Origin of the sequence: Streptomyces similanensis (assembly GCF_039543625.1) — a bacterium.
GTDB lineage: Bacteria > Actinomycetota > Actinomycetes > Streptomycetales > Streptomycetaceae > Streptomyces > Streptomyces similanensis.
Genome location: NZ_BAABKC010000005.1, coordinates 1 through 56,110, shown reverse-complemented (window position 1 = coordinate 56,110; position 56,110 = coordinate 1). Strand labels below are relative to the sequence as shown.

Annotated in this window: 52 protein-coding genes and 1 riboswitch (1 of these 53 cut by a window edge); of the genes, 35 read left to right on the top strand and 17 right to left on the bottom strand. The window is 73.5% G+C overall.

Going from position 1 to position 56,110, the window contains the following annotated elements; translation table 11 throughout:
- Positions 1–413, bottom strand: partial view of a nicotinate-nucleotide--dimethylbenzimidazole phosphoribosyltransferase gene (gene cobT, locus ABEB07_RS01595; RefSeq protein WP_345666672.1) — the 5' portion only. It extends 694 nt beyond the left edge of the window; the window shows 413 of its 1,107 coding nt (coding positions 1–413); it begins with the start codon at positions 411–413; its stop codon lies off the left edge, out of view.
- Between the two features lie 178 nt (positions 414–591).
- Here cobT and ABEB07_RS01590 point away from each other — a divergent pair, with 178 nt between their 5' ends.
- Positions 592–1,674 (top strand): class I SAM-dependent methyltransferase, encoded by a 1,083-nt coding sequence (locus tag ABEB07_RS01590; protein WP_345666671.1) that lies wholly within the window; start codon positions 592–594, stop codon positions 1,672–1,674.
- 51 nt (positions 1,675–1,725) lie between these two features.
- Here ABEB07_RS01590 and ABEB07_RS01585 read toward each other — a convergent pair whose 3' ends face one another.
- On the bottom strand, positions 1,726–2,928 hold the full coding sequence (locus ABEB07_RS01585; RefSeq protein WP_345666670.1) for a bifunctional adenosylcobinamide kinase/adenosylcobinamide-phosphate guanylyltransferase: 1,203 nt from the start codon (positions 2,926–2,928) through the stop codon (positions 1,726–1,728).
- A gap of 225 nt (positions 2,929–3,153) precedes the next feature.
- Between ABEB07_RS01585 and ABEB07_RS01580 the strand changes: the two genes are divergently transcribed.
- Entirely contained in the window at positions 3,154–3,372 is a 219-nt protein-coding gene (locus tag ABEB07_RS01580; RefSeq protein WP_164587618.1) for a hypothetical protein, read from the top strand.
- 55 nt (positions 3,373–3,427) lie between these two features.
- Here ABEB07_RS01580 and ABEB07_RS01575 read toward each other — a convergent pair whose 3' ends face one another.
- The 3 genes from ABEB07_RS01575 to ABEB07_RS01565 form a co-directional block, all read right to left on the bottom strand.
- Positions 3,428–4,561, bottom strand: a complete 1,134-nt coding sequence (locus ABEB07_RS01575; RefSeq protein WP_345666669.1) for a S1C family serine protease — start codon at positions 4,559–4,561, stop codon at positions 3,428–3,430.
- Positions 4,562–4,723: 162 nt separating this feature from the next.
- Positions 4,724–5,473, bottom strand: a complete 750-nt coding sequence (locus ABEB07_RS01570) for a methyltransferase domain-containing protein (RefSeq protein ID WP_345666682.1) — start codon at positions 5,471–5,473, stop codon at positions 4,724–4,726.
- 80 nt (positions 5,474–5,553) lie between these two features.
- Positions 5,554–6,183 (bottom strand): DUF3043 domain-containing protein, encoded by a 630-nt coding sequence (locus ABEB07_RS01565; RefSeq protein ID WP_176148653.1) that lies wholly within the window; start codon positions 6,181–6,183, stop codon positions 5,554–5,556.
- Positions 6,184–6,433: 250 nt separating this feature from the next.
- Between ABEB07_RS01565 and ABEB07_RS01560 the strand changes: the two genes are divergently transcribed.
- The 4 genes from ABEB07_RS01560 (at position 6,434) to ABEB07_RS01545 (ending at position 9,695) form a co-directional block, all read left to right on the top strand.
- Positions 6,434–7,225: a PspA/IM30 family protein gene (locus ABEB07_RS01560; RefSeq protein WP_164587950.1), complete on the top strand. Its 792-nt coding sequence runs from the start codon at positions 6,434–6,436 to the stop codon at positions 7,223–7,225.
- Between the two features lie 33 nt (positions 7,226–7,258).
- Positions 7,259–7,537, top strand: coding sequence for a PspA-associated protein PspAA (gene pspAA / locus ABEB07_RS01555; protein WP_164587951.1), 279 nt, complete (start codon positions 7,259–7,261; stop codon positions 7,535–7,537).
- 107 nt (positions 7,538–7,644) lie between these two features.
- Positions 7,645–9,018: a sensor histidine kinase gene (locus tag ABEB07_RS01550; protein WP_345666668.1), complete on the top strand. Its 1,374-nt coding sequence runs from the start codon at positions 7,645–7,647 to the stop codon at positions 9,016–9,018.
- Positions 9,015–9,695 (top strand): response regulator transcription factor, encoded by a 681-nt coding sequence (locus tag ABEB07_RS01545; protein ID WP_345666667.1) that lies wholly within the window; start codon positions 9,015–9,017, stop codon positions 9,693–9,695. Before ABEB07_RS01550 ends, ABEB07_RS01545 begins: the two co-directional genes overlap by 4 nt.
- A 114-nt stretch (positions 9,696–9,809) precedes the next feature.
- Here ABEB07_RS01545 and nadA read toward each other — a convergent pair whose 3' ends face one another.
- A complete protein-coding gene (gene nadA, locus ABEB07_RS01540; protein ID WP_345666666.1) occupies positions 9,810–11,003 on the bottom strand; it encodes a quinolinate synthase NadA in 1,194 nt (397 codons plus the stop codon).
- 345 nt (positions 11,004–11,348) lie between these two features.
- Here nadA and erpA point away from each other — a divergent pair, with 345 nt between their 5' ends.
- Positions 11,349–11,705 carry an iron-sulfur cluster insertion protein ErpA gene (gene erpA, locus ABEB07_RS01535; protein ID WP_062702780.1) on the top strand — a complete coding sequence of 119 codons (357 nt, stop codon included), beginning with the start codon at positions 11,349–11,351 and terminating at the stop codon, positions 11,703–11,705.
- 135 nt (positions 11,706–11,840) lie between these two features.
- Here erpA and ABEB07_RS01530 read toward each other — a convergent pair whose 3' ends face one another.
- Both ABEB07_RS01530 and ABEB07_RS01525 read right to left on the bottom strand, forming a co-directional pair.
- A complete protein-coding gene (locus ABEB07_RS01530) occupies positions 11,841–13,475 on the bottom strand; it encodes a hypothetical protein (RefSeq protein WP_345666665.1) in 1,635 nt (544 codons plus the stop codon).
- Between the two features lie 210 nt (positions 13,476–13,685).
- Positions 13,686–13,898: a hypothetical protein gene (locus tag ABEB07_RS01525; RefSeq protein WP_176148648.1), complete on the bottom strand. Its 213-nt coding sequence runs from the start codon at positions 13,896–13,898 to the stop codon at positions 13,686–13,688.
- 130 nt (positions 13,899–14,028) lie between these two features.
- Between ABEB07_RS01525 and ABEB07_RS01520 the strand changes: the two genes are divergently transcribed.
- Entirely contained in the window at positions 14,029–15,003 is a 975-nt protein-coding gene (locus ABEB07_RS01520) for a carbohydrate kinase family protein (protein WP_345666664.1), read from the top strand.
- Positions 15,004–15,048: 45 nt separating this feature from the next.
- On the opposite strand, the gene ABEB07_RS01515 is transcribed toward ABEB07_RS01520, so the two are convergent.
- On the bottom strand, positions 15,049–16,425 hold the full coding sequence (locus tag ABEB07_RS01515; RefSeq protein WP_176148646.1) for a cysteine desulfurase/sulfurtransferase TusA family protein: 1,377 nt from the start codon (positions 16,423–16,425) through the stop codon (positions 15,049–15,051).
- Between the two features lie 319 nt (positions 16,426–16,744).
- On the opposite strand from ABEB07_RS01515, the gene ctaC reads away from it, so the two are divergent.
- The 4 genes from ctaC to ABEB07_RS01495 all read left to right on the top strand — a co-directional run bounded on the left by ctaC (position 16,745) and on the right by ABEB07_RS01495 (position 21,250).
- Entirely contained in the window at positions 16,745–17,704 is a 960-nt protein-coding gene (gene ctaC, locus ABEB07_RS01510) for an aa3-type cytochrome oxidase subunit II (protein WP_164588759.1), read from the top strand.
- The gene (gene ctaD / locus ABEB07_RS01505; protein WP_164588760.1) at positions 17,701–19,440 is read left to right on the top strand and encodes an aa3-type cytochrome oxidase subunit I; all 1,740 of its coding nucleotides are present in this window, start codon (positions 17,701–17,703) and stop codon (positions 19,438–19,440) included. The genes ctaC and ctaD overlap by 4 nt, the downstream gene beginning before the upstream one ends.
- The gene (locus tag ABEB07_RS01500) at positions 19,437–19,835 is read left to right on the top strand and encodes a cytochrome c oxidase subunit 4 (RefSeq protein ID WP_164588761.1); all 399 of its coding nucleotides are present in this window, start codon (positions 19,437–19,439) and stop codon (positions 19,833–19,835) included. Before ctaD ends, ABEB07_RS01500 begins: the two co-directional genes overlap by 4 nt.
- 152 nt (positions 19,836–19,987) lie before the next feature.
- A complete protein-coding gene (locus ABEB07_RS01495; protein WP_345666663.1) occupies positions 19,988–21,250 on the top strand; it encodes a L,D-transpeptidase in 1,263 nt (420 codons plus the stop codon).
- 127 nt (positions 21,251–21,377) lie between these two features.
- Here ABEB07_RS01495 and ABEB07_RS01490 read toward each other — a convergent pair whose 3' ends face one another.
- Positions 21,378–21,779, bottom strand: coding sequence for a response regulator (locus ABEB07_RS01490; protein ID WP_164588763.1), 402 nt, complete (start codon positions 21,777–21,779; stop codon positions 21,378–21,380).
- Between the two features lie 203 nt (positions 21,780–21,982).
- Between ABEB07_RS01490 and ctaE the strand changes: the two genes are divergently transcribed.
- The 6 genes from ctaE (at position 21,983) to ABEB07_RS01460 (ending at position 29,182) form a co-directional block, all read left to right on the top strand.
- Positions 21,983–22,603, top strand: a complete 621-nt coding sequence (gene ctaE, locus ABEB07_RS01485; RefSeq protein ID WP_009188180.1) for an aa3-type cytochrome oxidase subunit III — start codon at positions 21,983–21,985, stop codon at positions 22,601–22,603.
- Positions 22,604–22,664: 61 nt separating this feature from the next.
- Positions 22,665–23,474, top strand: coding sequence for a cytochrome bc1 complex diheme cytochrome c subunit (gene qcrC, locus ABEB07_RS01480; RefSeq protein ID WP_164588764.1), 810 nt, complete (start codon positions 22,665–22,667; stop codon positions 23,472–23,474).
- A complete protein-coding gene (gene qcrA / locus ABEB07_RS01475) occupies positions 23,471–24,526 on the top strand; it encodes a cytochrome bc1 complex Rieske iron-sulfur subunit (protein WP_164588765.1) in 1,056 nt (351 codons plus the stop codon). Before qcrC ends, qcrA begins: the two co-directional genes overlap by 4 nt.
- Positions 24,523–26,163 (top strand): cytochrome bc1 complex cytochrome b subunit, encoded by a 1,641-nt coding sequence (gene qcrB / locus ABEB07_RS01470; RefSeq protein WP_164588766.1) that lies wholly within the window; start codon positions 24,523–24,525, stop codon positions 26,161–26,163. The genes qcrA and qcrB overlap by 4 nt, the downstream gene beginning before the upstream one ends.
- A 150-nt stretch (positions 26,164–26,313) precedes the next feature.
- Positions 26,314–27,378 (top strand): anthranilate phosphoribosyltransferase, encoded by a 1,065-nt coding sequence (gene trpD, locus ABEB07_RS01465; RefSeq protein ID WP_345666662.1) that lies wholly within the window; start codon positions 26,314–26,316, stop codon positions 27,376–27,378.
- A 129-nt stretch (positions 27,379–27,507) separates the two neighbouring features.
- Positions 27,508–27,624: riboswitch (SAM riboswitch) on the top strand.
- Between the two features lie 196 nt (positions 27,625–27,820).
- Positions 27,821–29,182 (top strand): aminotransferase class V-fold PLP-dependent enzyme, encoded by a 1,362-nt coding sequence (locus ABEB07_RS01460; RefSeq protein WP_345666661.1) that lies wholly within the window; start codon positions 27,821–27,823, stop codon positions 29,180–29,182.
- 33 nt (positions 29,183–29,215) lie between these two features.
- Here ABEB07_RS01460 and ABEB07_RS01455 read toward each other — a convergent pair whose 3' ends face one another.
- Together ABEB07_RS01455 and ABEB07_RS01450 are read right to left on the bottom strand one after the other, a co-directional pair.
- On the bottom strand, positions 29,216–29,497 hold the full coding sequence (locus ABEB07_RS01455; protein ID WP_018567420.1) for an Lrp/AsnC family transcriptional regulator: 282 nt from the start codon (positions 29,495–29,497) through the stop codon (positions 29,216–29,218).
- On the bottom strand, positions 29,494–30,297 hold the full coding sequence (locus tag ABEB07_RS01450; RefSeq protein WP_345666660.1) for a rhomboid family intramembrane serine protease: 804 nt from the start codon (positions 30,295–30,297) through the stop codon (positions 29,494–29,496). The genes ABEB07_RS01455 and ABEB07_RS01450 overlap by 4 nt, the downstream gene beginning before the upstream one ends.
- A gap of 154 nt (positions 30,298–30,451) precedes the next feature.
- Here ABEB07_RS01450 and ABEB07_RS01445 point away from each other — a divergent pair, with 154 nt between their 5' ends.
- From ABEB07_RS01445 to ABEB07_RS01425, 5 genes are all read left to right on the top strand, one after another.
- Complete coding sequence (locus tag ABEB07_RS01445; RefSeq protein ID WP_018567422.1) at positions 30,452–30,691, top strand: hypothetical protein; 240 nt, start codon at positions 30,452–30,454, stop codon at positions 30,689–30,691.
- 60 nt (positions 30,692–30,751) lie between these two features.
- Positions 30,752–32,101, top strand: coding sequence for an NYN domain-containing protein (locus ABEB07_RS01440; RefSeq protein WP_176148641.1), 1,350 nt, complete (start codon positions 30,752–30,754; stop codon positions 32,099–32,101).
- Positions 32,102–32,370: 269 nt separating this feature from the next.
- A complete protein-coding gene (locus tag ABEB07_RS01435; protein ID WP_345666659.1) occupies positions 32,371–33,423 on the top strand; it encodes a C40 family peptidase in 1,053 nt (350 codons plus the stop codon).
- 278 nt (positions 33,424–33,701) lie between these two features.
- Positions 33,702–34,745 carry a C40 family peptidase gene (locus ABEB07_RS01430; RefSeq protein WP_345666658.1) on the top strand — a complete coding sequence of 348 codons (1,044 nt, stop codon included), beginning with the start codon at positions 33,702–33,704 and terminating at the stop codon, positions 34,743–34,745.
- A 32-nt stretch (positions 34,746–34,777) separates the two neighbouring features.
- A complete protein-coding gene (locus ABEB07_RS01425) occupies positions 34,778–35,965 on the top strand; it encodes a hypothetical protein (protein WP_345666657.1) in 1,188 nt (395 codons plus the stop codon).
- A 24-nt stretch (positions 35,966–35,989) separates the two neighbouring features.
- Here the strand turns inward: ABEB07_RS01425 and ABEB07_RS01420 are convergent, their stop codons facing one another.
- A complete protein-coding gene (locus ABEB07_RS01420) occupies positions 35,990–37,240 on the bottom strand; it encodes a glycosyltransferase 87 family protein (RefSeq protein WP_345666656.1) in 1,251 nt (416 codons plus the stop codon).
- Positions 37,241–37,445: 205 nt separating this feature from the next.
- Here ABEB07_RS01420 and ABEB07_RS01415 point away from each other — a divergent pair, with 205 nt between their 5' ends.
- Positions 37,446–38,591, top strand: coding sequence for a glycosyltransferase family 4 protein (locus ABEB07_RS01415; protein ID WP_345666655.1), 1,146 nt, complete (start codon positions 37,446–37,448; stop codon positions 38,589–38,591).
- A gap of 69 nt (positions 38,592–38,660) precedes the next feature.
- Here ABEB07_RS01415 and ABEB07_RS01410 read toward each other — a convergent pair whose 3' ends face one another.
- A complete protein-coding gene (locus ABEB07_RS01410) occupies positions 38,661–40,457 on the bottom strand; it encodes an AMP-dependent synthetase/ligase (protein WP_345666654.1) in 1,797 nt (598 codons plus the stop codon).
- Between the two features lie 315 nt (positions 40,458–40,772).
- Between ABEB07_RS01410 and ABEB07_RS01405 the strand changes: the two genes are divergently transcribed.
- From ABEB07_RS01405 to ABEB07_RS01380, 6 genes are all read left to right on the top strand, one after another.
- On the top strand, positions 40,773–41,609 hold the full coding sequence (locus ABEB07_RS01405; protein ID WP_176148634.1) for a metallophosphoesterase family protein: 837 nt from the start codon (positions 40,773–40,775) through the stop codon (positions 41,607–41,609).
- Between the two features lie 143 nt (positions 41,610–41,752).
- On the top strand, positions 41,753–42,196 hold the full coding sequence (locus ABEB07_RS01400) for an SRPBCC family protein (RefSeq protein ID WP_164584573.1): 444 nt from the start codon (positions 41,753–41,755) through the stop codon (positions 42,194–42,196).
- 116 nt (positions 42,197–42,312) lie between these two features.
- Positions 42,313–43,482, top strand: coding sequence for an ArsA family ATPase (locus ABEB07_RS01395; protein WP_345666653.1), 1,170 nt, complete (start codon positions 42,313–42,315; stop codon positions 43,480–43,482).
- Between the two features lie 56 nt (positions 43,483–43,538).
- Positions 43,539–44,102, top strand: a complete 564-nt coding sequence (locus tag ABEB07_RS01390) for a DUF5304 domain-containing protein (protein ID WP_345666652.1) — start codon at positions 43,539–43,541, stop codon at positions 44,100–44,102.
- A gap of 143 nt (positions 44,103–44,245) precedes the next feature.
- Positions 44,246–45,199 carry an ROK family glucokinase gene (locus ABEB07_RS01385; protein WP_164585137.1) on the top strand — a complete coding sequence of 318 codons (954 nt, stop codon included), beginning with the start codon at positions 44,246–44,248 and terminating at the stop codon, positions 45,197–45,199.
- Between the two features lie 155 nt (positions 45,200–45,354).
- Entirely contained in the window at positions 45,355–46,113 is a 759-nt protein-coding gene (locus ABEB07_RS01380) for an endonuclease/exonuclease/phosphatase family protein (protein WP_345666651.1), read from the top strand.
- Between the two features lie 90 nt (positions 46,114–46,203).
- On the opposite strand, the gene ABEB07_RS01375 is transcribed toward ABEB07_RS01380, so the two are convergent.
- Positions 46,204–46,839: a hypothetical protein gene (locus ABEB07_RS01375; RefSeq protein ID WP_345666680.1), complete on the bottom strand. Its 636-nt coding sequence runs from the start codon at positions 46,837–46,839 to the stop codon at positions 46,204–46,206.
- Between the two features lie 574 nt (positions 46,840–47,413).
- Positions 47,414–48,193, bottom strand: coding sequence for an alpha/beta hydrolase (locus ABEB07_RS01370; protein ID WP_176148630.1), 780 nt, complete (start codon positions 48,191–48,193; stop codon positions 47,414–47,416).
- A gap of 229 nt (positions 48,194–48,422) precedes the next feature.
- Between ABEB07_RS01370 and ABEB07_RS01365 the strand changes: the two genes are divergently transcribed.
- The 5 genes from ABEB07_RS01365 (at position 48,423) to ABEB07_RS01345 (ending at position 53,713) form a co-directional block, all read left to right on the top strand.
- Positions 48,423–49,307, top strand: a complete 885-nt coding sequence (locus tag ABEB07_RS01365; protein ID WP_345666679.1) for a lysophospholipid acyltransferase family protein — start codon at positions 48,423–48,425, stop codon at positions 49,305–49,307.
- Between the two features lie 31 nt (positions 49,308–49,338).
- Positions 49,339–50,685 (top strand): MacS family sensor histidine kinase, encoded by a 1,347-nt coding sequence (gene macS, locus ABEB07_RS01360; protein WP_345666650.1) that lies wholly within the window; start codon positions 49,339–49,341, stop codon positions 50,683–50,685.
- Positions 50,682–51,395, top strand: coding sequence for a response regulator transcription factor (locus ABEB07_RS01355; protein ID WP_345666649.1), 714 nt, complete (start codon positions 50,682–50,684; stop codon positions 51,393–51,395). Before macS ends, ABEB07_RS01355 begins: the two co-directional genes overlap by 4 nt.
- 190 nt (positions 51,396–51,585) lie before the next feature.
- Positions 51,586–52,614 carry a 6-phosphofructokinase gene (locus ABEB07_RS01350; protein WP_176148626.1) on the top strand — a complete coding sequence of 343 codons (1,029 nt, stop codon included), beginning with the start codon at positions 51,586–51,588 and terminating at the stop codon, positions 52,612–52,614.
- 103 nt (positions 52,615–52,717) lie between these two features.
- Complete coding sequence (locus ABEB07_RS01345) at positions 52,718–53,713, top strand: 2-hydroxyacid dehydrogenase (RefSeq protein ID WP_345666648.1); 996 nt, start codon at positions 52,718–52,720, stop codon at positions 53,711–53,713.
- On the opposite strand, the gene ABEB07_RS01340 is transcribed toward ABEB07_RS01345, so the two are convergent.
- Entirely contained in the window at positions 53,665–55,590 is a 1,926-nt protein-coding gene (locus ABEB07_RS01340) for an anthranilate synthase family protein (protein WP_345666647.1), read from the bottom strand. The genes ABEB07_RS01345 and ABEB07_RS01340 overlap by 49 nt on opposite strands.
- Positions 55,591–56,110: the final 520 nt, after the last annotated feature.

Sequence of the window (56,110 nt, the reverse complement as noted above, 5' to 3'; positions counted from 1 at the left end):
CCGCGCCGCACCCGGTGGCGTACGACGTCGGCGGGCAGCGTCTCGGGCGCGCAGTCCAGGGCCATGTCGACCACCCGCACCGGCGCCCCGAGCCGCCGGGCCAGCACGGACACCGGCCGGCCGCCCTCCAGCACCGCCCGCACCAGCTGCCCGGCGCCGCCCGCCGGCCGCGCTGAGACGCCCAGTTCCGCCACGCCGTGGTCGCCGGCGAACAGCACGACCCGCGGCCGCTCCACCGGCCGCACCGGCACCGTGCCCTGGGCCGCGGCCAGCCACTCGCCCAGGTCGTCCAGGCGGCCCAGCGCGCCGGGCGGCACGACCCGGCGCTCCCGGCGCTCCTCGGCGGCACGGCGCACACCGCCGTCGGGGCGCTCGATCAGATCGGTGAAGTCGTCGAGATTCAGCGAGCTCATTCGCCGAACAGTACCGGCCCCGGCCGCACCCGGCGGAGCTGCGTCACCGCCACACCCGGTCAGCCTCTTTCCCCTCGCGCGCGCGATCCCCTACGTTCCCTTTGCCATGAAATGTCGGCAGCGACCGGGCCGCCGCCGGCCCCGCCGCCGTACGACCCCGACGCCCCGGGAGCCGCCCATGCCGCCCCTGCCGTACGCCCCGCGGATCTACGACCCGCGCCGCATCGCGTACGCCGCCGAACTCGCCCAGGGCACCGACCGGTTCAGCGAACCGCGCCGCGAGGACTGCCCGTGGTGCGGATCGGCGCGGCTGCGCACCCGGCTGCGCGCGCCGGACCTGCTGCAACGAAAACCGGGGGTCTTCGCCCTCGACCAGTGCCGGGACTGCGGGCACGCCTTCCAGAACCCCCGGCTCACCCCGGCCGGCCTGGCCTTCTACCACCGCGACCACGACGAGAGCGACCCCGACGGCCTGCCCGACCCGGTGCTCGCCGACCGCCGCGGCCGCCGCCGGCACCGCGGCGACGCCCGCCTGCTGGCCGACGTGGGCGAACCGGAGAGCTGGCTCGACGTGGGCACCGGCCACGCCCACTTCCCGGCGGCCGCGCGGGAGGTGTTCCCGTACACCGCCTTCGACGGCCTCGACCCGACCGAGCGGGTGGAGCGGGCCCGCGAGGCCGGGCGGATCGAGGAGGCGCACATCGGCCACCTGGCCGACCCGCACCTCGCCGCACGGCTGCGCGGCCGCTACGACGTGGTCAGCGTCTTCCACCACCTGGCGCACGCCCCCGACCCGCGCGCCGAACTGCGCGGCGCGCTCGCCGCGCTGCGCCCCGGCGGCCATCTGCTGGTCGAACTGCCCGATCCGCGCAGCGTGTTCGCCCGGCTGCTGGGCAAGTGGTGGCTGCCGCACGGCCAGCCCCGCCATCTGCACCTGCTGCCGCTCGCCAACCTGCGCGCGGAACTGGAGTCGGCCGGCTGCACGGTCCTCGTCGTCGACCGCCGCACCCCGCACACCCCCAACGACCTGTCCGCCGCCCTCGCCCTGCTCCTCGCCCGCCTGCTGCCCGCCCCCGACGCGCCCTGGCGGCGCACCCCGCCCTCCGCCGCGCACCGCGCCGTGCGCGCCGTCCTGGCCGCCGCGACGGGCCTGCTGGTGGACGCGGTGGCCGTCGTCGACCTGATCCTGTCCCCGCTGCTGCGCCGCACCCCCGGCCTGTCCAACGCCTACCGCGTCGTGGTCCGCAAGGACGCCGCCTGACCCCGCGCCCCACCGGCTGCCCCGTGCCCCCGGGCCACGCGGCCCGGCGGCTCAGCCGCGCAGCACCAGCGCCTGGCCCGCCACCACCAGCAGCACCTGCTCGCACTCGGCGGCGAACGCCGCGTTCAGGCGGCCGAGTTCGTCGCGGTAGCGGCGGCCGGAGGCGGTGGCCGGGACGATGCCGGAGCCGACCTCGTTGGAGACGGCGACCACGGTGCGGGAGGTGGCCCGGACGGCGGCCGTCAGCGCCGCCGTCCGCTCGCGCAGCGCCCGCTCGCCGCCGTCCGCCCACACCGCGTCGTCCCACGCGCCGACGGCGTCCATCGCGTCGGTCAGCCACAGCGACAGGCAGTCCACGAGCAGCGGCGGACCGTCCTCGGCCAGCAGGGGCGCCAGGTCGCAGGTCTCCGCCGTACGCCACGAGCCCGGCCGCCGCTCGCGGTGCGTGGCCACCCGCGACGCCCACTCGGTGTCCCCGCCCCGGGTCCCGCCGGTCGCCACGTACAGGACGCCGGGGAAGGACTCCAGCCGCCGCTCCGCCTCCACCGACTTGCCCGAGCGCGCCCCGCCGAGCACCAGCGTGCGCCGGGGCACGTCCGGCACCTCCTCGTACCCGCCGACCGCCAGCGTCGTGCCGTCCGGCACCGCCCGCGCGCCCGCCGCCGCCAGCCGCCTGCGCAGCTCCGCACCCGGCGGCACGTCGTGGTCCAGGTGCACCGCGACGATGTCCGTGGCCGGGCCCACCGAACCGACCGCCCGCAGCTTCGCCAGCGCGTCCGGCCGGCCCACCACGTCCGCGAGCACCATGTCGTACGACTGAGCCGAGTCCTCCTCCAGACCCGCGGGCGCGCCGCCCGGCGGCAGGTACAGAAGCCGCAGCCCGTCCGGCGCGGTCACCGCGTACCCGGTGCCCGGCGCGTCCATCGCCACCGCCCGCACCCGGTGCCCCGACAGCAGCGCCAGCTCGCGCCCGTCCGGCACCCGGCCCGGCTGCGGCAGCCCGGCCGGCGCCTCCACGGCGGGCCCGTCGTGCGGGTGGGTCAGCAGCACCTGGGCCACCTGGCCGAGGGAGGCCCCGGCGCGCGCCGCCGCCAGGGCCGCGCCCGGGGTCAGGTCCAGCAGCAGCGCCCCGTCCACCAGCAGCGAGGTCGCCGCCCGCGCGTCGGCGCCGAGCGCCGTCGCACAGGCCGCGCAGGGGCAGTGGGGGCGGGGCAGGCCCGCGGGGGCGCCGGTGCCGAGCAGAGTCACGTCCACGGACCTGATTTTCGCGGGTCGCCGCCGGTCCCGCGCACCCGGCCGGGCCTGTCGCGAAATTTCCGCCGTCCGCCCCGAGGGGTGCGCGGCGTCGCGGAGCGGGGCAGAAGTCCGGGGACCGGGCCTGTGCCGCGACCGGAAAGACCCGCGGCACTAGGCTGCGGGCAGGAGCCGGACCAAGATCCGGCTACCGCTGTGCAGGGTGTTCATCTCAGGGAGGCGTACATGGCGGCATGGACGTGGCGGTTCGAGACGGCCGACGGGACGGAGGTCCAGCCCGCGGTGCAGCCGGAGGAGTTCACCACGCAGGGCGACGCCGAGTCCTGGATCGGCGAGAACTGGAAGGCCCTCGCCGACGGCGGCGCGGACCAGGTCCGGCTGTTCGAGGACGCGGCGGAGATCTACGGCCCGATGAGCCTGCACGCCGACGGCGCCCAGGCCTGAGGACGGGCGAGGGGGCGGCCCGCCCCCTCGCCCCCGCCGCTCGACGGACGGTGCCTCACTGCTCGCCCAGCGTCACGTCCACCGTGTGCTCCTGGCCGTCGCGGGAGAAGGTCACCTTGGTCCGTCCGCCGGGGCGGTCCGCGGCCAGCGCCTCGGACAGCGAGGTGATCGTCGTGATCCGCGCGTCGCCCACCCGGGTGATGATGTCGCCCGGCCGGATGCCCGCCTTGTCCGCGGCGCCGCCCGCCTTGACCTCGGCCACGGCGACCCCGGCGGGCTGGTAGTCGGCGTCGACGACCGTGCGGCCGGTGATGCCGAGCGCGGCCCGGCCGGAGTCCACGACCTTGCCGTACTTCACGATCTGCCCGGCGATCGTGCTCACCATCGACGCCGGGATCGCGAAGCCGATGCCGGGGGCGGCGCTGCCGCCGAGCTGCGGATCGGTGGCCGCCAGCGTCGGGATGCCGACGACCTGGCCGTCCAGGTTCACCAGCGCGCCCCCGCTGTTGCCCGGGTTGATCGCGGCCGAGGTCTGCACCATGTTGGCGATCGTCGCCCCCGTGCCGCCGCCGCTGCTGCCCTCGCTGACCGTGCGGCCGGTCGCCGAGACGATGCCCTGCGTCACGCTGGAGGACAGGCCCAGCGGCGAGCCCATGGCCAGCACGATCTGGCCGACCTCGACCTTCTCCGACTCGCCGAACGCGGCCGCCTTCAGCCCCGGCGGCACCTTGTCCAGCTTCACCACGGCGAGGTCCTGGTCCGGGTAGGAGGAGACGAGGGTGGCGGTGAACGTCTCCTCGCTGCCCGCCGTGGTCACCCGGAACCGCTTCTCGTTCCCGACGACGTGCGCGTTGGTGACGATGTGGCCCTTGTCGTCGTACACCACCCCGGACCCCAGGTCGTTGCTGCCCTGGATCTGCACCACCGACGGCAGCACGTCCCGGATCACCCGCAGGTAGTCGCTCTGGAGGTCGTTCGCCGAGCGCGGGGCGACCGCCTGCCGCCGGCCCCCGGAGACGTCCCCGGCGCCCGCCGTCGCCTCACCGCGGGCCGAGGCCGTCGCCGCACCGGGCGACGACGAGCCGCTGCACCCGGCCAGCGGCGCGGCCAGCAGCGCGGCACAGCACACCAGGGCGGCCGGCGCACCGGCCCGTCGCGAGCGCCGGTCCCGGCCGAGGAAGACGTCCATGAGCCGAGTCTGCCGCCGCCCCCGCTCCCCGTCCCGCACAGCTCACCCGAACGTGCGCCGAGGGCGGACCGGACCGGTACCGGGCCGCGCCGGCCGGCGGGGCGGGGCGGGCGGGGCGGGCGGGACTCAGCCCCGTACGCCGCACGGGCGGGGCGGGCGGGCTCAGCCCCGTACGCCGCACAGGTGGAGCAGGCCCGCCACCGCGCGGTACGGGTCGGTGCGCCCGGCGCGGTCCTCGGCGGCCAGCAGGGTCTCCAGGTCGGCCGGCGGCTCCGTGCCGTCCGCCGCCGTGTCCGTGAAGACCCGCACCCCGTACCAGGAGTGCAGCGGCGCCCCGATGCCGGCCAGCGTCGCCGTCAGATCGGCGAGGCGGTCCGCGCGGACGCCGGGACCGGTCCGGGCATGGGTCTCCCCATCCGCGTCGGTCCGGGCACGGGGAAGGCGGGGGCGAGGAGCCGTCGCGTCGAACGCGGCCAGCGCCCCCGCCCAGTCGCCGGACAGGCCCGGCCGCAGCGCCGGCGCGTCGCCGTTGCGCACCAGCAGCGACAGCAGGCCGCCCGGCGCGAGCATCCGCGCCAGCCCGGCCAGCAGGGCGTCCGGCTCCTCGACGTGCATCAGCACGCCGTGGCACAGCACGACGTCGAAGCCGCCGGGCAGGAAGTGCACCCCGGTGTCCCGGCCGTCGCCCGCGACGATCCGCATCCGCGCCCGGATGCCCTCCGGTTCACCGGCCAGCGCCGCACGCGCCGCGGCGATCAGCGTCTCGTCGCGCTCCAGACCGGTCACCTGGTGACCGGCCCGGGCGAGCCGCAGCGCCTGCGCGCCCCGGCCCATCCCGACGTCGAGCACCCGCAGCCGCTGCCCGACGGGGAACCGCCCGGCTATCTGCTCCTCCAGTTGCCGGGCGACCAGTTCCTGCCGTACGACGTCGCGCAGCCCGCCCGGCCCGGCCGGCCGGGAATCGGCCGCGCCCCCGGAGAAAGCAGTCGTGCTCAGGGCCGCTCGCCCCGCTTGACCTGCGGCTTCGGCAGCCTCAGCCGGCGCATCTGGAGGGAGCGCATCAGGCCGTAGGCGACCGCGCCCTTGGTGACCTGGCCCGGGAAGCGCTCGGCGAGCCGCTTCTTCAGGCGGAAGCCGCTGAGCACCGAGTCCAGCACGATCAGCACGATCACCACCAGCCACAGCAGCAGCGCGACCTGCTGGAGGTAGCCCACCCGCACCATCGACAGCACCAGGATGACCACGGCCATCGGCAGGAAGAACTCCGCGATGTTGAACCGCGAGTCGATGAAGTCGCGCGCGAAGCGGCGCACCGGGCCCTTGTCACGGGCCGGGAGGTAACGCTCGTCGCCGTTGGCCAGCGCCTGGCGCTGGCGGTCCATGGCGACGCGCCGCTCCTCGCGCTGCCGCTTGGCGGCGTCCTTGCGGTTCGTCGGAGTGGTGGCGACGCTGCGCCGCTGGGACTGGGCCTCACTCCGCTTCGGCGTCGGGCGGCCCTTGGGGGCCTGCGGGTCACGGGACTGCTTGGAGATGCTCACCGGGGCCTTGTCGGCGGCCGGGGCCTTCTCTTCCTTGGCACGGCTACGGAACACAAATCCCAAGGGTAAGGGCTTGACCCGCATGGACCACAGTCCGGCCGGGAACGATCCGGCAACACCGGACGTCCTAAGGAGAACAGGGGACGGCACGGGCACGGCGGTCCTGCCCCCGGGAGTCACCTACTCCCTGGGCCGGAGCGACGGCGTACGCAGTCGTCCTTGGGGATGACCGCATCCGCGACCGAACAGTGCGGTAATGGATGCGGGGCCCGTACTGTGGGTTCTGTCGCAGAGCTGTGAGCTGGAGTCCGTCAGAAGGGGGCGCGCGAAGCCCATGAGCGGTGTCATGAAGCGTATGGGGATGATCTTCCGCGCGAAGGCGAACAAGGCCCTTGACCGGGCCGAGGACCCGCGCGAGACCCTCGACTACTCGTACCAGAAGCAGCTGGAACTGCTCCAGAAGGTGCGGCGCGGCGTCGCCGACGTGGCCACCAGCCGCAAGCGCCTGGAACTCCAGCTCAACCAGTTGCAGTCGCAGTCCTCCAAGCTGGAGGACCAGGGCCGCAAGGCGCTGGCGCTCGGCCGTGAGGACCTTGCCCGCGAGGCCCTGTCCCGCCGCGCCGCGCTCCAGCAGCAGGTGACGGACCTGGAGACGCAGCACTCCACCCTCCAGGGCGAGGAGGAGAAGCTCACTCTGGCGGCGCAGCGCCTGCAGGCCAAGGTGGACGCCTTCCGGACCCGCAAGGAGACCATCAAGGCCACCTACACCGCCGCCCAGGCGCAGACCCGGATCGGCGAGGCGTTCTCCGGCATCTCCGAGGAGATGGGCGACGTCGGCCTGGCCATCCAGCGCGCCGAGGACAAGACCCAGCAGCTCCAGGCCCGGGCCGGCGCGATCGACGAACTGCTCGCCTCCGGCGCCCTGGACGACCCGAGCGGCATGGCCAAGGACGACATCGCGGCCGAGCTGGACCGCCTCTCCGGTGGTACGGATGTAGAGCTGGAACTCCAGCGCATGAAGGCCGAGCTGGCCGGCGGCGCCCCGCAGCAGGCCATCGAGGGCGGCCAGAACCAGGCGCAGCCCCAGCAGCAGCCGCAGGACGCTCCCCGCTTCGACAAGCAGTAGCCGGACGGGGTCCACGCCGCCGAGGAGGGCGACATGATCGTACGGATCATGGGAGAGGGGCAGGTGAGGCTGGCCGACGGCCACCTCGCCGAGCTGAACGGGCTGGACGACGAACTCCTGGCCGAGATGGAGAAGGGCGACGGACCCGGCTTCCGCCGCACCCTGACCGCTCTCCTCGACCGGGTCCGCGCCCTCGGCGACCCCCTCCCGGACGACTCCCTCGAACCCTCGGAGCTGATCCTCCCCGCCCCGGACGCCACCCTGGAGGAGGTCCGGGATCTGCTCAGCGACGACGGCCTGATCCCGGGGTGAGGCACGCCGCCTGAGGCATGGGGAACGGCGCCTCGGGCTCCGGGGGCCTCGACGGCGTCGGCCCGACCACGCCCGGGCCGCGCGGCGACCCCGTACGGTGGACGACCGTGACCCGACTCGACCGCGCCCGCTGCCGCCTGGCCGCGCACCCCTTCGCCCTGGACGCGGCCCTCGCCACCGCCGTCCTGGTGTGCATGGTGGCCGGTTCCTTCGTGGGCCCGGGCGGACCGCACGGCGTCAGCTGGGCCGTACGCGAGCCCGCGCCCCTCAGCCTGGTCCTGATGACCCTCGGCGCCGCGGCGCTCGCCTTCCGCCGCCGCGCCCCGCGCACCGTCCTGGCCGTCACCGGCGCCGTCTCGCTGGTCGAGTGCGTCACCGGCGACCCGCGCGCCCCCGTCGCCATGTCGGCCGTGGTCGCCCTGTTCACCGTCGCCGCCACCACCGACCGCACCACCACCTGGCGGCTCGGCCTGGCCACCATGCTCGTGCTGACCGGCGCGGCCATGTTCGCCGGACCGCTGCCCTGGTACGCGCAGGAGAACCTCGGCATCTTCGCCTGGACCGGCATGGCGGCCGCCGGCGGCGACGCCGTCCGCAGCCGCCGCGCCTTCGTCCGGGCGATGCGCGAGCGCGCCGAGCGCGCCGAACGCACCCGGGAGGAGGAGGCCCGCCGCCGGGTCGCCGAGGAGCGGCTGCGCATCGCCCGCGATCTGCACGACGTCGTCGCCCACCACATCGCCCTGGTCAACGTGCAGGCCGGAGTCGCCGCGCACGTCATGGACAAGCGCCCGGACCAGGCCAAGGAGGCCCTGGCGCACGTCCGCGAGGCGGGCCGGTCCGCGCTGAACGAACTGCGCGCCACCGTCGGGCTGCTCCGGCAGAGCGACGACCCCGAGGCGCCCACCGAGCCCGCCCCGGGCCTGGACCGCCTGGACGAACTCGTCGGCACCTTCCGCAGCGCCGGCCTGCACGTCGAGGTCGCCCGCGCCGACGACGGCACGACCCTGCCCGCCGCCGTCGACCTGGCCGCCTTCCGGGTCGTGCAGGAGGCGCTGACGAACGTGCACAAGCACGCCGGGGCCGGCGCGCGGGCCGAGGTCAGCGTCGTACGCGTCGGACCCACCATGGAGATCACCGTCCTGGACGACGGCGCGCGCGGCGACGCCCGCCCCGCGCCCGGTGCCTACGCACCCCTGCCGGGCGCCGACGCGACCGCGGCCGTGGCCGACGGCGGCCACGGCCCCGACGGCGACCCGGCCGCCGGGGACGACCCCGACGACCCCGCCCCCGCCGGCGGCCACGGCCTGCTCGGCATGCGCGAGCGGGTCACCGCCCTCGGCGGCGCCCTCACCACCGGCCCCCGCTACGGCGGCGGCTTCCGGGTCCATGCGATCCTGCCCGCGACGACCCACGCCCACGGCCCCGCGTGCGCCCAGAGCCGCGCCCGCACCCGCACACCCGCCCCGGGGGATGCCGCATGACGATCCGTGTCCTGCTCGCCGACGACCAGGCCCTGCTGCGCAGCGCCTTCCGCGTGCTCGTCGACTCCGAGCCCGACATGGAGGTGGTCGGCGAGGCGTCCGAGGGCGCCGAGGCGGTGCGCCTGGCCCGGGAGCGGCGCGCCGACGTGGTCCTCATGGACATCCGGATGCCGGGCACCGACGGCCTCGCCGCCACCCGGCTGATCAGCGCCGACCCGGTGCTCGTGCACGTCCGGGTGGTCATCCTGACCACCTTCGAGGTGGACGACTACGTGGTGGGGGCGCTGCGCGCGGGCGCCTCCGGCTTCCTCGGCAAGGGCAGCGAACCGGAGGAACTGCTCAGCGCGATCCGGATCGCCGCGCAGGGGGACGCCCTGCTCTCCCCGGTCGCCACCAAGGGGCTGATCGCCCGCTTCCTCGCCCAGGGCGACGCCGACGACGGCCGCGACCCGGCCCGCGCGGGACGGCTGGCCGGGCTGACCGTGCGCGAGCGCGAGGTCCTGGTCCAGGTCGCCGGCGGCCACTCCAACGACGAGATCGCCGAGCGCCTCCAGGTCAGCCCGCTGACCGTCAAGACCCATGTGAACCGGGCGATGGCCAAGCTCGGCGCCCGCGACCGGGCCCAGCTGGTGGTCATCGCCTACGAGTCCGGACTGGTCCGCCCCAGAGCGGACTGAGCGCGCCGCCCGCTCCCGGCACGCCCCCGCCCGCTCCCGCCCGATTCCGCGCGGACACGGCGGCGGCCGGGACTCCGCGAAGGAGTCCCGGCCGCCGCCGTGCGCGGTCCGCCGTTACGGCAGCGCCAGCATCCGTTCCAGGGCCAGCTTCGCGAACGCCTCGGTCTCCTTGTCGACCTCGATCCGGTTGACCAGGTTGCCCTCGGCCAGGGACTCCAGGGTCCAGACCAAGTGGGGCAGGTCGATGCGGTTCATGGTCGAGCAGAAGCAGACCGTCTTGTCGAGGAAGACGATCTCCTTGTCCTCGGCGGCGAAACGGTTCGCCAGGCGGCGTACCAGGTTCAGCTCGGTGCCGATGGCCCACTTGGAGCCGGCCGGGGCCGCCTCCAGCGCCTTGATGATGTACTCCGTCGAGCCGACCTGGTCGGCCGCGGCGACCACCTCGTGCTTGCACTCCGGGTGCACCAGGACGTTGACGCCGGGGATCCGCGCCCGGACGTCCTCGACCGACTCCAGGCTGAAGCGGCCGTGCACCGAGCAGTGGCCGCGCCACAGGATCATCTTCGCCGCGCGCAGCTCCTCGGCGGTCAGTCCGCCGCCCGGCCGGTGCGGGTTGTAGACGACGCAGTCCTCCAGGGACATGCCCATGTCCCGCACCGCCGTGTTGCGGCCCAGGTGCTGGTCGGGCAGGAACAGCACCTTCTCGCCCTGCTCGAAGGCCCAGTCCAGGGCGCGCTTCGCGTTGGACGAGGTGCAGATGGTGCCGCCGTGCTTGCCGGTGAACGCCTTGATGTCGGCCGAGGAGTTCATGTACGACACCGGCACGACCTGCTCGGCGATGCCGGCCTCGGTCAGCACGTCCCAGCACTCGGCGACCTGCTCGGCCGTCGCCATGTCGGCCATGGAGCACCCGGCGGCCAGGTCCGGCAGGACCACCTTCTGCGCGTCGCTCGTCAGGATGTCCGCGGACTCCGCCATGAAGTGCACACCGCAGAACACGATGTACTCCGCGTCCGGCCGCGCGGCGGCGTCCCGGGCCAGCTTGAAGGAGTCGCCCGTGACGTCGGCGAACTGGATGACCTCGTCACGCTGGTAGTGGTGGCCGAGGACGAAGACCTTGTCCCCGAGCTTCTCCTTGGCCGCGCGGGCGCGCGCCACCAGGTCGGGGTCGGACGGGGAGGGCAGCTCGCCGGGACAGTCGACGCCGCGCTCGCTCCTCGGGTCGGCCTCGCGGCCGAGCAGCAGCAGGGCGAGCGGCGTCGGCTGGACGTCGAGCTCTCGGGGCTGGGCGGTGGTCACGACACGCACCCTTTCTACTTTTCGTCTAATTGACGCTATCTATCATAACCGCTTCACGTCACGTTGACGATGCCCATTGCGTCGATGTGACGTGAATCCCGACACCTCGCCGTCCGCCGCGGTTGCCGCCGATGTCGCGTTCGTCGCATCCGGGCGCCCGCTCCGTGCGGCTCTGTCGGCGGCCCGCCGGGTGTGCGAGCATGAACTGACGAGCGGACGAGCGCAGACGGACTCGGAGGGGCCCACACGGGCGGGGACGTACGAGAAGGCACGTGCTCGGCCCGGAATGAATCCGCCGCTCCGCCGGTTGCACTCGTCGGCAAGCAGTCTCCGTACAACCCGGGAGAGATGTAGATGTCCGTATCGGACGAGACCAGCACCGTCACCGACGGCATCGTTCTGACCGACGCCGCCGCGTCCAAGGTCAAGGCCCTGCTCGACCAGGAAGGCCGTGACGACCTCGCCCTGCGCGTCGCCGTCCAGCCCGGCGGCTGCTCCGGCCTGCGCTACCAGCTCTTCTTCGACGAGCGCTCGCTCGACGGCGACGTCGTCAAGGACTTCGGCGGCGTCAAGGTCGTCACCGACCGCATGAGCGCCCCCTACCTGGGCGGCGCCACCGTCGACTTCGTGGACACCATCGAGAAGCAGGGCTTCACGATCGACAACCCGAACGCGACGGGCTCCTGCGCCTGCGGCGACTCCTTCAGCTGACCCGGCCGGACGCGCGAGCGTCCCGGCGGGACGGATCTGACGGAAGGCGGCGGCCCCCCAGCCGGGGGACCGCCGCCTTCCGCGTGCGCGGGACCGCCGCCTTCCGCGTGCGCCCGCGCGGACGCCCCGCCCCGCCTACCTGACGGGCCGTCCGTCGTTCGCGTGCGGCGCGTCCGTCGTCCGGGCGGCGGGCCGCTCCAGCGGAACCGGGTCGCCGTCCGCCCGGACCACCTTCCGCTCGCCGAGCGGGCGCTCCAGCGGCACCGTGCGGCGGTACTCCTTGGCGATCGCGATGCATACCCGGCCGGGCCACCGCTTCTCGGTCACCGTGACCGTCACCCGGTCGGCGGCCTCGCGCGCCACCGCCGTGTACTCGGAGCACACCCCGCCCTCGAAGGTCACCGTCAGCCCGCCGTCCCGGACTCCGTACGCCGTCACCGGCACGTTCCGGGTGACCGGCGCGGCGGTGCCCGAACCGCTCGGCCGGGGCTCCGGCCGAGCGGACGGCGACGCCGGCGGTGTCGCAGAGGCGGTGGCCGACGGGGCGAGATAGCGGGGGTCGACGGCCGGGTAGGTCACCGTGAAGTCCTCCTGCCCCGGCGCCCCGCGCACCTGGAACAGCCAGGACGGCACCAGCGCCCGCCGCCCTTCGGAGGTGCGCGACGCCAGACCGAACACCGCCTTGTCCACGGTCAGCACATCGCCCTTGACCGCGCCGCCCGCGGAGGAGGCGCCGCACGGCGCCTCCAGCCGGTCCTTCAGCGGCACCGCGCTCGCACAGCCGCCGACGCCCATGCGGTGGTCGGTCCGGGGCGCGGCGTTCATCAGGTCCAGCGTCCGGCGCGCGCTCAGCACCGGATACGTGTCCCCCTTCACCGGCGCCTTCACCTGCCCGCTGCCGCCGACCAGTTCACCCCGCACGCCGACGACCAGATCGGTCGTCCAGCCGTCCGTGGGCAGACCGCCCACCGTCGGATCGGCGGTCACCGCCCGCTGGGCGCCCATGATCCGGCTCGCGTCCACCCGCGCGTCGCCCTGGCCCACCGCCGCGAGCACCGGCGCCGCCGCCTTCTCCGCCGCCGCCGCGCTCACCGCGCGCCCGGCCGGAGCGACGGGTCCGCGCCCGCACACCGAGCCCTTGCAGTCGTCGGTGCCCGGCGCGTACCGGCTGAACGTCCAGGACCCCGGCGCCTGCCGGTCCACCCGGAGCACCGGCCCCGAACCGTCCTTGACGGCCCCGACCCGCCACGCCCGCGCCTCGGCCACCGGCGCGCCCGCCACGCCGAGCGCCTTCGCCAGCCGGGCCACCTCCGCCCGGCCGACCTCGCCCCGCGCGGTGTAGACCGGCGCCGACCCGGGCCCGGCGGGCAGCGCGCCGGCCGCCCGGTAGGTGGTCCCGTAGGGGTTGGGCTCGCCGGGCGCGATGCCGGGGCCGGTTCCGCCGTCCGTGCCGCCGCCCGTGCCCCGCGCGGCGTAACCGTCCAGGACGAGCGGCGGGGGAGTGCCGTGCCCGGCGGAGGCCGCCGACTGCGTACGGCCGTCCGCGGCGCCGGCGGCGAGGTATGCCCCGCCGCCGCCCACCAGCAGCACGGCGGCGGCCACCGGCACCGCCATCAGCGGCCCGCGCCCCCACCGCGACCGCCCGCCGCCCCGCGCACCCGCCGTGTCGCCGCCCGAGGTGTCCTCGCCGGTGCGGGAGGCGCCGGCACCGGAGGCGCCGCTGCCCGCGGCCCCGGCCGCGTCGTCGTGGTCGGCTCGCTCGGTGTTCACCGCATCGCTCCTTCGGCTGCCGTACGTCCCCGGACCGGCCCGCGGCCGCCCCTGTGGAAGTGATCGGCCATCGGGTCGTATCCCGCATCCCCCGAACGGGGGACGGCGATGGGACGCGGCGGGGGAGCGTACGGTTCCCCGCCCGGGTTCCCTTCCCGGCTCCCGGCTCCCGTCTCCCGGCGCGGGCCGCTCGCCCGGGGCGGCGCGCCCTCAGTCGCCGTACTCCGCCATGGCGGCCAGCAGCCGGGCGGCGGAGGCCGGCACGGACACGCCGTGGATGCGCGACGGCGGCACCGGACGGGCGGCCCGGCGCCCGGGCGCCGCCCAGCGCGGCGCCATCCGGGCGCAGTCCCCGCGCAGCGCGGCCAGATCGACGTCCTGATCGGCCCGGGCGGGGCCGGTGTGAATCCCGGGGTTCGTCATGGGCGAACCGTAGGCACGTCACAGCCGTCCGGGAAAGCTCTACTATCGGGTAGTTTCGCCCGCTTCAGCGCTCCGCGCCGAGCGGGTAGCGTGAACTGTCAATCCCCCTCCCGGCAGGAGAGTCCACGCCGTGCGCATCGCTGTCACCGGCTCCATCGCCACCGACCACCTCATGACGTTCCCCGGCCGCTTCGCCGACCAGCTCGTCGCGGACCAGCTGCACACGGTCTCGCTCTCCTTCCTCGTCGACCAGCTGGACGTCCGGCGCGGCGGCGTCGGCGCCAACATCGCCTTCGGCATGGGCCAGCTCGGCACCGACCCCGTCCTGGTCGGCGCCGCCGGCCCCGACTTCGGCGAGTACCGCGACTGGCTCGACCGGCACGGCGTCGACACCGCCTCGGTCCGCATCTCCGAGACCCTGCACACCGCCCGCTTCGTGTGCACCACCGACGCCGACCACAACCAGATCGGCTCCTTCTACACCGGCGCGATGAGCGAGGCCCGCCTCATCGAGCTGAAGACCGTCGCGGACCGCGTCGGCGGCCTCGACCTGGTGCTGATCGGCGCCGACGACCCGGAGGCGATGCTGCGGCACACCGAGGAGTGCCGCTCGCGCTCGATCCCGTTCGCCGCCGACTTCTCCCAGCAGATCGCCCGGATGGACGGCGACGAGATCCGCACCCTGCTGGACGGCGCGACGTACCTGTTCTCCAACGAGTACGAGAAGGGCCTCATCGAGAACAAGACCGGCTGGAGCGACGCCGAGATCCTCGACCGGGTCGGCCACCGGGTCACCACCCTCGGCGCCCGCGGCGTGCGCATCGAGCGCGCGGGCGACGAGGCGATCGAGGTCGGCTGCCCGGACGAGGAGCGCAAGGCCGACCCGACGGGCGTCGGCGACGCCTTCCGCGCCGGCTTCCTGTCCGGCCTGGCCTGGGGCGTCGACCACGAGCGCGCCGCCCAGGTCGGCTGCATGCTCGCCACCCTGGTCATCGAGACCGTCGGCACCCAGGAGTACCAGCTGAGCCGCGGCCACTTCATGGGACGCTTCACCAAGGCGTACGGCGACGACGCGGCCCGCGAGGTCCGCGCCCACCTGGTCTGACCGCCGCCCGGCCGCCCGGGGAGCACGGCTCGCGCCGAGCCGTCCTCAGGAGAGCCGGCGGACGACGTAGGCCGCGCCCTCGTCCGCCGGCTCCTCGCCGACGTACTCCTGACCGCGCATCTCGCACCACGCCGGGATGTCCAGCCGCGCCGCCGCGTCGTCGGCCAGGACCCGCACCGTGCCGCCGACCGGCACCTCCCCGATCACCTTGGCCAGCTCGATCACCGGGACGGGGCAGCGCTTGCCGAGCGCGTCCAGCACCAGTTCCGCCCGGCGCACGGCCGCCCGCGGAGCGGGCGCCCCCAGCTTCTCCCGCACCCCCGCCACCGCCCCCGGCAGCACCGCGAGGAACCGCTCGACGTCCGGAGCGGACGTCCCGGCCGGCAGCGACACCCGCACGTTCCCCTCGCTCAGCACGCCCATCGCCCGCAGCACATGGCTCGGCGTCAGCGTGCCGCTGGTGCAGGAGGAGCCGGAGGAGACCGCGAAGCCCTCCCGGTCCAGCTCGTGCAGCAGCGCCTCGCCGTCGACGTAGAGACAGGAGAAGGTGACGATGCCCGGCAGCCGCCGCACCGGATCGCCCACCACCTCCACGTCCGGCACCAGCTCGGGCACCCGCGCCCGGATCAGCTCCGTCAACTCCCGCAGCCGCACCGCCTGAGCGGCCGCCTCGGCGCGCACCGCCCGCAGCGAGGCCGCCGCCGCCACGATCGCCGGGATGTTCTCGAACCCGGCCGCCCGGCCCGACTCCCGCTCGTCGGCCGGCCCCCGCACCGCGAACCGCACCCCCTTGCGCACCGCCAGCAGTCCGACCCCCGGCGGCCCGCCCCACTTGTGCGCGCTCGCCGTCAGCAGCGACCAGTCGCCCGCCACCGGCCCCCAGCCCAGCGACTGCGCCGCGTCCACCAGCAGCGGCACCCCCGCCGCCCGGCACACCTCGGCCGCCTCCGCCACCGGCTGCTCGGTGCCCACCTCGTGGTTGGCCGACTGAAGACAGGCCAGCGCGGTGTCCGCGCGCAGCGCCCCGGCGTACGACGCGGCGTCCGCCCGGCCGCCCCGGTCCACCGGCACCCGGGTGACCGAACCGCCCGCCGCCTCGTGCGCCTCGGCCGAATGGAGCACCGAGGAGTGCTCCACGGCTGACACGATCAGGTGATCCCCGACGCGGCGCCGGCCGGCCAGCGCCCCCGCGATCCCCGTGTGCACGGCCCGCGTCCCGGAGGCGGTGAACGTCAGCTCGTCGGCCCGGCACCCCACCGCCTCGGCCGCCGCCTCCCGCGCAGCGTCCAGCAGCAACCGCGCCCGCCGCCCCTCCTTGTAGAGCCGCGCGGGGTCGGCCCACCCCTCGTCGAGAGAGGCGACGAGGGCCTGCCGGGCGACGGGATGCAGGGGAGCGCCGGAAGCGGCGTCGAAATAGACCACACGCCCACGCTAAGCGCCCCGCAGGCGCGCGGCGGACCGCGCGCCCCGCCGCCAGCCGCCCGCCGGCGCCACGAACGGCGCGCCCCCGGCCCGTTGGGCGCCCAGCACACCTGCGCAAACCCCGCCACCGAGGGGCATCCCACCCTCCAGCGTGACCCGCGGCGCGTTGGGCCCCCCTCCCCGCGACCCGCCGGAACGCGTCCAGTAGGGTTTGGTCCGCATAAACATCCAAACCCCTGCCCGACGCAGGGCGGCGACCGACCAGCGAGAAGGCAGGCCGCAGCCAACCGCGCGGGCGAGACTCTCGGGAAGGCGCTACGTGAGTCCCAACGGCTCCGACCGCTCGCCGCGGCGCCCGATGCGGCGGAAGCTGCTGCAGGCACTGACTGCGGGCCTGGTCCTGGCGACCGCAACCGGTTGCACATACAAGGACTTCCCCCGGCTGGGTATGCCCACCCCCGCGACGGAAGAGGCTCCGCGGATCCTCTCCCTGTGGCAGGGCTCCTGGGCCGCCGCGATCGCGGTCGGCGTGCTGGTGTGGGGTCTGATCCTGTGGAGTGCTTTCTTCCACCGGCGCAGCCGCACCAAGGTCGAGGTCCCTCCGCAGACCCGGTACAACATGCCCATCGAGGCGCTGTACACGGTCGTCCCGCTCATCATCGTCTCGGTGCTGTTCTACTTCACGGCCCGCGACGAGTCGAAGCTCCTCGACGAATCCAAGAAGCCCGACGTCACGGTCAACGTCGTCGGCTACCAGTGGAGCTGGGCCTTCAACTACGTGGCGCCCGTCGCGGGTTCCGCGGGTGACGCGAAGACCGACAAGAACCTCCTGGCCATTCCGGACCGGTTCAAGAACGACTTCCCGGCCAATGCCGGCGGCGTCTACGACTACGGCACCCCGGGCACGCGGAACCCGCAGAACGGGAACCCCGGCCCGACCCTGTGGCTGCCCAAGGGCAAGACCGTCCGCTTCATCCTGACCTCGCGGGACGTCAACCACTCGTTCTGGGTGCTGCCGTTCCTGATGAAGATGGACGTCATCCCCGGCCACACCAACTCCTTCCAGGTGACCCCCAACCAGGAGGGCACCTTCCGGGGCAAGTGCGCCGAGCTCTGCGGCCAGGACCACTCCCGGATGCTGTTCAACGTGAAGGTCGTCTCGCCGGACCGTTACGAGCAGCACCTCAAGGACCTCGCTAAGAAGGGGCAGACCGGTTACGTTCCCGCCGGCATCGCGCAGACGAGCCACGAGAAGAACCGGGAGACGAACAACCTGTGAGCATCCTCAACGAACCTCAGGGTGCCGCCGCGGCTGAGGGCTCTTTCGAGAGTGAGCAGCCGGTGCGGCGCAAGCAACCCGGCAGCGTCGTGATCAAGTGGCTGACGACCACCGACCACAAGACGATCGGCACGCTGTACCTCGTCACGTCGTTCGCGTTCTTCTGCATCGGCGGCGTGATGGCGCTGCTGATGCGCGCCGAGCTGGCCCGCCCCGGTCTGCAGTTCATGTCGAACGAGCAGTTCAACCAGGCGTTCACGATGCACGGCACGATCATGCTGCTGATGTTCGCGACGCCGCTGTTCGCCGGCTTCACGAACTGGATCATGCCGCTCCAGATCGGCGCGCCGGACGTGGCCTTCCCGCGGCTGAACATGTTCGCCTACTGGCTGTACCTGTTCGGCTCGCTGATCGCGGTGGGTGGCTTCCTCACCCCGCAGGGCGCCGCCGACTTCGGCTGGTTCGCCTACGCCCCGCTCTCCGACGCGGTGCACTCGCCGGGCATCGGCGGCGACATGTGGATCATGGGTCTGGCCTTCTCCGGCTTCGGCACGATCCTCGGTTCGGTCAACTTCATCACCACGATCATCTGCATGCGCGCGCCAGGCATGACCATGTTCCGCATGCCGATCTTCGTGTGGAACGTGCTGCTCACCGCGGTGCTCGTCCTGCTGGCCTTCCCCGTGCTGGCCGCGGCCCTGTTCGCGCTGGAGGCCGACCGCAAGTTCGGCGCCCACGTCTTCGACGCCGCCAACGGCGGAGCCCTGCTGTGGCAACACCTCTTCTGGTTCTTCGGCCATCCAGAGGTGTACATCATCGCGCTGCCGTTCTTCGGCATCATCAGTGAGGTCATCCCGGTCTTCTCCCGCAAGCCGATGTTCGGCTACATGGGTCTGATCGGCGCGACCATCGCCATCGCGGGTCTGTCCGTGACCGTGTGGGCGCACCACATGTACGTCACCGGCGGTGTGCTGCTGCCGTTCTTCTCGTTCATGACCTTCCTGATCGCGGTACCGACCGGTGTGAAGTTCTTCAACTGGATCGGCACCATGTGGAAGGGCTCGCTGTCCTTCGAGACGCCGATGCTCTGGGCGACCGGCTTCCTGATCACCTTCACCTTCGGTGGTCTGACCGGCGTCATCCTGGCCTCGCCCCCGATGGACTTCCACATCTCCGACTCGTACTTCGTGGTGGCCCACTTCCACTACGTCGTCTTCGGCACGGTCGTCTTCGCGATGTTCTCCGGCTTCCACTTCTGGTGGCCGAAGTTCACCGGCAAGATGCTGGACGAGCGCCTCGGCAAGATGACCTTCTGGCTGCTGTTCATCGGCTTCCACGGCACCTTCCTCATCCAGCACTGGCTGGGCGCCGAGGGCATGCCGCGCCGGTACGCCGACTACCTGGCGGCCGACGGCTTCACCGCCCTGAACACGATCTCGACGATCTTCTCGTTCGTGCTCGGCCTGTCGATCCTGCCGTTCTTCTACAACGTGTGGAAGACGGCCAAGTACGGCAAGCCGGTCGGCGTCGACGACCCGTGGGGCTACGGCCGCTCCCTGGAGTGGGCGACCTCCTGCCCGCCGCCGCGGCACAACTTCCTCACCCTGCCGCGGATCCGCAGTGAATCCCCGGCGTTCGACCTGCACCACCCGGAGATCGCCGCGCTCGACCAGCTCGAGAACGCCGGTCACGGCGAGAAGGCGGCGCTCGCCGGCGGCAAGGAGGCCGGCAAGTGAAGATCCAGGGCAAGCTGTTCATCTGGCTGGCCGCCTTCCTCCTGGTCATGGCCGTCGTCTACGGCCTGTGGTCCAAGGAGCCGGCCGGCACCACGGCGCTCTTCCTCTCCTTCGGCCTGAGCATCATGGTCGGCTTCTACCTCGGCTTCACGGCCAAGCGGGTGGACGCCGGCGCTCAGGACAACAAGGAGGCCGACGTCGCGGACGACGCCGGTGAGCTGGGCTTCTTCAGCCCGCACAGCTGGCAGCCGCTCGCCCTCGGCGTCGGCGGCGCGCTCGCCTTCCTCGGCGTGGCGCTCGGCTGGTGGCTGCTGTACTTCGGCGCCCCGCTGGTGCTGATCGGTCTGTGGGGCTGGGTGTTCGAGTACTACCGCGGTGAGAACCGCACCCAGTAGCGACACCCGCTCGGCCCCGGGAGCCCGGACCCTCCGCACGGAGGGTCCGGGCTCCCGCCGTTTCCGCCCGCGACCGTACGGCAGCCGTACGAGCGTCGCCCGAACGGACGACTTATCGCGCCGAAGTCGACGGAGCTACCTAGCGTGCTGCCATGAGCACCACTCCGCGCACGCGTACTCGCACCGTCGTCAGCCGTGCCCTGTTGGTGGCCGCCCTCGGCGCGGGCGCCACCGCTTGCGGCGCCGGCGGCAATCCCCTGGCCACCGCCCCGTACGACGCGGCGGATCAGATCTCCGTCAGCGGCCCCACGGAGGCCGGGAAACAGGCCGACCCGGACAAGCCCCTGGTGGTCACCGCAGAGGGCTCGGACGGCCGCATCACGGACGTCACGGCCGTGGACACCACGGGCCGCCGCGTCTCGGGCGAACTGGACGCCGACGGCGCCCGCTGGCACAGCACCTCGCCCCTGGCCGCCGGAGCCCACTACTCGGTCACGGTGAGCACGGAGGACGGCGACGGCGCACCCGGCCGCAAGGTCCTCACCGTGGACACCAGCAAGCCCGCCACCCTCAAGCGCCTGAACGTGGAGTTCGGGCCGGAGGCGGGCACCTACGGCGTCGGCGAGCCCATCGTCGCCCAACTGGACCAGCCCATCCGGGACAAGGCCCAGCGCGCCATCGTGGAGCGCGGCCTGAGGGTGGAGTCCACCCCCGCCGTGCAGGGCTCCTGGTACTGGGTGGACGACAAGCAGCTGCACTACCGCCCGCGGGACTACTGGCCGGCCGACGCCACCGTCGAGGTGCGCAGCAACCTGGAGAACATCCGGATCAACGACCAGCTGTGGGGCGCCGCCGCCAAGCCGCTGACCATCACCACCGGCGACCGCGTCATCGCCCTCACGGACGCCGCCACGCACCGGCTGACGCTCTACCGCAACGACGAGAAGGTCCGGGAGATCCCGGTCACCACGGGCAAGCCCGGCTTCGAGACCCGCAACGGCGTCAAGGTCGTCCTGGCCAAGCAGTACTTCGTGCGGATGAAGAGCACCACCGTCGGCATCGCCGCGGGCTCCTCGGACTCCTACGACCTGCCCGTCTACTACGCCACCCGGGTGACCTGGAGCGGCGAGTTCGTCCACGCGGCCCCCTGGTCCGTGGGCTCCCAGGGCAGCGCCAACGTCAGCCACGGCTGCACCGGGATGAGCACGCCGAACGCCAAGTGGTTCTTCGACAACATCCACGAGGGCGACATCGTCCAGGTGGTGAACTCCGCCGGCCAGCAGATGGAGAACTTCGACAACGGCTTCGGCGACTGGAACCTGTCCTGGGACAAGTGGGTCCAGGGCAGCGCCCTCACCGGCGCCCAGGGCTCCCCCCAGGGCGACACCACCCGGCTGCGCCCCCAGAGCCTGTAGGACCAGAGCCTGCAGGACCGAGCCTGTAGGACGGGAGCCCCGGGACGGCCCCCGCGGTCACGAGGCCGCGGGGGCCGTCCCGGGCTGTCAGGCGCCGTGGAGCTCCGTCAGGCGCCGCAGGAGCCCGTCACGCGCTCACGGAGACTCTTTTCCGCAGCAGCGCGGCCAGCGCCGACGCGAACTCCACCGGCTCCACCGGCAGCGTCACCGCGGCGTCCGCGCGGCTCCAGGTGGCCAGCCACGCGTCCTGCGGCCGCCCGATCAGCAGCAGCACCGGCGGGCAGCGGAACACCTCGTCCTTGATCTGGCGGCACAGCCCCATGCCGCCCATGGGCACGGCCTCGCCGTCCAGGACGCAGACGTCGATCCCGCCCTTGTCCAGCTCCTTGAGCACCGCGGCGGGCGTGGCGCACTCCAGGAACTCCACCACAGGCGCGTCCTGGGCCGGCCTGCGGCCGGTGGCCAGCCGCACCTGCTCCCGGGTGCCTGCGTCGTCGCTGTAGACCAGCACCGTGGCGGTCGCCTGCATTGTTCCTCCACGCATCTCGGAACAGCCTTGGTCGGAGAACTCATCGGGAACTTCCGGGTACCGATGGCGCGGATGCTACTCCTCCGCACTCCCGGTCAACACCGCTTGGAACACCCCTTCGATGGGCCATACGGGCTGGACACACCCCCCAGACACTCCGAACGGCACCCCCCGGAGTGAGGGCGGGATAAGCGACCGACATAATGTCGGTCGTGGCGACAGCAACGACAGTAGAAACCGGGCACGCGCACCCGTCGGTCAACCGGCCGAACCTCACCAGCGTCGGAACCATCATCTGGCTGAGTTCCGAGCTGATGTTCTTCGCGGCCCTCTTCGCGATGTACTTCACCCTGCGATCGGTGACGGGTCCGGCGCACTGGAAGGAGATGGCGGACCACCTCAACGTCCCCTTCTCGTCGGCGAACACCACGATCCTGGTGCTCTCCTCGCTCACCTGCCAGCTCGGCGTCTTCGCCGCCGAGCGCGGTGACGTGAAGAAGCTCCGGGGCTGGTTCATCGTCACCTTCATCATGGGTGCGATCTTCATCGGCGGTCAGATCTACGAGTACACCAGCCTGGTGAAGGAGGACGGGCTCTCCCTGTCCTCCGACCCGTACGGCTCGGTGTTCTACCTGACCACCGGCTTCCACGGCCTGCACGTGACGGGCGGTCTCATCGCCTTCCTGCTGGTCCTCGGCCGCACCTACGCGGCCCGGAGGTTCACCCACGAGCAGGCGACCGCGGCCATCGTCGTGTCCTACTACTGGCACTTCGTCGACGTCGTCTGGATCGGCCTCTTCGCCACGATCTACCTGATCAAGTAGCGACGAACCGACCTCAGTACGCAACGCATCGACGCAGAAGATCCTGACACCGGGGTAATCCGTGAAAAAGCTCTCCGCACGACGACGCCATCCGCTGGCGGCGGTCGTCGTCCTACTTCTCGCGCTGGCGGCCACGGGGGGGCTGTACACCGCGTTCGCGCCCGCGAGCAAGGCGAAGGCCGACGACTCGGCCCAGTCCCTCACGATCGAGGAGGGCAAGAAGCTCTACGCGGTCGGCTGTGCAAGCTGCCACGGCACGGGCGGTCAGGGCACCACTGACGGTCCCAGCCTCGTGGGCGTGGGCGCCGCGGCCGTCGACTTCCAGGTCGGCACCGGCCGTATGCCCGCGCAGCAGCCGAGCGCGCAGGTCCCGCGCAAGAAGGTCATCTACAGCCAGGCCGAGATCGACCAGCTGGCGGCGTACATCGCCTCCCTGGGCGCCGGTCCCGTCGTGCCGACGAAGAACCAGTACAGCCCGGAGGGCGCGGACATCGCCAAGGGCGGCGAGCTGTTCCGCACCAACTGCGCGCAGTGCCACAACTTCACCGGCAAGGGCGGTGCGCTCACGCACGGCAAGTTCGCCCCGGACCTCGACGGCGTCCAGCCGAAGCACATCTACGAGGCCATGCAGACCGGCCCGCAGAACATGCCCTCCTTCCCCGACACCACGATGTCGGAGAAGAACAAGAAGGACATCATCGCGTACCTGAACGCGGTCAACAGCGACAAGACCGAGAACCCCGGCGGTCTCGAACTGGGCGGCCTCGGGCCGGTCAGCGAGGGTCTGTTCGCGTGGATCTTCGGCCTCGGCCTGTTGGTCGCCGTCGCCGTGTGGGTCGCCGCTCGGACCGCAAAGGCCAAGAAGTCATGAGTAGCCAAGACATTCCAGAAGAGAACCTGCCTGCCGAGCACGGCACGCACGGCGCCGTGAAGGCCGCGGACGAGAAGAACCCGTTCGCCGACCCCGGCCTGCCCCCGCACGAGCACCGGATCCAGGACATCGACGAGCGGGCCGCCAAGCGGTCCGAGCGCGTCGTCGCCCTGCTGTTCACGGTGTCCATGCTGGCCACCGTCGGCTTCATCGCCTCGTACGTGACGATCCCGAACGACAAGGTCGTCTACGTCTTCCCGATCGGCCACGTCAGCGCGATGAACTTCGCGCTCGGCCTGACCCTGGGCGTGGCGCTGTTCTGCATCGGCGCGGGCGCGGTCCACTGGGCCCGCACCCTGATGTCGGACGCGGAGGTCGCCGACGAGCGGCACCCGATCGAGGCGTCGCCCGAGGTCCGCGCCAAGGTCCACGCGGACTTCAAGCAGGGCGCCAAGGAGTCGGTGATCGGCCGCCGGCCGCTGATCCGCAACACCATGCTGGGCGCGCTCACCCTGGTGCCGCTGTCCGGTCTGTTCCTGCTGCGCGACCTGGGCCCGCTGCCCAAGGAGTCGCTGCGGCACACCATGTGGTCCAAGGGCAAGCGCCTGGTCAACATGAACACCAACCAGCCGCTGCGTCCCGAGGACGTCGCGGTCGGCTCGCTCACCTTCGCCATGCCCGACGGGCTGAAGGAGACCGACGAGGAGTTCCAGACCGAGATCGCCAAGGCGGCCCTGATGATCGTCCGGCTCCAGCCGGACAACATCAAGGACAAGCGCGAGCTGGAGTGGTCGCACGAGGGCGTCGTGGCGTACTCGAAGATCTGCACCCACGTGGGCTGCCCGATCTCCCTGTACGAGCAGCAGACGCACCACGTGCTGTGCCCGTGCCACCAGTCCACCTTCGACCTCTCCGACGGTGCCCGAGTGATCTTCGGCCCCGCCGGACACGCCCTGCCGCAGCTGCGCATCGGCGTGGACAGCGAGGGTTACCTCCAGGCGCTCGGCGACTTCGAGGAGCCCGTCGGTCCTGCATTCTGGGAGCGCGGATGAGTACTTCAGCGAGCAACGAGCCGACCCGCGCGCGCGGGAAGGCACCGGCCGGCGAGAAGCTCGCCGACTGGGCCGACGGCCGGCTGGGCATCTACAGCCTGGCCAAGGCCAACATGCGCAAGATCTTCCCCGACCACTGGTCGTTCATGCTGGGTGAGGTCTGCCTCTACAGCTTCCTGATCATCATCCTCACGGGTGTGTATCTGACGCTGTTCTTCCACCCCTCGATGAACGAGGTGGTGTACCACGGCAGCTACGTCCCGCTCCAGGGACAGCTGATGAGCGAGGCGTTCAACTCGACCCTGCACATCTCCTTCGAGGTGCGCGGTGGTCTGCTCATCCGGCAGATCCACCACTGGGCCGCGCTGATCTTCCTGGCCGGCATGTTCGTGCACATGATGCGCGTGTTCTTCACCGGCGCGTTCCGCAAGCCGCGTGAGGTCAACTGGCTGTTCGGCTTCCTGCTGTTCGTCCTGGGCATGTTCACCGGCTTCACCGGTTACTCGCTCCCGGACGACCTGCTCTCCGGCACCGGTGTCCGCTTCATGGAGGGCGCGATCCTGTCCGTGCCGATCGTCGGCACGTACCTGTCGTTCTTCCTCTTCGGCGGCGAGTTCCCCGGCCACGACTTCGTGGCCCGGTTCTACTCGATCCACATCCTGCTGCTGCCGGGCATCATGCTCGGTCTGGTGGTCGCCCACCTGATCCTGGTCTTCTACCACAAGCACACGCAGTTCGCGGGCCCCGGCAAGACCAACAACAACGTCGTCGGCATGCCGCTGCTGCCGGTCTACATGGCCAAGGCCGGAGGCTTCTTCTTCCTGGTCTTCGGCGCCATCACGGCCATCGCGGCGATCGCGCAGATCAACCCGATCTGGGCCATCGGCCCCTACCGTCCGGACCAGGTGTCCACCGGCGCCCAGCCCGACTGGTACATGGGCTTCTCCGAGGGCCTGATCCGCACGATGCCGGGCTGGGAGATCAACCTCTGGGGCCACACGCTCGTCCTGGGCGTGTTCGTACCGCTGATCATCTTCCCGCTGGTGCTGGTCGCGATCGCGGTCTACCCGTTCCTGGAGGCCTGGGTCACCGGCGACCGGCGCGAGCACCACATCCTGGACCGGCCGCGCAACGCCCCGACCCGCACCGCCTTCGGCGCCGCGTGGATCTCGTGGTACTTCGTGCTGCTGGTCGGCGGCGGCAACGACCTGTGGGCCACCCACTTCCACCTGTCGATCAACGCGATCACCTGGTTCGTCCGGATCTCGTTCTTCGTCATGCCGCTCATCGTGTTCGTCATCACCAAGCGGATCTGCCTCGGCCTCCAGCGCCGGGACAAGGAGAAGGTGCTGCACGGCCGCGAGTCCGGCATCATCAAGCGCCTGCCGCACGGTGAGTTCATCGAGGTGCACGAGCCGCTCAGCCAGGAGCAGCTGTACACGCTCACCGCGCACCAGCAGTACGAGCCGGTCGAGATCGGCCCGGCGGTCGACGAGAACGGCGTCGAGCGCAAGGTGTCGGGCACGGCGAAGCTGCGCGCCAAGCTCAGCAACGCCTACTACGGCGAGGACAACCAGATCTCCAAGCCGACTGTCGAGGAGTACAAGGAGATCACGAGTGGCCACGGCCACCACTGATCACTGACCCCTGAGCGTCGCCACGCCAGGTCGAAGGGCCCCGTTCCGAACCCCGGACGGGGCCCTTCGCCGTGCGCGGGGGTCGATAGGGTGGAGGCGATCGACGACTACGCGTCCCGGTGCCCCGGGGCGCCGACCCAGGAGCGGCTGATGAGCGCTGTGACCCCCGCTGGAGGCGACACCGCGGCGGGCCGTTCCTGGCCCGCCGTGCTGAACGGTCTGCTGGACGGCCGCGACCTCAGGGCCGACGACACCGCCTGGGCGATGGACCGGATCATGGGCGGCGAGGCGACGGACGCGCAGATCGCCGGGTTCGCGGTGGCGCTGCGCGCCAAGGGCGCCACCGTCGAGGAGATCACCGGCCTGGTGCGCACGATGTACGAGCACGCCAACGTGATCACGGTGCCCGGCGACACCGTCGACATCGTCGGCACCGGCGGCGACGGCGCCAAGACGGTGAACATCTCCACGATGTCCTCCATCGTCGTCGCCGGCGCCGGCGCGAAGGTCGTCAAGCACGGCAACCGGGCCGCGTCCTCCGCCTCCGGCGCCTCCGACGTGCTGGAGAAGCTGGGCGTGAACCTGGACCTGACCCCGCGTCGGGTGGTGGAGGTCGCCGAGGAGGCCGGGATCACCTTCTGCTTCGCGGTGAAGTTCCACCCGGCCCTGCGCCACGTGGGCGCGGCGCGCGGCCAGTTGGGCATCCGGACGGTGTTCAACCTGCTCGGTCCGCTGACCAACCCGGCCAAGGTGCGCGCGCAGGCGGTGGGCGTCGCCGTGGCGCACGAGGCGCCGATCGTCGCGGGCGTCTTCGCCGAGCGCGGCAACTCCTCCCTGGTCTTCCGGGGTGACGACGGCCTGGACGAGCTGACCACGACGGCCACCTCCCGGGTGTGGGTGGTGCGCGACGGCCGGGTCGCCGAGGAGACCTTCGACCCGCGGGACGTGGGCCTGGAACTGGTGCCCGTGGAGGCGCTGCGCGGCGCCGACGCCTCGTACAACGCGGAGGTGGCCCGCCGGCTGCTGGACGGCGAGCGGGGGCCCGTACGGGACGCCGTGCTGCTGAACTCGGCGGCGGCGCTGGTGGCGCTGAAGCCGGACTCCGGGACGCTGGTGGAGCGGATCAGGGCGGGCATGGAGCGGGCGGCGGAGTCCATCGACTCCGGGGCGGCCCGGCGCACGCTGGAGCGCTGGGTGGCCGCGAGCAACGCCTGACGGCTCCGACGGCCCACGGGGGCCGCGGGGGCCGTGGGGGCCGTGGGTGCCGCCCCGAGGACCCGGCGCGGTCCCGCGATCCGGACAGGGGTTGCGGGACCGCGATCAGTTCGCGTACGTTCCTGTCCAGGTCATGAGTGACAGCCATGTGGCCCCGGCCGGCTGTCCGGCAACCCTCCGTCCGTGGCGGGGTGCCCCGGGTGAAGACCAGGTCGTAGGCAGCGAGGTCTACGGCAAGCGCGGACCCCTCGCACGCTTCTCGGAAAGCGTGGGGCCAGGGGTCCTGGTCGTTCGAGGGAGCCTTCCGTGAGCAAGCGAATGCGCTAGGGCCGCAGAGCCCCGCCTCCGCATTTCCCCTTTTTTCCACCGTGCTTGAGCCGCGTGACGCCTTGTCGTGCCCGCTCGTGCGGTGAATCGCGCCTGCTTTCACGGGAGTTGTGTCATGTCTGTCTCCACCCTCGCCGCCGACCAGTCCGTTTGTGCCCCGCTGCCCGTTCTGGGGCGGGATGTCACCGTGCCGCTGGTGACCGGCGGGGAGGTCGGCTACGCCGCTCTCGACTACGCGGCCAGCGCCCCCGCCCTCCAGCGCGTCTGGGACGACGTGGCCGCGTACGCCCCCTACTACGGCAGCGTCCACCGCGGCGCCGGCTACCTCTCGCAGCTGTCCACCGACCTGTTCGAGAACGCCCGCCGCACGGTCGCGGAGTTCCTCGGCTGCCGGACGGACGACCAGGTGGTGTTCACCCGCTCCACCACCGACTCGCTCAACCTGCTGGCCCGCGCGCTGCCCGCCGACTGCCGGGTGTTCGTCTTCGAGACCGAGCACCACGCCTCGCTGCTGCCCTGGCGCGACGCCCAGGTGACCTACCTGAACGCCCCGCGCACCCCGGAGCAGGCGGTCGCCACCCTGGAGCGGGCGCTCGCCGACCGCGAGCCGTACGGTCCCGCGCTGGTCTGCGTCACCGGCGCCTCCAACGTCACCGGCGAGCTGTGGCCGGTGCGCGAGCTGGCCGCCGCCGCCCACGCGCACGGCGCCCGGATCGTCCTGGACGCCGCCCAGCTCGCCCCGCACCACCCGGTGTCCGTCGCGGACCTGGACGTCGACTGGGTCGCCTTCTCCGGGCACAAGCTGTACGCCCCGTTCGGCGCCGGAGTGCTGGCGGGCCGCGCGGACTGGCTGCGCGCGGCCGACCCGTACCTCGCGGGCGGCGGCGCGAGCCGCAGGGTCTCCCGGCGCGCCGACGGCGGCGTGGACGTGGAGTGGCACGAGAGCGCCGCCCGCCACGAGGCCGGCTCCCCGAACGTCATCGGCGCCTACTCCATCGCCTCCGCCTGCAAGGCGCTGACCGAGGCCGGCTTCGACTCCCTGGTGGCCCGCGAGCGGCGTCTGATCGCGACGGTGCGGGCCGGACTGGCCGAGGTGCCCGAGGTCAGGGTGCTCTCGCTGTTCGGGGACGACGCCCCGCGGGTCGGCGTCATCTCGTTCGTCGTCGAGGGCTGGAACAGCTCCCACTTCGCCGCCGCGCTCTCCGCCGAGTACGGCATCGGCGTGCGCGACGGGCTCTTCTGCGCCCACCCGCTGGTGCGCACGCTGCTCGGCAGCGACCCGCAGAGCCAGGGCGAGTGCGGCGCCCCCGAGGCCGCGCCCGGCGAGAAGTCCCTCAACGCCATCCGGGTCAGCTTCGGCGCCGGCACCCCGGACGAGCACGTCGAGCGGTTCGTGACGGCGGTGCGGGAACTGGTCCGCGACGGCGCGAAGTGGCGCTACCGCACCGAGGACGGCCGCTGCGTCCCCGCGGTGTGAACCGTACGGCCCGCGCGGGCGGCGTACGCCCGGTCAGGAGTCCAGGCCGATGGCGAACGCCGCCTCCAGGTCGTGCTGCGAGTACGTCCGGAACGCCACGTGCGTGTCCGTCGCCTCCACGCCGGGGATCTTGCTGATCCGGCCCGGGATGATCTCGGCCAGGTCCTCGTGCCGGCCCACCCGCACCATGGCGATCAGGTCGTAGGTGCCGGTGACGGAGAAGACCTCGCTCACGCTCTCCAGCGAGGCGATCCGCTCGGCGATCTCGGGGATCCGGTCCACGCTGGTCTTGATGAGGACGATCGCGGTGATCACGGCTGGTTCTCTCCCTCGGGGGCCGGAGCGGGGCTGGCCTTCACTCTAGTCGTCCGCCCGGCGCCCACCGCCGCCCCGCCGGAGCCCCGGCCGCGGCGGCCGTGCCCGCCGAACCGGGCCCACGCGAAGAGGAAGCCGAGCCCGAAGCCCACCACGTGCGCCAGATAGGCCACCCCCGGCCCCTGAGCGGCCCGGCCCGCCGCCAGCCACTGAAGGGCCGCCCAGAACGGCAGCACCACCCACGCCGGCAGCCGCAGCGGCAGGAAGAACAGGAACGGCAGCACGCTGGTCACCCGCGCCCTCGGGAACAGGTAGAGGAAGGCGCCGAGCACCGCCGAGATCGCCCCGGAGGCTCCCACCAGGCTCTGGTCCGAACCGGCGTGGGCGACGGCGTAGCCCACCAGGGCGAGGTAGCCGCAGCCGGCGTAGAACAGCGTGAACCGCGTCCGGCCCATGCGCTCCTCGGTCATCGCCCCGAAGACGTGCAGGAAGAGCATGTTGCCGAGCAGGTGCACCCAGCTGCCGTGCACGAACAGGGCGGTGGCCGGGGTGAGGGCGGCGCGGGCGGAGCCGGTGAACAGGTCGGCCGGGATCACGCCCCAGCGCCGGAAGTAGGTCTGCTGCGCGGCGAGCAGCGCGTCCCCGGTGCCGTAGGCGGGGTTCAGTCCCCCGGCCGGGCCGATCACGAAGACCGCGCAGCACAGGACGATCAGCGTCCTGGTCACCGGCGCCGGCGTGGTCCGCGCCGCCCGGAGGGCCCTGGCCGCCCGGACGGCCACCGTGTTCCTGTACCCGCTCATGTGCACAGAGCATGGCGTAACGGGACGCATCAGCACAGACCGCCTCGCCGCCGTGGACACCCGGGCGGCGAGGGCCCGGCAGGCCGTAGGGTTACGAGCCGGCGCTCCGGGGAAGCTGGCGCGTCACGGAGACGAGAAGGAAAGTGAAGCCTCGATGACGGTTCCCCTGCCGACCGCCACGACACGGTGGCGCTGCACCCTCTGCGGCAACCTCACCCGCTTCGACGTGACCCGCTCGTCGAAGGTCGTGGAGTACGTCCACCTGGACCTGGCCGGCGAGCCCACCGTCGAGGAACGCGAAGTGGTCAGTGAGACCATCGAGTCGGTCCGCTGCCGCTGGTGCAACGCGGTGGACAAGGTGGAACTCGTGGACAGGCCGGGCGCCGGCTCCTGAGCGGAGCGGGCCCCTACAGGCGATCCCCGGACGGGGATCAGGCAAGACATTGGGGTGAGGATGGTGGAGACACGAGGCGGGGAGCCGGACGACGGCGCCGCTGAGGTGCTCGACCGTCCCCTGCCCGACGGTGTGCGGCGCCGGGTGGTGCAGATCGTGGCCGACGCCTTCGGCCGGCTGACCGTGGCCGAGCTGCCGGCCCAGCTGCGCCAGTACGCCCGGTTCGCGCCCAACCGCCGGGCCAAGTTCGCCGGCAACGCGATGGCGGCGGCGCTGGAGGGCGACACGCTGTTCCGGCAGCGGGTGGGGGAGAAGTTCAGAGAGGCCGAGCCGGAGCTGTCCGGCGCCCTGGACTCCGGCTCCCCGCCCCCGGCCGCGGACCCGCTCGACGTGGCGGCCGCGGCCTACGTACTGCGCCCGCCGGGCTGGGTGAAGCTGGTGACCGCCGCCGGCGAGGAGGTGCAGCGCGCGCACGCGGAGCGGGCCGGCGAGGAGAGCCGGGCCGAGCTGGAGCGGCTGCGCGCCGAGCTCGCCGCGGCCCGCGAGCTGACCCGCGCGGAGACCGAGCGGCTGCGCGCCGAGCTGGACTCGGCCAGGAAGGAGACCGAGGCGCTGCACCGCAAGCTGCGCGCCGCGCTCAGCGACGTCAAGCGCGGTGAGGCGGCGCTGCGCAAGGCGCGGGCCGAGGCGGAGGCGGTGCGCGCCGAGGGGCAGACGCAGGTGTCGGCCGCGGAGAGCGAGACCCGGCGGCTCAAGGCGCGCCTCGCCGAGGCGGAGTCCGCGCTGGAGGCCACCCGCAAGGCGGCCCGCGAGGGGCGCAGCGTGGAGGACATGCGGGTACGGCTGCTGCTGGACACCGTGCTCGACGCGGCCCAGGGGCTGCGCCGGGAGCTGGCGCTGCCGCCGGTGTCGGTGCGGCCGGCCGAGACCGTGGACGCGGTGGAGCCGGGGCGGATGACCCCGAAGGACATCGCCGCCCGCGCGCTGTCCGAGCACGACCCGGCGATCCTGGACCAGCTGCTGGAGCTGCCGCAGGCGCACCTGGTCGTCGACGGCTACAACGTCACCAAGACCGGCTATCCGCAGATGCCGCTGGAGAAGCAGCGCCTCAGACTGCTCGGCCAGCTCTCACAGCTCGCCGCGCAGACCGGCGCCGAGGTCACCTGTGTCTTCGACGGCGCCGAACTGGTGGCGCCGGTGCTGCTCGCGCCGCCGCGCGGGGTGCGGGTGCTGTTCTCCAAGCCGGGGGTGACCGCGGACGAGCTGATCCGCCAGCTGGTGCGGGCCGAGCCGCCCGGCCGGCCGGTCATCGTCGCCTCCACCGACCGCGAGGTCGCCGACGGGGTCGCGAAGGCCGGGGCGCGGCCGGTCGCGTCGGCGATGCTGCTGAAGCGCTTCTCGCGGGGCTGAAGCCGCGCGCCCGGCCGGCCGCGCGACCGAAAACGGGCATAAGGCAATTCGCGCCGCAATCCCAACGTAGGGGTGTAACGCCCGAATTGGCCGACGCGTCGGTGTCGCTCAGCGTCAACCTGAGTTCACTTCTCGTGAGTTGAGTGCAAAGAAACCTCTCGGGAGGCGGTATTTTCTGTTGTGGGATTTGAATTCATCACGATGAGGTCACTAGGGTCTGCCTTCGAACCTCCAAGCGGGTGATCACCCAAAAGAAGGAGATCGCTTCCGTGGCGTCCCACCGTCGACCCAAGCAGCCCAGCCGCGCACGTGTGACCGTGCTCACCGCGACAGCGGCGGCGGCCGTCGCGATCAGCGCCCAGGCGGCCAACGCGGCGCCGAGCGAGAAGCCGAGCAAGGACGAGGTCAAGTCCAAGGTCGACGCGCTCTACGAGCAGGCGGAGCAGGCCACCGAGAAGTACAACGGCGCCAAGGAGAAGCAGGAGAAGCTCCAGAAGGAGATCTCCACGATCCAGGACAACGTCGCCCGCGGTCAGCAGGACCTCAACAAGCTGCGCGACGGCATCGGTTCGATGGCGGCCGGCCAGTACCGCACCGGCGGCATCGACCCCTCGCTCCAGCTCTTCCTCTCCGCCGACCCGGACGACTACCTGGACAAGGCCTCCACCCTCGACCAGGTCAGCGGCCAGCAGGCCGACGGTCTGAAGAAGATCCAGGACAAGCAGCGCGAACTCGCCCAGGAGCGCGCCGAGGCCGGCGCCAAGCTCAAGGACCTCTCCGCCACCCGCACCGAGCTGGGCAACAAGAAGAAGGAAGTCCAGAGCAAGCTCGCCGAGGCGCAGAAGCTGCTCAACTCCCTGACCGCGCAGGAGAAGGCGGCCCTGACCGCCGAGCAGAACCGCGCCAGCCGGGCCAGCGAGCGCGCCGCCCTGAACAGCGACACCGGCAACCCCGGCAAGATCTCCGCCGGTTCCGGCCGGGCCGGCGCCGCCTTCTCCGCGGCGCAGAGCAAGATAGGCTCCGCCTACGTCTACGGCGCCACCGGCCCGTCCTCCTTCGACTGCTCGGGCCTGACCTCCTGGGCCTACGCGCAGGCCGGCGTCTCCATCCCGCGCACCTCCGAGTCGCAGGCCAACATCGGCCAGCGCATCTACTCGCAGAGCCAGCTCCAGGTCGGCGACCTCGTCTTCTTCTACGGCGACCTGCACCACGTCGGCCTGTACGCGGGCAACGGCCAGGTGCTGCACGCCCCGCACACCGGAGCCGTGGTGCGCTACGAGGCCATCGGCAACATGCCCTTCCAGTTCGGCGTCCGCGTCTGACACCCGCCGCCGACCCGGCCCGGGCCCGCCCGGGCCGCGTCCGGATCACGGCCCCGTACCGCCCGAACGGGCGAATCACGGCGGCCCGCAGCGACCCCGCGCCCCGCCTCTGACCTGTGTCGGAGGCGGGGCGCAGCGCTGTGCGCGCGCCGAGGCGTTTTGGCCGGTGCGTCACCGCGCGGCTACTGTCTGCCGCGTTTCCCCGCCGCCGGGGCGCACCGCCCCCCGGCGGTGGGGAGACCGCCAACCGTCAGCCAGTGCAGGGAGTTCGGCTTCCCGTGGGGTCTCATCGCCGCCGTGCGTCGTCCGGGTCGGTCATCGGCGCCGGCACCGCCGGCACCGCCGTAGGTGTCCTGTCCGTCACGGCCGCCGCCCTCGGCGCCCTGCCCGCCGCCGCCGCGCCCGCCGCGCCCGCCGCGCCGCACGGCGACGCCCGGGCCGAGGTCGACCGGCTCTACCAGGAGGCCGAGAAGGCGACCGAGTCCTACGACCGCGCCGACGAACGCGCCGACGCGCTGCGCCGCGAGGTGCACGACCGGCAGGACCGCATCGCCCGTCGGCAGCTGCGCGTCAACTCCCTGCGCGACGCGCTCGGTTCGGTGGCAGGGGCGCAGTACCGCTCCGGCGGACTCGACCCGGCCGTCGCCCTGCTGCTCTCCGGCGACCCGGCCGACTACCTCGACAAGGCGGCCGTGCTCGACCGGATCGGCGCCCACCAGGCGGAGCAGCTGCACGACCTGCGCCAGTCGCTGCGCGCCCTCTCCCAGGAGCGCGCCGAGGCCGGCCGGGCCCTGGCCGAACTGGCCCGGAGCCGCACGGCGGTCGCTTCCCACAAGCGGACCGTGGAGCGCAAACTCGCCCGCGCCCGGCTGCTGCTGAACTCCCTGCCCCCGGCCGACCGGGCCGCCTACGACCGGGCCGCCCGCCTCGGCCGCGACGACCTCCCTTCCGGCCCCGACGGCGGCCCGGCCGCCTCGGGCCGCGCCGCGGCGGCCGTCGCCGCCGCCCGCTCCGCGCTCGGCCGCCCCTACGTCTGGGGCGCCAACGGCCCCTCCGGCTTCGACTGCTCGGGCCTGATGCAGTGGTCGTACGCACAGGCCGGAGTGCACTTGCCGCGCACCTCGCAGGAGCAGCGCTTCGCCGGCCGGCGCATCCCGCTCTCCCAGGCCCGGCCCGGCGACCTCGTCGTCTACCGCTCCGACGCCGGCCACGTCGCGATGTACATGGGCCACGGCCGGGTGATCCACGCCCCCTACCCGGGCGCGCCCGTGCGCTACGACCCGGTGGACATGATGCCGGTGGCCTCGGTCACCAGGGTCTGACGGCCGCCGCCCGGCCGCCGTACGATCGGGAAGTGGCGGGTCGAAGGCGGGTGTCGGGTTCCTCGGCGACGGCGGTGTGTCTGCTGCTCGCCTCACTGACGGCGTGCGGCGGGCCGGCCCCGACGGACACCGCCCGCCACCAGGTGCAGCGACTGCTCGACCGGCGGGCCGCCGCCGTCCTGCACCACGACCCTGCCGCCTTCGCCGCCACCGGCGTCCGCGCGCCGTACCCGAACCTGGCCGCCGTGCCCCTGGCCGCCTGGTCCTACCGGGTCACCGCGCTGCGCCGCAGCGGCGGCACGGCCGGCGCCGACGTGGACCTGAGCTACCGGCTGACCGGCTACGACACCGCGCCCGTCACCGTCGCCCGCACCCTGACCCTGTCCACCGGCGCCGACGGCGCCTGGCGCGTCGACTCCGAGCGGCCCGCCCCCCGGGCCGCCCAGCAGCTGTGGGACCAGGGGCCGGTGGCGGTGGTCCGGGGCGCGCACAGCATCGTCCTCGGCGTCGGACAGAGCACCGGCTCGCTGCGCGCCTACGCCGGCCTCGCCGACCGCGCGGTGCCGGCCGTGTCGCGGGCGTGGGGCGGCGACTGGAGCGGCCGGGTGGTGGTGCTGGTGCCCGGCTCGCTGGACCGGATGGCCGCGCTGCTCGGCTCGACCGCCGCCGAGTACCGGGGGATCGCCGCCGTCACCACCGGCGAGACGGGGGGCGGCCGGACGCCCGCCGACCGGATCATCGTCAACCCGGACGCGTACGGCGTGCTCGGCCCGCTCGGCAAGCAGGTGGTGCTCACCCACGAGACCACCCACGTCGCCACCCGCGCCCACACCGGCGCGGCCACCCCGCTGTGGCTCTCCGAGGGCTACGCCGACTGGGCCGGCTACCGCGGCGCCGGACGCACCCCCGACGAGGTCGCCCCCGAACTCCAGCGCGCCGTCGCCGCCGGACGGGCGCCCACCGCCCTGCCCGCCGACGCGGACTTCGGCTTCGCCGGGGACGCGACCCGCCTGGCGCAGGCCTACGAGGGCGGCTGGCTGGCCTGCCGGATGATCGCCGCCCACTGGGGCGAGGACCGGCTCGACGCCTTCTACCGGGCCGTCGGCACGCATCCCCGGCGCGCCGGCGCGGTCGAGGACGCGCTGCGCACGGTGCTGCACACCACGCTGCCGGAGTTCACCGCGCGCTGGCGGGAGTACCTGCGCGCCCAACTGGGCTGACGGCGGCGGTCGTCGGCGCGGTGCTCACTCCCGGGGCGCCGCGGCCGGCCGGCCGCGCACCCCGGCCTGCCCCGGCAGCGTCACCGGGACGGGCCCGGGCACCGTGGAGCGCCACAGAGCACGGCCCGCGCCCGCGCACGCGGCCACCAGCAGGCCGTCGCGCAGCGACAGCAGGAGGATCCCGAGCCGGTCGCTCGCCACCACGTCCGCGAAGTACACCGGGAACTCCAGCACCGTCACGGCGGAGGCGGCCAGCACCAGGACGGCCGGCCACCGCATCGCGCTGTCCCGGAAGCACAGGCACACCGCCGCGAGCCCCACCAGCCACACCAGGTACTGCGGGCTGATCACCCGGCTGGTGACCGTGAACAGCAGCACCGCCGTGAACGCGGCGTCCGCCGGCGTGTGCGGCGCCGACCGCCGCGCCCGCAGCCGCCACAGCAGCAGCCAGCCGCCCGCGGCCAGGGTCAGGGCCTGCGCGGCGGCGCTCACCGCGCCGACGTACGGGCCGAGGAACTCCACCGAGCCGTAGTTCAGCAGCACCTGCCCCGACCAGCCGAAGTGCCGGGCCACGTGGAAGACCAGCGCGCCCAGCGACTCCACCTCCGTGCCCCGGTCGCGCTGCGCGGTCAGGAAGGACAGCGCGCCGGGCAGGGCGAACGCGAGCAGCGCGGCCGGTACCGCTACGGCGGCCGCCGCCCAGGTCCACACCCGGCGCCGCGCCGGGCCCCGCACCCCCACCAGCAGCAGCACCGGCCACACCTTCAGCAGCGCCCCCGCGCCCGCCAGCACCCCGAGGACGCGCGGCCGCCGGACGCCGGCGAGCAGCGCGGCCACCGCCACCGCGGTCACCATCACGTCGTAGCGGGCGTACAGCGTCGGGCCCAGCGCGGCCGCGCCCGCCGTCCACGCCCACGCCCCGCGCAGCGGCCGGCCGGGGCCCCGACCGCCGTACCGCAGCAGGAGCAGCACCGCCAGGTCGGCCAGCAGGGCCAGGACGAAGAAGGCGGTGGCGTAGCCGAGGAAGGGCAGCGCGGCCGGGGCGAGGATCGCCAGCGCCGCGCCCGGCGGGTACTGCCAGGCGACGTCGCCCACCGGGAACGCGCCCTGGCGCAGCACCTCGTACCAGCCCCGGTAGATCACCGACACGTCGCTGGTGACGTCCGGTCCCGGGAACGCCAGCACCCGCAGGGCGCACAGCAGCAGCACCGCGCGGCTGGCGCCCCAGACCGCCCACAGCGCGGCCGTGCGCCGCCCCGTGCCCGCCTCGTCCACCCTCGGCCCCCTCCCGCCGTCCACCGCGGCCTCGATCCGTCGTCGCCGGGCGGCCGGTCCGCCCCGCGCCCTGCCATGGTCTCCCGGCCCGCCGCGCGCGGGCCACGGGAGTACGCCCGCCCGGGGGCTCCGGGGAGGTGGGCGCGGCTCGACGTCCCGTGGCCGCCTCCGGCCGGAGCGGCCGGATTGGGTAGGGTCGGCGGCGATGCGCAAGACCCTCGTCGTGACCAACGACTTCCCACCCCGCCCGGGCGGCATCCAGGCCTTCCTGCACAACATGGCGCTGCGCCTGGAGCCCGGCCGGCTCGTCGTCCACGCCTCCACCTGGAACCGGAGCGCGGAGGGCCGCCGGGCGACGGCCGCCTTCGACGCCGAGCAGCCCTTCACCGTCGTACGGGCCCGTACGACGATGCTGCTGCCCACCCCGGACGCCACCCGGCACGCGGCCGCACTGCTGCGCGAGCACGGCTGCACGGCCGTGTGGTTCGGGGCGGCGGCCCCGCTCGGCCTGATGGCCCCCGCCCTCCGGCGCGCGGGCGCCGAGCGGCTGGTGGCCACCACCCACGGCCACGAGGCCGGCTGGGCGCAACTGCCCGCCGCCCGCGGGCTGCTGCGCCGCATCGGCGAGTCCACGGACACCCTCACCTACCTCGGCGAGTACACCCGCTCCCGGATCGCCCGCGCGCTGACCCCCGCCGCGGCCGCGCGGATGGCCCAACTGCCGCCCGGCGTCGACGAGAAGACCTTCCACCCGGGCTCCGGCGGCGCCGAGGTGCGGGCCCGGCTCGGGCTCACCGACCGGCCGGTGGTGGTGTGCGTCTCCCGGCTGGTGCGGCGCAAGGGCCAGGACACCCTGATCCGGGCCCTGCCGCGGATCCTGGCCGCCGAGCCGGACACGGTACTGCTGATCGTCGGCGGCGGGCCGTACGAGAAGGATCTGCGCCGCCTGGCCGCCGACACCGGGGTGGCCGCCGCCGTGCGTTTCACCGGCGCGGTGCCGTGGGCCGAACTGCCCGCGCACTACGGCGCCGGCGACGTCTTCGCCATGCCCTGCCGCACCCGGCGCGGCGGACTGGACGTCGAGGGGCTCGGCATCGTCTACCTGGAGGCGTCGGCGACCGGACTGCCGGTCGTCGCCGGGGACTCCGGCGGCGCGCCCGACGCGGTGCTCGACGGCGAGACCGGCTGGGTGGTGCGCGGCGGCAGCCCCGAGGACGCCGCCGACCGCGTCGTCACCCTCCTCGGCGACGCCGAACTGCGCCGCCGCATGGGGGAGCGGGGCCGGGCGTGGGTGCTGGAGAAGTGGCGCTGGGACCTGCTGGCCGGGCGGCTCAAGGAGCTTCTGGAGTAGGCGAGTCGGGAAACGCGACGGCGCGGCGCCCCCTGCGGGGGTGCCGCGCCGTCGGTGCGCGGGGCGGGGCTACTTCGCGTAGAGCGCCTCGATCTCGGCGGCGTAGTCCTTGGCGACCACGTTCCGCTTCAGCTTCAGCGACGGGGTCAGATGGCCGGACTCCTCGGTGAACTGGGCCGGCAGGATACGGAACTTGCGGACCGACTCCGCCTTGGACACCGCGGCGTTGCCGTCGTCCACGGCCGACTGGACCGCGGCGTTCAGATCCGCGTCGTCACGCAGCGAGGCGACGGTGGAGCCGGCCGGCTTGCCGTGCTCGGCGCACCAGCGGCCCAGGAACTCCTCGTCGATCGTGACGAGCGCGCCCACGAACGGCCGCCCGTCGCCGACCACCATGCACTCGGCGACCAGCGCGTGCGCCCGGATGCGGTCCTCGATCACGGCCGGGGCGACGTTCTTGCCGCCCGCGGTGACGATGATCTCCTTCTTGCGGCCGGTGATCCGCAGATACCCGTCCTCGTCCAGGGTGCCGACGTCACCGGTGTGGAACCAGCCGTCGGCCAACGCCTCGCGCGTGGCGTCCGGGTTGTTCCAGTACTCCTTGAACAGGTGCTCGCCGTGCAGCAGCACCTCGCCGTCGTCGGCGATGCGCACCACCGAGCCGGGCAGCGGCTGGCCGACGGTGCCGATCTTCTGCCGGTCCCAGGGGTTGAACGCGGTCGCCGCGCACGACTCGGTCAGGCCGTAGCCCTCCAGCACCGTGAAGCCGATGCCGCGGAAGAAGTGGCCGAGGCGCTCGCCGAGCGGGGCGCCGCCGGAGATGGCGTACTCGCCGCGCCCGCCGAGCACCGCGCGCAGCTTGCTGTAGACCAGCCGGTCGAAGACCTTGTGCTTGATCCTGAGGCCGAGCGACGGGCCGGAGGGCGTGTCCAGGGCCGTGCTGTAGGCGATCGCGGTGTCCGCGGCCTTGTCGAAGATCCTGCCCTTGCCGTCGGCCTGGGCCTTGGCGCGCGCCGAGTTGTACACCTTCTCGAACACCCGCGGCACACCCAGTATCAGCGTCGGGCGGAACGCGGCCAGTTCGTCGGTGAGGTTCTTGATGTCGGGGACGCAGCCCAGCTTGATCGGGGCCATCATCGGGGCCACCTGGACCAGCCGGCCGAAGACGTGCGCCAGCGGCAGGAAGAGCAGCACGGAGCACTCGCCGGTGCGGAACAGCGGGCGCAGCCGCTCCACGACGTTGCCGCACTCGGCGAAGAAGCTGCGGTGGGTGAGCACACAGCCCTTGGGGCGGCCGGTGGTGCCACTGGTGTAGACGATGGTCGCCGGGTCGTCGGCCTTGGCCAGCGAGCCGCGCTCCTCGACGGTGGCGTCGGAGATGTCCTGCCCGGCGCGGGCCAGCTCCTCCACGGCGCCGGCCTCGATCTGCCAGACGCTCTTGAGGGCGGGCAGGTCCTCGCGCACCGACTCGACGGCGGCGGCGTGCGCGTCCTGCTCGACGACGCAGGCGGTGGCGCCCGAGTCGCTGAGGATCCAGCGCACCTGCTCGGGCGAGCTGGTCTCGTACACCGGCACGGTGACGGCGCCCGCGCTCCAGATGGCGAAGTCGAGCAGCGTCCACTCGTAACGGGTGCGGGACATCAGACCCACCCGGTCGCCGGGCTGGATGCCGGAGGCGATCAGACCCTTGGCGGCGGAGTGCACCTCGGCGAGGAAGTCGCGGGCGGTGACGTCCTGCCAGACCCCGCCGGCCTTGCGGGCGATGACGGCGACGTCCGGATGCTGCGCGGCGTTTCTGCGGACGATGTCGGTCAGATTCCCGTCCGCGGGGACCTCGTACAAAGCCGGAAGGCTGAACTCGCGCAAGACTGCTGCTCCTCATAGGGCGCCGGCGCCACGACGTTGTGTGATGCGACGGTGCGGTCCAAGGCTCGGTCGGTGCCCAGGGCTTCACCAGGAGCCTTTTTCGGCCCCGATGGTTGAAATCCAGAGCACGACTGGACTGCCCGGAGGTTACCCGCCGGTATGGCCTCTTCGACAGGGGGCCCGGCGAGATGTTCGCTGCGTCACACGATGGGTGTTTCCTCGCGCACAGTAGTCGACCCGCTGAACGACTGGCCAGTAACCGGCCTGCGGCGGCCACTGTTCACAACTGCGGCGCTCCGCCTACGCTTGATCGTCATGGCAGCCTCACCCGCCCCGAACCGCAGGACCCGCGTCCACGTGGTCAGCGACGTGCACGGCAACGCACGTGATCTGGCCAGGGCGGGCGACGGCGCCGACGCCCTCGTCTGCCTCGGCGACCTGATCCTCTTCCTCGACTACGCCGACCACTCGCGCGGCATCCTCCCCGGCCTGTTCGGCGCCGAGAACACCCGCCGCATCGTCGAACTGCGCACCGCCCGCCGGTTCGCGGAAGCACGCGAACTGGGCGCCCGGCTGTGGGCGGGCGTCGACGGCGACCGCGCCGCCGTGATCGCGGACGCGGTGCGCGCCCAGTACGCCGAACTCTTCGCCGCCTTCCCCACCCCGACGTACGCCACCTACGGCAACGTCGACATGCCGCCGCTGTGGCCCGAGTTCGCCCGCGAGGGCATCACCGTGCTGGACGGGCAGCGGACGGAGATCGGCGGCCTGGTCTTCGGCTTCGTCGGCGGCGGCCTGCGCATGGCCGCGCCGCCCCCGGCAGCCGGCTCCGCGCGCACCGGCGGCACCCCCGTCCCCTACGAGATCGGCGAGGAGGAGTACGCGGCGAAGGTCGAGGCGCTCGGCGAGGTCGACGTGCTGTGCAGCCACATCCCGCCGGACGTCCCCGAACTCCTCTACGACACCGTCGCCCGCCGCTTCGAGCGCGGCAGCCGCGCGCTGCTGGACGCCATCCGCCGCACCCGCCCCCGCTACGCCCTCTTCGGCCACGTCCACCAGCCGCTGGCCCGGCGGATGCGGATCGGCGCCACCGAGTGCGTGAACGTCGGCCACTTCGCGCGGACGGGCCGCCCCTGGGTGCTGGAGTGGTGAGCGCGGCCGGGCGACGCGGCGGGTCATCCGCCTTGTCCACTGGTGGGGGTTCAGTCCGCCGTCCTCCTGCGCGGTAGCCTTCCGCTGCACACACGTGCGCACGAAGACCCGACTTGCGGCCCGCATCCGGAGGAGCCACGGCGATGGCGGAACACACCAGCTCGAGCATCACGATCGAGGCGGCCCCCGCCGACGTCATGGAGGTGATCGCCGACTTCGCCCGCTACCCCGACTGGACCGGCGAGGTGAAGGAGGCCGAGGTCCTGGAGGCGGACGAGCGGGGCCGCGCCGAGCAGGTGCGCCTGGTCATGGACGCCGGCGCCATCAAGGACGACCAGACCCTCGCCTACACCTGGACCGGCGACGACGAGGTCTCCTGGACCCTGGTGAAGTCCCAGATGCTGCGCTCCCTGGACGGCTCCTACCTGCTGCGCCGCTCCGGCCCGGCCGCCACCGAGGTCACCTACCGCCTCACCGTCGACGTCAAGATCCCCATGCTCGGCATGATCAAGCGCAAGGCCGAGAAGGTCATCATCGACCGCGCGCTGGCGGGCCTGAAGAAGCGGGTCGAGTCCAAGGAGCGCTAGGCGGTCTACGGCGGGGCGATCCCGGCCGGGGGCGGTCCAGGGCGGGGGCGGTCCAGGGCGGGGCGGAGTCGTCGGCCCGGCGTTCCGGCCGGGCGCGCGGAGGTAGCGTTCGGGGCATGCGTACCCTCCTGATCACGGGCCCCGGGGGCAGTGGTCGTACGACCGTGGCCGCCGCCACCGCACTCGCCGCCGCCCGTGACGGCGTCCGCACCCTGGTGCTCAGCGCCGACCGCACCGACACCCTCGGCGCGGTCCTCGGCACCGCGACCGGCGCCGAGCCGGCGCCCGTGACAGCGGGCCTCACCGCCTGGCGCCCCGACGCCGCCGCCGGCTTCCGCGCCGACCTCGCCGCCTTCCAGGAGCGCGCAGCCCACGTCCTGGACCTGCTCGGCGCCGCCCGCCTCGACACCGAGGAACTGACCCCGCTGCCCGGCGCCGAGGAACTCGCCCTGCTGCGCGCCCTGCGCGACGCCGCCCTCTCCGAGCGGTTCGACCTCCTCGTCGTGGACCTGCCGCCCGCCCCGCAGGCCCTCGCCCTGCTCGCCCTGCCCGCCGAACTCCGCCGCTACCTGCGCCGTCTGCTGCCGCCCGAGCGGCAGGCCGCCCGCGCCCTGCGCCCGGTCCTGGGCCGCCTGGCCGGCGTCCCCATGCCCGCCGAGTGGCTGTACGAGACGGCGGCCCGCTGGGACGTGGAGCTGGCCGCCGTCGAGGCGGTCGTCGCCGACCCGGGCACCGCCGTACGCCTGGTCGCCGAGCCCGGACCGGCCGGCGCCGACGCCCTGCGCTCCGCCGCCCTCGGCCTCGCCGTGCGCGCCCTGCCCGTCGAGTCGCTGGTCGCCACCCGGGTCCTGCCCGAGGCCCCCGCCGACGCCTGGCAGGCCGCCCTCGCCGCCCAGCAGCGCAAGGCCCTGGACGAGTGGCACGAGACGTACACCGTCCACCCGGCCGCCCACCTGGGCCGGGACCCGCGCGGCCCGGAGGATCTGACCGCCCTCGCCCTGCCCGCCGCCGGCCCGGCCCCCGCCCGCGTCCCGTGGCCCGTCACCGACCGGATCGCCGAGGACGGCGTGCTCGTGTGGCACATCCCGCTGCCCGGCGCCCTGCGCGACGAGCTGGACCTCATCCGGCGCGGCGACGAACTCGTCCTCACCGCCGGACCGTTCCGCCGCGTCGTCGCCCTGCCCTCGGCGCTGCGCCGGTGCACCGTCGAGGGCGCCGCCCTGCGCGAGGGCGAGCTGCGGATCCGGTTCGCTCCGGACCCGGCGCTGTGGCCCCGCGAGAGATGAACCGCCGCCCCCGGTTCGGGTAACGTCGAAGGACGAACCGTAGTCAGGAGCCCGCCATGAGCGAAGAGCGCCCACCCACCGACGACGACGCTCGGGACGACGCCACACGGGACGACGCCGCTCAGGAGCAGCCCGCGCCGGGAACGCCGCCCGACGCCGACGCCTGGTCGACGGCCTGCGCCGAGGACCTGGCGGCGGAGCAGGACCGGCGCCGCGCCGCGTACGGCCCGCCGCCCGGCTCCGCCGCCGAGGAACTGCGCAAGCTCGTCGACTCGGTCGCCGGAAAGCTGTCCTCGCTCCAGTCGCCGCTGCTCGGCGCGCTGGCCGGACCCGCCGCCCAGCAGGTGGTCCGGCAGGTCGTGCAGCAGGCCAGGGCGACCGTGGAGCCGGTCATCGAACGCAACCCGGACGTCTTCGACCACCTCGCCGCGGCCGGCGGCGAACTGCTCGCCGCCTACCGCTCGGCCGTCCAGGCCCAGGAACGCCGCTGGACGTCCCGCACCGACCGCCCCGACGACCTCGACGGCGACCTCAAGAACCTCGACGAGACCGACGAGCCCGACGAGCGCCGCGACCGGGGCGAGGGCGCCGGCGGCGGCCAGCGCATCGACCTGGACTGAGCCCCGGCGCCGGCCCGTCCGGCCGCCCCGGCGCCCCGCCGCCGCCCGATGCGCGCCTGCTCGGCGGGTGGACGCCGCGAATCGGACGGTGCCGCCTCGGGTACGGTTGGCCGTAGCGGGGCTCGACCGGAACTGAGGGATTCATGGGACTCACCATCGGCGTCGACATCGGCGGCACGAAGATCGCGGCCGGCGTGGTCGACGAGGACGGCACCATCCTCTCGACCTTCAAGGTGCCGACCCCCACCACAGCCGAGGCCATCGTGGACGCCATCGCCTCGGCGGTGGAGGGAGCGCGCGCCGGGCACGACATCGTCGGCGTGGGCATCGGGGCCGCCGGATACGTCAACCGGCAGCGCTCCACCGTCTACTTCGCGCCCAACATCGACTGGCGCCAGGAGCCGCTCAAGGCCAAGGTCGAGGAGCGCGTCGGCCTGCCCGTCGTCGTGGAGAACGACGCCAACGCCGCGGCCTGGGGCGAGTACCGGTTCGGCGCCGGCAAGGGCCACCGCAACGTCATCTGCATCACGCTCGGCACCGGCCTCGGCGGCGGCATCATCATCGGCAACAAGCTGCGCCGCGGCCACTTCGGCGTGGCCGCCGAGTTCGGCCACATCCGGATGGTCCCGGACGGGCTGCTGTGCGGCTGCGGCTCGCAGGGCTGCTGGGAGCAGTACGCCTCCGGGCGCGCCCTGGTGCGGTACGCCAAGCAGCGCGCCAACGCCACCCCGGAGCGCGCCGAGGTGCTGCTCGCGCTCGGCGACGGCACGCCCGACGGCATCGAGGGCAAGCACATCTCCATGGCCGCCCGCCAGGGCTGCCCGGTCGCCGTCGACTCCTACCGCGAGCTGGCCCGCTGGGTCGGCGCGGGCCTGGCCGACCTGGCCTCCCTCTTCGACCCGTCCGCCTTCATCGTCGGCGGCGGCCTGTCCGACGAGGGCGAACTGGTCCTGGACCCGATCCGCAAGTCGTACAAGCGCTGGCTGGTCGGCGGCAACTGGCGCCCGGTCGCCGACGTGATCGCCGCCCAGCTCGGCAACAAGGCCGGCCTGGTCGGCGCGGCCGACCTGGCGCGGGAGCCCGACCCGGTCATGTGACCACCCGCCCACCGCCCGGCCACCGTGCGGGCCGGGCCGCCGGGCGACCTCACGCCCACCGCCCCGCCCGGGCCGGTGGGCGTCGGCGTATCCGGGACCGGGCCGTCCGCGCGGCCAGGCGGGCCGCCGTACCGGCGCCGCGGTGGGCGCGGCGTATGTTGATCGTCATGCTGCTGCCCAACTCCCGCACGGAGGCAGACGGTTCCGCCGTCGTCCGTGTCCTCACCTACAACATCCGCTCGCTCCAGGACGACACCGAAGCCCTCGTCCGGGTGATCAGGGCCTGCGCGCCCGACCTCGTCCTGCTCCAGGAGGCGCCCCGCTTCTTCCGCTGGCGCAAGAAGCTGGCCCGGCTCGCGGCCGCCACCGACCTGGTGACCCTCACCGGCGGCGCCACGGCCGCCGGCCCCGCGGTGCTCTGCTCGCTGCGCGCCACCGTCGAGCGCACCGAGGACGTCCTGCTGCCGCTCATCCCGGGGCAGCACCGGCGGGGCCTGGCCACGGCGGTCGTCCGGTTCGGCGGCGCCCGGCTCGGCGTGCTCGCCTGCCACCTCTCCCTCGTCGGCGCCGAGCGCCACGACCAGAGCGGCCTGCTGCTGGACCGGCTGGCCGAGATGGGCGTGGAGCACGCGGTCGCGGGCGGCGACCTCAACGAGGGCCCCGAGGGTCCGGCCTTCCGGCGACTGGCCGGCGCCCTCCAGGACGGTTACGCCACCGCTCCCTGGGGCGGCGAGCACACCTGGTCGGCCACCGAGCCGCACCGCCGCATCGACGCGGTCTTCGCGACGCCGGGCATCGAGGTGCTCGGCTGCGGAGTGCCGCTGGACCAGCCCGGGGTCACCGAGGCGGACCTGAGGGCGGCCACGGACCACCGCCCGGTGCTGGCGGCCCTCCGGATCCCGGCGCAGGCGTAGGCGCCGTACGCCGGTACGACGACGGGGGCCGTACCGGCGTACGGCCCCCGTCCCGTCCACCGCGGTGCACCCGACCGCGTCGCGCCCGGTTCACACGACCGCGCCGCGCCCCGGGTCGTCGTCCTCGTCGTCGCCCGGGTTCATCCGGGCCACCAGCGTCGCCACGCCGCCGAGGAAGCCGCCGATGCAGAGCGTGGTCAGCCACCAGGTCATGTCCCAGCCGAGCAGCACCGCCAGCAGGAGCAGGGCGGGGCCGCCGGCCACGCCCAGCCAGGCGAACTTCGCGGTGGCGTCCGCGTCCGGCAGCGGGGGCGGCTCCGGGGGCACGAAGTGGCCCTCGTCGTCCTCGTCGAAGTCGTCGTCGGACGGCTCGCGCACGGCGTAGTCGCGCGGGCCCGCGGACGCGCCGACGCCGGGCGCGAAGGAGACCGAGCCGCCCAGCGGCCCGGGCGTCTCCGGTCCGCCGCCCTCGCCCCGCTCGCCCTCCGGTCCGTCGTCCCCGGCCCGCCGCGCCCTGGGCCCGGCGTCGTCCCCGGCCTCTCGCGTCCCGGGACCGTCGTCGTCGCCGGTCCGCCGCGTCCTCGGCCGTTCCTCGTCCGGGTCGGGCGGTTCAGGCAGCGCCAGGTCCTCGATCGACCGGAACGGCCGCGCCCCGGGCGGATCCGGCGGCTCGTCGCCGTACCCGGCGACGATCGCGGCCCAGGCGGCGTCCTCGTCGAACGGCACGCCACCGGTCCGCTCCCCATTGGCCGCGGCGCCCGCCTCCGCCGCCTTCCCCGGCCCGCGGAGCTGCCCGCCGTCACCCGGCCCGGCGCCCTCAGCGGCCTTGAGGGAGTCCGCCGCCTTGACGGAGTCCGCCGCCTTGAGGGAGTCGGCCGCCTTGGACGGATCGGCCGCCTTGACCGGATCGACCGCCTTGACCGGGTCGACCGACCTCAGCAGGTCGGCCGCCTTCACCGGCTCGCTCGTCCGGGCCGGGTCCGCCGCGTCGACCGGCCGGTCCTGCCCGGCCGGATCGGTCGGATCGGCCGGTCCCGCATCACCCGACTGCACCGCGTCGACGGCCCGCACCACCTCACCCGGCCCGGCGGCGCCGGCGGTCCGGGCCCCCTCGGCGGGTCCCCCGGCGTCGCCCGGCCGGACCGGTTCGGCGCCCTCGCCCGCCTCCGCCGGACCGCCCGCCCCGGCCGGCTCGACGGACTCGCCGGGCCGTACCCCGTCGGCCGACCGGACCGCCTCAGGGGGGCGTACCGCCTCGGCCGCCTCGTCGTTCTCCCGGCCCTCGCGGTCGAAGTCGTGCTCAGCCACCTTGGGCCGTCCCTTCCTTGCCGACGCTGGGTGCGAGCCGTGCGACGAAGGCGTAGCTCTCCTCGAAGATCCGGTCCGCGTCATGGTCCAACGTCGCGACGTGGTAGCTGTGTTCCAGCAGCACCTCGGTCACGTCCAGGGAGGAGACCCGGCCGAGGATCCGCGCCGGGTCGGCCGGCGGCACCACGTGGTCCTCAGGGCTGCGCAGCACCAGCAGCGGCTGGGTGACCTGCGGAAGCTCGCCGTCCAGCAGCCGGAAGAACCTCCGCAGCGAGTGCGCGGCGTGCAGCGGCACCCGGTCGTAGCCCAGCTCGGCCGCGCCCTCCTTGGCGATGTCGCTGGCGATGCCCTTCGTCGTGGGCACCAGGTGCCGGGCCACGGGCAGCGCGTACGCGGCCAGGCCGTGCACCTTGTTGGCCGGGTTGACGACCATCACCCCGTCGATCGCGTCCCCGTGCTTCGCCGCCAGCCGCAGCGCCAGCGCGCCGCCCATCGACAGCCCCGCCACGAACACCCGCGCGCACCGCTCGCTGAGGGCGCGCAGCTCGCGGTCCACCTCGGCGTACCAGTCCTGCCAGCCGGTGACCCGCAGGTCCTCCCAGCGCGTGCCGTGTCCGGGCAGCAGCGGGAGGGACACCGTCAGGCCGCGCTCGGCGAGGTACTCGGCCCAAGGGCGCAGCGACTGGGGGGAACCGGTGAAGCCGTGGCAGAGGAGGACGCCGACCTCCCCGCCCTCGTGGCGGTACGGCTCTGCTCCGGGGAGGACCGGCACGTCGGTCTCCTGTTCGTGAGTGGACGCGGCACGTCGGTGACAGGGGTGACAGGTGGTGACAGGCACGTCGAGGCAGGGTGACCCGCCGGCGGCGCACGGCCGTCGGCTTCGGGTACTTCACCGTACGCGACCGCACTGACACCGACCAGGGCCGTCGGGCCCTTCGGTGGCGCAGCGGGTTATGGTCTGATCGACACACACGGGAGGAAGTCGGTTGTTCTACGGCACGATGAAGGTCGCCATCGGGGGGCCGCTGCGGCTCGCCTTCAGGCCCTGGGTGGAGGGCATGGAGAACATTCCGGCCGAGGGACCCGCCATTCTGGCGAGCAACCACCTCTCGTTCTCGGACTCGTTCTTCCTGCCCGCGGTGCTCGACCGCAAGGTCACCTTCATCGCGAAGGCCGAGTACTTCACCACGCCCGGCGTGAAGGGCCGGCTGACCGCCGCGTTCTTCAAGGGCGTCGGCCAGCTGCCGGTGGACCGCTCCGGCGCCCGCGGCGCGGGCGAGGCGGCGGTGAGGAGCGGCATCGAGGTGCTGGAGCGCGGCGAGCTGTTCGGCATCTACCCGGAGGGCACCCGCTCGCCCGACGGCCGCCTCTACCGCGGCAAGCCCGGCGGACTGGCCAGGGTGGCGCTGGCCACCGGCGCGCCGGTCATCCCGGTCGCCATGATCGACACGGAGAAGATCCAGCCGCCCGGCAAGGTCGTCCCCAAGCTCATGCGCCCCGGCATCCGCATCGGCAGGCCGCTCGACTTCAGCCGCTACCAGGGCATGGAGCACGACCGCTTCGTCCTGCGCGCGGTGACCGACGAGGTCATGTACGAGATCATGAAGCTCTCCGGCCAGGAATACGTCGACATGTACGCGACCGCGGCCAAGCGGCAGCTCACGGAGGCGGCCAAGGCCGAGAAGGCCGGGAAGGCGGCCACGGCCGCCCTGGAGAAGGCCGAGAAGGCGCAGGCCCAGAAGGAGCGGGTCGAGCGGGAGCTGGCCGAGGAGAGCCGCAGGGAAGAGGCCGAAGAGGCGAAGGACGCCAAGGCCGCCGAGGCCGCCGAGGACGCGAAGGACACCGCAGAGGCGAAGAAGGCGGGCGAGGAGAGAACCGCGGAGTAGGAGCGACCGCGGGAAACGGGGGGAGGGGCGCATGCCCAGGCGCGCGCGTGTGATGAGGATGTCGGTCGAGCAGCCGCTGTGGCGTGCGCTGGCCGGCTACCGGGTGCTGACGATGTTCTACGCGGTCGGCCTGTTCGCCACCGCCTACGACCGCTTCCCCCGCCCGGGGGTGGCCGTCGCGTACTACTGCGTGATCTTCGTGTGGACCCTGGCCACCCTGCCCCGGGTCGCCGGCGCCGCGAGCTGCACCAGGCCGTTCCTCGCCGCCGACCTCGGCCTCGCGGTCTGCGGCATCCTCCTCACCCCGGTGGCCGACGCGCACGCCCGGATCGCGGCGGGCGGTCCGACCCTGCCGTCGATATGGACCGCCGGCTCCGTCCTCGCCTTCGCGCTCAAGGGCGGCTGGCGGTGGGCCGCCGTGGCCTCCACCGCGATCGCCGTCGCCAACCTCGTCGAGCGCGGCGACCCGGCCCGCGACACCGTGCACAACGTGATCCTGGTCTGGGTCGCCTCCATCGCCATCGGCTACGTCGTCGAGGTCGCCCGCGCCTCCGAGCGCACCCTCGCCCGCGCCCTGGAGATCGAGGCCGCCACCAGGGAACGGGAGCGGCTGGCCCGGGACATCCACGACAGCGTGCTCCAGGTGCTGGCCATGGTGCAGCGGCGCGGCGCGGTGATGGGCGGGGAGGCGGCGGAGCTGGGCCGGCTGGCGGGCGAGCAGGAGGTGGCGCTGCGCACCCTGGTCTCCGGCGGCCTGGTGCCGGTCTCCCGCATCTCCACCGACGCGGCCGACGGCGCACTCGTCCAGCTCGTGGACGTACACGACGAACGCGACGCAGACGACGTACGCGACGAGCGCTTCGGGCGGCACGGGGGCGACGGCCTTGACGGCGACGGCCCCGTGGACCTGCGCGCGCTGCTCGCCCCGTACGCCGGCTCCCGGGTGGCCCTGGCCGAGCCGGGCGCCCCGGTGCCGCTGCCGGCCGCCGTCGCCCGGGAGGTCGCCGCGGCCGTCGGGGCCGCCCTGGACAACGTCCGCCGGCACGTGGGCGAGGACGCGCGGGCCTGGATCCTGGTCGAGGACGAACCGGAGTCGGTGCTGGTGACCGTGCGCGACGACGGGCCGGGCATCCCCGAGGGGCGGCTCGCCCAGGCCGAGGGCGAGGGGCGGCTCGGCGTGGCCCTCTCGATCCGGGGCCGGCTGCGCGACATCGGCGGCACCGCCGAGCTGATCTCGGTGCCCGGACAGGGCACGGAGGTCGAACTGACCGTACCCAGGAACGCGCCGGGCGCGGAGAACGGGCAGCACGCGATGAGCACGCGGAACACGAAGGGCGGCGCCGTGGCGTGGGCCCGGGGGAAGGCGGGGAACCGATGACGGCGACGGACGTGAACGGACGGGACGGGCTGAGCGCGCCGGTGCGGGTCATGGTGGTGGACGACCATCCGATGTGGCGGGACGCCGTCGCCCGCGACCTGGCCGAGTCGGGCTTCGAGGTGGTCGCCACGGCGGGCGACGGCGAGCAGGCGGTGCGCCGCGCCCTGGCCACCGCGCCCGACGTCCTCGTCCTCGATCTCAACCTGCCCGTCAAGCCCGGGGTGCGGGTCTGCAAGGAACTCGTCGCGCACAATCCGGCGTTGCGGGTGCTGGTGCTCTCCGCGAGCGGCGAGCACGCCGACGTGCTGGAGGCCGTGAAGTCGGGCGCCACCGGCTATCTGCTCAAGTCGGCCTCCACCCAGGAGCTGTTGGAGGCGGTGCGCCGGACCGCCGTCGGTGACCCGGTGTTCACGCCGGGGCTGGCCGGACTGGTGCTCGGCGAGTACCGGCGGCTGGCCGCCGAACCCGCGCCCGCCTCCGCCGCCGGCCCGGACGCCGGGGAGTCGAAGACGCCCCGGCTCACCGAGCGGGAGACCGAGGTGCTGCGGCTGGTCGCCAAGGGCCTGAGCTACAAGCAGATCGCCGAGCGCCTGGTCATCTCCCACCGCACGGTGCAGAACCACGTGCAGAACACCCTCGGCAAGCTCCAGCTGCACAACCGCGTCGAGCTGGTCCGGTACGCCATCGAACGCGGACTCGACGGCGAGTAGGTCATATGACCACATTGCTGGGTCAAGTCGGCGTAAACCCATAATTAACCCTTTCGAGCGCATTTGCTGTGACCCACCGTGATCAACTACCGGACATTTCACCGGAATTGACCGTCCCGCCCGTCCCGAAGTGACGTGCGTCACCCTTAGCGTGACCCTCACCAGGCAACCGCGGCGAAGGGACATTTCCATGCGCGTCGGAGTACTGACCGGAGGCGGCGACTGCCCCGGGCTCAACGCCGTCATCCGGGGCGTCGTCCGCAAGGGCGTGCAGGAGTACGGCTACGACTTCGTCGGCTTCCGGGACGGCTGGCGAGGCCCCCTGGAGAACGACACCGTCCGGCTCGACATCCCCGCGGTGCGCGGCATCCTGCCCCGCGGCGGCACCGTCCTCGGCTCCTCGCGCACCAATCCGCTCAAGCAGGAGGACGGCATCCGGCGGATCAAGGACAACCTCGCCAAGAACGAGATCGACGCGCTCGTCGCGATCGGCGGCGAGGACACCCTCGGCGTGGCCGCCCGGCTCAGCGACGAGTACGGCGTGCCCTGCGTCGGCGTGCCCAAGACCATCGACAACGACCTGTCCGCCACCGACTACACCTTCGGCTTCGACACCGCGGTCGGCATCGCCACCGAGGCCATCGACCGGCTGCACACCACCGCCGAGTCCCACATGCGGGTCCTGGTCTGCGAGGTGATGGGCCGGCACGCCGGCTGGATCGCCCTGCACTCCGGCCTCGCCGGCGGCGCCAACGTCATCCTCATCCCCGAGCAGCGCTTCGACCTCGACCAGGTGTGCGCCTGGATCACCTCCCGCTTCCGCGCCTCCTACGCCCCGATCGTGGTCGTCGCCGAGGGCGCCATGCCCAAGGACGGGCAGATGGTCCTCAAGGACGAGACCCGCGACTCCTTCGGACACGTACGGCTGTCCGGCGTCGGGGAGTGGCTGGCCAAGGAGATCGAGCGGCGCACCGGCAAGGAGGCGCGGACCACCGTCCTCGGGCACATCCAGCGCGGCGGCACGCCCAGCGCCTTCGACCGCTGGCTCGCCACCCGCTTCGGGCTGCACGCCATCGACGCCGTCCGCGACGGCGACTTCGGCAAGATGGTCGCGCTGCGCGGCACCGACGTCGTCCGCGTGCCCATCGCCGAGGCCACCGCGAAGCTGAAGACGGTCGACCCGAAGCTGTACGAGGAGGCCGGCGTCTTCTTCGGCTGACGCCTTCCGTGGGGCAGGGGCCGTATTCTCGGCATGCCCGGGAGCCTCGGGATTCCCGGCGGCCCCGGCCCCTGCCCCACACCGCACAGAACGGGAGCGCACGGTGGAGATCCTGGCCTTCGGAGTGCAGGCCGACGAGAAGCCCCTGATCGAACACGCCTTCCAGGACCACCACGAGGTCCGCTGCCTGGACGTCTTCCTCAACGAGGACACCGCGCCCATCGCCGCCGGCTACGAGATCGTCTCCTCCAGCGTCAACGCCGAACTCGACGCGCCGGTGCTGGAAACCCTCGCGGCCGGCGGCACCCGGATGATCGCCCAGCGCTCCACCGGCTTCAACAACATCGACCTGCGCGTCGCCGAACGCCTCGGCATGACCGTCGCCCGCGTCTCGTACTACTCGCCGTACGCGGTCGCCGAGTTCGCCTGGACGCTCGCCCTCGCCGTCAACCGCCGCATCGTGCGGGCCGCCACCCGCACCCGCGACTTCGACTTCCGCCTCGACGGACTGATGGGCCGAGACCTGCACGGCCGTACCGCCGGAGTGCTCGGCACCGGCAAGATCGGCGAGGCGTTCGCACGGATCGCGCACGGCTTCGGCATGCGGCTGCTCGGCTGGGACGTCGCCGAGAATCCCGCCTGCGCGGAACTGGGCATGCGGTACGTCGACAAGGACCAGCTGCTCGCCGAGTCCGACCTCGTCTCCCTGCACGTCCCGCTGATGCCGCAGACCCAGCACCTGATCGACGCCGCCGCGCTGAAGGCGATGAAGGACGACGCGATCCTGGTGAACTCCAGCCGCGGCGGCCTCGTCGACACCGCGGCCCTCGTCGCCGAACTGCGCGAGGGCCGCTTCACCGGCGTGGGCCTCGACGTCTACGAGTCCGAGGCGGGCCTGTTCTTCCTCGACAAGTCCCTGGAGGCCATCGAGGACGACATACTGGCCCGCCTGGTCACCTTCCCCAACGTCCTGGTCACCTCCCACCAGGCGTACTACACCGAGGACGCCCTGCGGCAGATCGTGGCGGCCACCGTCCGCAACGTCCTCGACTACACGGCCGGCCGGCGCTCGGAGAACGTGCTCGTGCCGCACAGCTGACCCGCCAGCCCGGCCACGATCGCCGCGCCGTTCAGCGTCAGCACCGACTCCGGGTGGAACTGCACCGACGCGAACCCGTACCCGTCGCCGTCCGCGCGCCCGGACCCGCCGGCGCCGCCGCCCGGCCCGCGCAGCGCGTGCACCTCGCCCGTCGCGCTCCGGCTCACCTCGACGCCGTGCGCGGCCAGTTCGGCGCGCTCCTCGTCGTCGCAGCGCGCCACGAAGCTGTTGTAGAAGCCGACGGTCTCCACCTGCCCGAACAGGTCGATCGCCGTCTGCGCGCCCTGGTACGGCACCTGCTTGCGGACGATCTCCAGACCCAGTTCGGCCGCGATCAGCTCATGGCCGAGGCACACGCCGAGCACCCCGTGCCGGTGACCGGCGACCAGCCCGGCGGTCAGCGCGCGCAGCAGCCGCATCTTCGGATCGCCCAGGTCGCGCGGGTCGCCGGGCCCCGGGCCGAGGACGACGAGCCCCTCGTGCGTGAGCGCCGTCTCGCGCAGACCGGGCTCGTCGTAGCGGCGGACGCTCACCGCGAGCCCCGCCGAGCGCAGCACGTGCGCCAGCATCGCGGTGAAGGTGTCCTCGCCGTCCACGACCAGCGCGTGTCCGGACAGCGCCCCGGACCGCTCCCGCATCCGCAGCCAGAACGGCGCCAGCGAGGAGCGGCGCCCGTCCAGCGCGGCCCGCACCCGCGGGTCGTCGGCGAGCGCGGGCAGCACCCGCTCCGCCCGCGGCCGGCCGGGCCGTACCCCGAGGGCGGCCAGCACCCCCGCCGCCTTGGCGTGCGTCTCCTGGACCTCGCTCGCCGGGTCCGAGCCGCGCACCAGCGTCGCCCCGACCGGCACCCGCAGCCGCCCGGCCGCGTCGATGTCGGCGGTGCGGATCAGGATGGGGGAGTCCAGCGTCTGCGCGCCGCCCGCGTCCCGGCCGAGCAGCGCCAGCGCACCGGCGTAGTAGCCGCGCCCGTCCACCTCGTGGCGTTCGATGACCCGGCAGGCGTTCTGCACCGGCGAGCCGGTGACGGTCGCGGCGAACATGGTCTCCCGCAGCACCTCCCGCACGTCCAGCGAGGACCGCCCGCGCAGCTCGTACTCGGTGTGCGCCAGGTGCGCCATCTCCTTCAGCCGCGGCCCCACCACGACCCCGCCCATGTCGCCGACCGTGCACATCATCTTCAGTTCCTCGTCGACGACCATCGACAGCTCCTCGATCTCCTTGCCGTCGGCGAGGAACTCCAGCAGGTGCTCCGGCGTCGGGCCCTCGGCCGGATAGCGGTACGTCCCGCTGATCGGGTTCATCACCACGGTGCCGCCGGACATCCGCACGTGCGCCTCCGGACTCGCGCCGACCAGGGTCCGCTCCCCGGTGTGCACCGCGAACGTCCAGTACGCGCCCCGCTCGCCCGCCAGCAGCCGCCGGAACAGCGCCAGCGCGTCGGCCCGCGCGAAGCCGGGGATCTCGCCCCGGTAGGTCCGCCGGATCACGAAGTTCGCGCCCTCGCCCGCGCCGATCTCCTGGTCGAGGACCCGCCCCACGATCCGCGCGTACTCCTCGTCGTCCACGTCGAAGCCGCCGCCCTCGACCCGCACCTCATGGGCGGGCAGCTGCGCCAGCGCCTCGGCGAGCGGGACGGCGTACCGCTCCTCGGGCGTGAGCACCAGCAGCGGGGCGCCGTCGTCGCGGACCTCGAAGCCGCGCTCGCGGATCTGCCGGAACGGCACCAACGCCAGTCCCTCGTCGGGCAGTTCGGCCAGCCGTTCGCGCTCGGACACCGGGCCGACGAGCACCTCGACCAGCTCGTGGTCGTGGCCCGGGGCGCGGCGGCGCAGCAGGGCGAAGGGGCGGTCGTCGTGGAGCAGCCGGGCCAGGTCCATGGTTCCTCTTCCGTTTCCGTCGGTACGTCAGTACGTCGGTGTCGTCGGGGTCTGCCGACGGCCGGTGAGGAACGGTCCGGGCGCGAGAACGCCGAAGGCCGCCCCTCGGGCGGCCTTCGCGAAGTCTTGGGATACGCGCAGTCAGCGGGCCGCCGGAGAAGCGGTCCACCACCAGTTCTGGCAGTTCTGGTTCAGGGTCGGATGCGCGAACATGCCCGGCACCCTACCCCATCCCGGGCGCGCCCCGGGTAGCCCGGACGCACCACACGCCGGTTTCCGGCGGGCACGGCGCGTGGAAGGACGGCGTCCGTCCCCGTGCGGCCGTCCGCACCCGCCCGACCGAGGAGTCCGCCATGTCCGTGCGCCGAACCCCGCGCGCCCGCACCGCCCCGGCCCCGGCCCCGCCCGCGACCCGCCCCGCCCCGGCCCTGCGCGCCGTGCTGGCCGTCCCGGTCCTGTGCGCCGTGCTGGCCGCCACCCCGCCGCCCGCCCCGCGCACCGCACCGCCGGCGGCCGCCCC

What these genes read in the sequence shown, in the direction of transcription:
- ABEB07_RS01590 (WP_345666671.1), top strand. Translation starts at nt 592, where the DNA reads ATGCCGCCCCTGCCGTACGCCCCGCGGATCTACGACCCGCGCCGCATC.
- ABEB07_RS01580 (WP_164587618.1), top strand. Translation starts at nt 3,154, where the DNA reads ATGGCGGCATGGACGTGGCGGTTCGAGACGGCCGACGGGACGGAGGTC.
- ABEB07_RS01575 (WP_345666669.1), bottom strand. Translation starts at nt 4,561, where the DNA reads ATGGACGTCTTCCTCGGCCGGGACCGGCGCTCGCGACGGGCCGGTGCG.
- ABEB07_RS01565 (WP_176148653.1), bottom strand. Translation starts at nt 6,183, where the DNA reads ATGCGGGTCAAGCCCTTACCCTTGGGATTTGTGTTCCGTAGCCGTGCC.
- ABEB07_RS01560 (WP_164587950.1), top strand. Translation starts at nt 6,434, where the DNA reads ATGAGCGGTGTCATGAAGCGTATGGGGATGATCTTCCGCGCGAAGGCG.
- pspAA (WP_164587951.1), top strand. Translation starts at nt 7,259, where the DNA reads ATGATCGTACGGATCATGGGAGAGGGGCAGGTGAGGCTGGCCGACGGC.
- ABEB07_RS01545 (WP_345666667.1), top strand. Translation starts at nt 9,015, where the DNA reads ATGACGATCCGTGTCCTGCTCGCCGACGACCAGGCCCTGCTGCGCAGC.
- erpA (WP_062702780.1), top strand. Translation starts at nt 11,349, where the DNA reads ATGTCCGTATCGGACGAGACCAGCACCGTCACCGACGGCATCGTTCTG.
- ABEB07_RS01525 (WP_176148648.1), bottom strand. Translation starts at nt 13,898, where the DNA reads ATGACGAACCCCGGGATTCACACCGGCCCCGCCCGGGCCGATCAGGAC.
- ABEB07_RS01495 (WP_345666663.1), top strand. Translation starts at nt 19,988, where the DNA reads ATGAGCACCACTCCGCGCACGCGTACTCGCACCGTCGTCAGCCGTGCC.
- ABEB07_RS01490 (WP_164588763.1), bottom strand. Translation starts at nt 21,779, where the DNA reads ATGCAGGCGACCGCCACGGTGCTGGTCTACAGCGACGACGCAGGCACC.
- ctaE (WP_009188180.1), top strand. Translation starts at nt 21,983, where the DNA reads ATGTCGGTCGTGGCGACAGCAACGACAGTAGAAACCGGGCACGCGCAC.
- qcrA (WP_164588765.1), top strand. Translation starts at nt 23,471, where the DNA reads ATGAGTAGCCAAGACATTCCAGAAGAGAACCTGCCTGCCGAGCACGGC.
- qcrB (WP_164588766.1), top strand. Translation starts at nt 24,523, where the DNA reads ATGAGTACTTCAGCGAGCAACGAGCCGACCCGCGCGCGCGGGAAGGCA.
- trpD (WP_345666662.1), top strand. Translation starts at nt 26,314, where the DNA reads ATGAGCGCTGTGACCCCCGCTGGAGGCGACACCGCGGCGGGCCGTTCC.
- ABEB07_RS01460 (WP_345666661.1), top strand. Translation starts at nt 27,821, where the DNA reads ATGTCTGTCTCCACCCTCGCCGCCGACCAGTCCGTTTGTGCCCCGCTG.
- ABEB07_RS01450 (WP_345666660.1), bottom strand. Translation starts at nt 30,297, where the DNA reads ATGAGCGGGTACAGGAACACGGTGGCCGTCCGGGCGGCCAGGGCCCTC.
- ABEB07_RS01445 (WP_018567422.1), top strand. Translation starts at nt 30,452, where the DNA reads ATGACGGTTCCCCTGCCGACCGCCACGACACGGTGGCGCTGCACCCTC.
- ABEB07_RS01440 (WP_176148641.1), top strand. Translation starts at nt 30,752, where the DNA reads ATGGTGGAGACACGAGGCGGGGAGCCGGACGACGGCGCCGCTGAGGTG.
- ABEB07_RS01415 (WP_345666655.1), top strand. Translation starts at nt 37,446, where the DNA reads ATGCGCAAGACCCTCGTCGTGACCAACGACTTCCCACCCCGCCCGGGC.
- ABEB07_RS01405 (WP_176148634.1), top strand. Translation starts at nt 40,773, where the DNA reads ATGGCAGCCTCACCCGCCCCGAACCGCAGGACCCGCGTCCACGTGGTC.
- ABEB07_RS01400 (WP_164584573.1), top strand. Translation starts at nt 41,753, where the DNA reads ATGGCGGAACACACCAGCTCGAGCATCACGATCGAGGCGGCCCCCGCC.
- ABEB07_RS01395 (WP_345666653.1), top strand. Translation starts at nt 42,313, where the DNA reads ATGCGTACCCTCCTGATCACGGGCCCCGGGGGCAGTGGTCGTACGACC.
- ABEB07_RS01390 (WP_345666652.1), top strand. Translation starts at nt 43,539, where the DNA reads ATGAGCGAAGAGCGCCCACCCACCGACGACGACGCTCGGGACGACGCC.
- ABEB07_RS01385 (WP_164585137.1), top strand. Translation starts at nt 44,246, where the DNA reads ATGGGACTCACCATCGGCGTCGACATCGGCGGCACGAAGATCGCGGCC.
- ABEB07_RS01380 (WP_345666651.1), top strand. Translation starts at nt 45,355, where the DNA reads ATGTTGATCGTCATGCTGCTGCCCAACTCCCGCACGGAGGCAGACGGT.
- ABEB07_RS01365 (WP_345666679.1), top strand. Translation starts at nt 48,423, where the DNA reads ATGAAGGTCGCCATCGGGGGGCCGCTGCGGCTCGCCTTCAGGCCCTGG.
- macS (WP_345666650.1), top strand. Translation starts at nt 49,339, where the DNA reads ATGCCCAGGCGCGCGCGTGTGATGAGGATGTCGGTCGAGCAGCCGCTG.
- ABEB07_RS01355 (WP_345666649.1), top strand. Translation starts at nt 50,682, where the DNA reads ATGACGGCGACGGACGTGAACGGACGGGACGGGCTGAGCGCGCCGGTG.
- ABEB07_RS01350 (WP_176148626.1), top strand. Translation starts at nt 51,586, where the DNA reads ATGCGCGTCGGAGTACTGACCGGAGGCGGCGACTGCCCCGGGCTCAAC.
- ABEB07_RS01340 (WP_345666647.1), bottom strand. Translation starts at nt 55,590, where the DNA reads ATGGACCTGGCCCGGCTGCTCCACGACGACCGCCCCTTCGCCCTGCTG.